General features: G+C 71.5%; 47 protein-coding genes and 4 pseudogenes (1 of these 51 cut by a window edge). 24 read left to right on the plus strand and 27 right to left on the minus strand.

What is annotated here, in order from left to right; genetic code table 11:
• Positions 1-359 precede the first annotated feature (359 nt).
• The 3 genes from MMR14E_RS11960 to MMR14E_RS11970 all read left to right on the plus strand — a co-directional run bounded on the left by MMR14E_RS11960 (position 360) and on the right by MMR14E_RS11970 (position 2,857).
• Positions 360-605 (plus strand): DUF6894 family protein, encoded by a 246-nt coding sequence (locus MMR14E_RS11960; protein ID WP_331314509.1) that lies wholly within the window; start codon positions 360-362, stop codon positions 603-605.
• A gap of 505 nt (positions 606-1,110) precedes the next feature.
• Positions 1,111-1,974 carry a flagellar motor stator protein MotA gene (motA, locus tag MMR14E_RS11965; RefSeq protein ID WP_331314511.1) on the plus strand — a complete coding sequence of 288 codons (864 nt, stop codon included), beginning with the start codon at positions 1,111-1,113 and terminating at the stop codon, positions 1,972-1,974.
• Positions 1,975-1,996: 22 nt separating this feature from the next.
• Positions 1,997-2,857: a flagellar motor protein MotB gene (locus tag MMR14E_RS11970; RefSeq protein WP_331314512.1), complete on the plus strand. Its 861-nt coding sequence runs from the start codon at positions 1,997-1,999 to the stop codon at positions 2,855-2,857.
• Positions 2,858-2,943: 86 nt separating this feature from the next.
• On the opposite strand, the gene MMR14E_RS11975 is transcribed toward MMR14E_RS11970, so the two are convergent.
• The 4 genes from MMR14E_RS11975 to MMR14E_RS11990 all read right to left on the minus strand — a co-directional run bounded on the left by MMR14E_RS11975 (position 2,944) and on the right by MMR14E_RS11990 (position 4,601).
• Positions 2,944-3,156: a hypothetical protein gene (locus tag MMR14E_RS11975; protein ID WP_331314514.1), complete on the minus strand. Its 213-nt coding sequence runs from the start codon at positions 3,154-3,156 to the stop codon at positions 2,944-2,946.
• A 352-nt stretch (positions 3,157-3,508) separates the two neighbouring features.
• Positions 3,509-3,814, minus strand: coding sequence for an aquaporin (locus tag MMR14E_RS11980; protein ID WP_331314733.1), 306 nt, complete (start codon positions 3,812-3,814; stop codon positions 3,509-3,511).
• Entirely contained in the window at positions 3,789-4,052 is a 264-nt protein-coding gene (locus tag MMR14E_RS11985; protein ID WP_331314516.1) for a hypothetical protein, read from the minus strand. The genes MMR14E_RS11980 and MMR14E_RS11985 overlap by 26 nt, the downstream gene beginning before the upstream one ends.
• Before the next feature lie 3 nt (positions 4,053-4,055).
• Entirely contained in the window at positions 4,056-4,601 is a 546-nt protein-coding gene (locus MMR14E_RS11990) for a sigma-70 family RNA polymerase sigma factor (protein WP_331314735.1), read from the minus strand.
• Between the two features lie 334 nt (positions 4,602-4,935).
• Between MMR14E_RS11990 and MMR14E_RS11995 the strand changes: the two genes are divergently transcribed.
• Both MMR14E_RS11995 and MMR14E_RS12005 read left to right on the plus strand, forming a co-directional pair.
• A complete protein-coding gene (locus tag MMR14E_RS11995; protein ID WP_419539337.1) occupies positions 4,936-6,696 on the plus strand; it encodes a PAS domain S-box protein in 1,761 nt (586 codons plus the stop codon).
• A 280-nt stretch (positions 6,697-6,976) separates the two neighbouring features.
• Positions 6,977-7,120: pseudogene (locus MMR14E_RS12005) on the plus strand (CsbD family protein); the annotation flags it as partial.
• Positions 7,121-7,138: 18 nt separating this feature from the next.
• On the opposite strand, the gene dusA reads toward MMR14E_RS12005, so the two are convergent.
• A complete protein-coding gene (gene dusA / locus MMR14E_RS12010; protein ID WP_331314517.1) occupies positions 7,139-8,155 on the minus strand; it encodes a tRNA dihydrouridine(20/20a) synthase DusA in 1,017 nt (338 codons plus the stop codon).
• 435 nt (positions 8,156-8,590) lie between these two features.
• Between dusA and MMR14E_RS12015 the strand changes: the two genes are divergently transcribed.
• Positions 8,591-10,222 (plus strand): methyl-accepting chemotaxis protein, encoded by a 1,632-nt coding sequence (locus tag MMR14E_RS12015; protein ID WP_331314518.1) that lies wholly within the window; start codon positions 8,591-8,593, stop codon positions 10,220-10,222.
• Positions 10,223-10,288: 66 nt separating this feature from the next.
• Here the strand turns inward: MMR14E_RS12015 and MMR14E_RS12020 are convergent, their stop codons facing one another.
• Positions 10,289-11,164 carry an SDR family oxidoreductase gene (locus tag MMR14E_RS12020; protein WP_331314519.1) on the minus strand — a complete coding sequence of 292 codons (876 nt, stop codon included), beginning with the start codon at positions 11,162-11,164 and terminating at the stop codon, positions 10,289-10,291.
• Between the two features lie 505 nt (positions 11,165-11,669).
• Between MMR14E_RS12020 and MMR14E_RS12025 the strand changes: the two genes are divergently transcribed.
• Together MMR14E_RS12025 and MMR14E_RS12030 are read left to right on the plus strand one after the other, a co-directional pair.
• On the plus strand, positions 11,670-11,885 hold the full coding sequence (locus MMR14E_RS12025; RefSeq protein ID WP_331314520.1) for a hypothetical protein: 216 nt from the start codon (positions 11,670-11,672) through the stop codon (positions 11,883-11,885).
• 162 nt (positions 11,886-12,047) lie between these two features.
• The gene (locus tag MMR14E_RS12030; RefSeq protein ID WP_331314521.1) at positions 12,048-12,473 is read left to right on the plus strand and encodes a GFA family protein; all 426 of its coding nucleotides are present in this window, start codon (positions 12,048-12,050) and stop codon (positions 12,471-12,473) included.
• Positions 12,474-12,601: 128 nt separating this feature from the next.
• On the opposite strand, the gene MMR14E_RS12035 is transcribed toward MMR14E_RS12030, so the two are convergent.
• Positions 12,602-13,279 (minus strand): urease accessory protein UreE, encoded by a 678-nt coding sequence (locus MMR14E_RS12035; RefSeq protein WP_331314523.1) that lies wholly within the window; start codon positions 13,277-13,279, stop codon positions 12,602-12,604.
• Between the two features lie 264 nt (positions 13,280-13,543).
• On the opposite strand from MMR14E_RS12035, the pseudogene MMR14E_RS12040 reads away from it, so the two are divergent.
• The 3 genes and pseudogenes from MMR14E_RS12040 (at position 13,544) to MMR14E_RS12050 (ending at position 15,471) form a co-directional block, all read left to right on the plus strand.
• Positions 13,544-13,814, plus strand: a pseudogene (locus MMR14E_RS12040) (hypothetical protein).
• A 164-nt stretch (positions 13,815-13,978) separates the two neighbouring features.
• A complete protein-coding gene (locus MMR14E_RS12045) occupies positions 13,979-14,719 on the plus strand; it encodes a TerB family tellurite resistance protein (RefSeq protein ID WP_331314525.1) in 741 nt (246 codons plus the stop codon).
• The gene (locus MMR14E_RS12050) at positions 14,716-15,471 is read left to right on the plus strand and encodes an N-acetylmuramoyl-L-alanine amidase (protein ID WP_331314527.1); all 756 of its coding nucleotides are present in this window, start codon (positions 14,716-14,718) and stop codon (positions 15,469-15,471) included. The genes MMR14E_RS12045 and MMR14E_RS12050 overlap by 4 nt, the downstream gene beginning before the upstream one ends.
• Before the next feature lie 22 nt (positions 15,472-15,493).
• On the opposite strand, the gene MMR14E_RS12055 is transcribed toward MMR14E_RS12050, so the two are convergent.
• Both MMR14E_RS12055 and MMR14E_RS12060 read right to left on the minus strand, forming a co-directional pair.
• Positions 15,494-16,528 (minus strand): TerC family protein, encoded by a 1,035-nt coding sequence (locus MMR14E_RS12055; RefSeq protein ID WP_331314529.1) that lies wholly within the window; start codon positions 16,526-16,528, stop codon positions 15,494-15,496.
• A 307-nt stretch (positions 16,529-16,835) separates the two neighbouring features.
• Positions 16,836-18,371, minus strand: a complete 1,536-nt coding sequence (locus MMR14E_RS12060; RefSeq protein ID WP_331314531.1) for an MDR family MFS transporter — start codon at positions 18,369-18,371, stop codon at positions 16,836-16,838.
• 98 nt (positions 18,372-18,469) lie between these two features.
• On the opposite strand from MMR14E_RS12060, the gene MMR14E_RS12065 reads away from it, so the two are divergent.
• The 4 genes from MMR14E_RS12065 to MMR14E_RS12080 are packed head-to-tail and all read left to right on the plus strand — an operon-like array spanning position 18,470 to position 24,247.
• Positions 18,470-20,161: a DNA polymerase Y family protein gene (locus MMR14E_RS12065; protein WP_331314533.1), complete on the plus strand. Its 1,692-nt coding sequence runs from the start codon at positions 18,470-18,472 to the stop codon at positions 20,159-20,161.
• Positions 20,158-20,430: a DUF6504 family protein gene (locus tag MMR14E_RS12070; protein ID WP_419539336.1), complete on the plus strand. Its 273-nt coding sequence runs from the start codon at positions 20,158-20,160 to the stop codon at positions 20,428-20,430. Before MMR14E_RS12065 ends, MMR14E_RS12070 begins: the two co-directional genes overlap by 4 nt.
• On the plus strand, positions 20,427-23,723 hold the full coding sequence (locus tag MMR14E_RS12075) for an error-prone DNA polymerase (RefSeq protein WP_331314535.1): 3,297 nt from the start codon (positions 20,427-20,429) through the stop codon (positions 23,721-23,723). Before MMR14E_RS12070 ends, MMR14E_RS12075 begins: the two co-directional genes overlap by 4 nt.
• Before the next feature lie 56 nt (positions 23,724-23,779).
• The gene (locus tag MMR14E_RS12080; protein ID WP_331314537.1) at positions 23,780-24,247 is read left to right on the plus strand and encodes a hypothetical protein; all 468 of its coding nucleotides are present in this window, start codon (positions 23,780-23,782) and stop codon (positions 24,245-24,247) included.
• A gap of 251 nt (positions 24,248-24,498) precedes the next feature.
• On the opposite strand, the gene fae is transcribed toward MMR14E_RS12080, so the two are convergent.
• Positions 24,499-25,038, minus strand: a complete 540-nt coding sequence (fae, locus tag MMR14E_RS12085) for a formaldehyde-activating enzyme (protein ID WP_020092273.1) — start codon at positions 25,036-25,038, stop codon at positions 24,499-24,501.
• 62 nt (positions 25,039-25,100) lie between these two features.
• Positions 25,101-26,276 carry an NRAMP family divalent metal transporter gene (locus MMR14E_RS12090; protein ID WP_331314540.1) on the minus strand — a complete coding sequence of 392 codons (1,176 nt, stop codon included), beginning with the start codon at positions 26,274-26,276 and terminating at the stop codon, positions 25,101-25,103.
• A 146-nt stretch (positions 26,277-26,422) separates the two neighbouring features.
• Here MMR14E_RS12090 and MMR14E_RS12095 point away from each other — a divergent pair.
• Positions 26,423-26,652, plus strand: a pseudogene (locus tag MMR14E_RS12095) (hypothetical protein).
• Between the two features lie 18 nt (positions 26,653-26,670).
• Here the strand turns inward: MMR14E_RS12095 and MMR14E_RS12100 are convergent.
• Positions 26,671-27,120 (minus strand): hypothetical protein, encoded by a 450-nt coding sequence (locus tag MMR14E_RS12100; protein ID WP_331314545.1) that lies wholly within the window; start codon positions 27,118-27,120, stop codon positions 26,671-26,673.
• 249 nt (positions 27,121-27,369) lie between these two features.
• Here MMR14E_RS12100 and lexA point away from each other — a divergent pair, with 249 nt between their 5' ends.
• From lexA to MMR14E_RS12120, 4 genes are all read left to right on the plus strand, one after another.
• Positions 27,370-28,098, plus strand: coding sequence for a transcriptional repressor LexA (lexA, locus tag MMR14E_RS12105; protein ID WP_331314547.1), 729 nt, complete (start codon positions 27,370-27,372; stop codon positions 28,096-28,098).
• Between the two features lie 332 nt (positions 28,099-28,430).
• On the plus strand, positions 28,431-29,858 hold the full coding sequence (gltX, locus tag MMR14E_RS12110) for a glutamate--tRNA ligase (protein WP_331314550.1): 1,428 nt from the start codon (positions 28,431-28,433) through the stop codon (positions 29,856-29,858).
• Positions 29,859-30,146: 288 nt separating this feature from the next.
• Entirely contained in the window at positions 30,147-31,436 is a 1,290-nt protein-coding gene (gltA, locus tag MMR14E_RS12115; protein ID WP_273563803.1) for a citrate synthase, read from the plus strand.
• Positions 31,437-31,500: 64 nt separating this feature from the next.
• Positions 31,501-32,385, plus strand: coding sequence for a DNA-3-methyladenine glycosylase family protein (locus tag MMR14E_RS12120; RefSeq protein ID WP_331314552.1), 885 nt, complete (start codon positions 31,501-31,503; stop codon positions 32,383-32,385).
• Between the two features lie 545 nt (positions 32,386-32,930).
• On the opposite strand, the gene parC is transcribed toward MMR14E_RS12120, so the two are convergent.
• Both parC and recO read right to left on the minus strand, forming a co-directional pair.
• Positions 32,931-35,177, minus strand: coding sequence for a DNA topoisomerase IV subunit A (parC, locus tag MMR14E_RS12125; protein WP_331314554.1), 2,247 nt, complete (start codon positions 35,175-35,177; stop codon positions 32,931-32,933).
• A gap of 250 nt (positions 35,178-35,427) precedes the next feature.
• Positions 35,428-36,147 carry a DNA repair protein RecO gene (gene recO / locus MMR14E_RS12130; protein WP_331314556.1) on the minus strand — a complete coding sequence of 240 codons (720 nt, stop codon included), beginning with the start codon at positions 36,145-36,147 and terminating at the stop codon, positions 35,428-35,430.
• A gap of 137 nt (positions 36,148-36,284) precedes the next feature.
• On the opposite strand from recO, the gene MMR14E_RS12135 reads away from it, so the two are divergent.
• Together MMR14E_RS12135 and MMR14E_RS12140 are read left to right on the plus strand one after the other, a co-directional pair.
• Positions 36,285-36,686, plus strand: a complete 402-nt coding sequence (locus MMR14E_RS12135; protein ID WP_331314558.1) for a hypothetical protein — start codon at positions 36,285-36,287, stop codon at positions 36,684-36,686.
• Positions 36,687-36,706: 20 nt separating this feature from the next.
• Positions 36,707-37,402 carry a gamma-glutamylcyclotransferase gene (locus MMR14E_RS12140; RefSeq protein ID WP_331314560.1) on the plus strand — a complete coding sequence of 232 codons (696 nt, stop codon included), beginning with the start codon at positions 36,707-36,709 and terminating at the stop codon, positions 37,400-37,402.
• Between the two features lie 138 nt (positions 37,403-37,540).
• Here the strand turns inward: MMR14E_RS12140 and MMR14E_RS12145 are convergent, their stop codons facing one another.
• On the minus strand, positions 37,541-37,714 hold the full coding sequence (locus MMR14E_RS12145; protein WP_331314744.1) for a hypothetical protein: 174 nt from the start codon (positions 37,712-37,714) through the stop codon (positions 37,541-37,543).
• Between the two features lie 145 nt (positions 37,715-37,859).
• Between MMR14E_RS12145 and MMR14E_RS12150 the strand changes: the two genes are divergently transcribed.
• Complete coding sequence (locus MMR14E_RS12150) at positions 37,860-38,483, plus strand: hypothetical protein (RefSeq protein WP_331314562.1); 624 nt, start codon at positions 37,860-37,862, stop codon at positions 38,481-38,483.
• Here MMR14E_RS12150 and dnaE read toward each other — a convergent pair.
• Positions 38,480-41,998 carry a DNA polymerase III subunit alpha gene (gene dnaE, locus MMR14E_RS12155; protein WP_331314564.1) on the minus strand — a complete coding sequence of 1,173 codons (3,519 nt, stop codon included), beginning with the start codon at positions 41,996-41,998 and terminating at the stop codon, positions 38,480-38,482. The two genes, MMR14E_RS12150 and dnaE, sit on opposite strands and share 4 nt — an antisense overlap.
• A gap of 439 nt (positions 41,999-42,437) precedes the next feature.
• On the opposite strand from dnaE, the pseudogene MMR14E_RS12160 reads away from it, so the two are divergent.
• Positions 42,438-43,774 (plus strand): annotated as a pseudogene (locus MMR14E_RS12160) (glycosyltransferase).
• A gap of 170 nt (positions 43,775-43,944) precedes the next feature.
• Here the strand turns inward: MMR14E_RS12160 and MMR14E_RS12165 are convergent.
• The 11 genes from MMR14E_RS12165 to nuoL all read right to left on the minus strand — a co-directional run.
• Positions 43,945-44,205, minus strand: coding sequence for a hypothetical protein (locus MMR14E_RS12165; protein ID WP_331314565.1), 261 nt, complete (start codon positions 44,203-44,205; stop codon positions 43,945-43,947).
• A gap of 435 nt (positions 44,206-44,640) precedes the next feature.
• A complete protein-coding gene (locus MMR14E_RS12170) occupies positions 44,641-45,354 on the minus strand; it encodes an ABC transporter ATP-binding protein (RefSeq protein WP_012319018.1) in 714 nt (237 codons plus the stop codon).
• A 13-nt stretch (positions 45,355-45,367) separates the two neighbouring features.
• Entirely contained in the window at positions 45,368-46,678 is a 1,311-nt protein-coding gene (locus MMR14E_RS12175; protein WP_331314568.1) for a lipoprotein-releasing ABC transporter permease subunit, read from the minus strand.
• Positions 46,679-46,687: 9 nt separating this feature from the next.
• Complete coding sequence (gene proS / locus MMR14E_RS12180) at positions 46,688-48,013, minus strand: proline--tRNA ligase (RefSeq protein ID WP_331314570.1); 1,326 nt, start codon at positions 48,011-48,013, stop codon at positions 46,688-46,690.
• A gap of 508 nt (positions 48,014-48,521) precedes the next feature.
• The gene (locus MMR14E_RS12185) at positions 48,522-48,848 is read right to left on the minus strand and encodes a DUF1467 family protein (RefSeq protein ID WP_331314739.1); all 327 of its coding nucleotides are present in this window, start codon (positions 48,846-48,848) and stop codon (positions 48,522-48,524) included.
• Between the two features lie 5 nt (positions 48,849-48,853).
• A complete protein-coding gene (mce, locus tag MMR14E_RS12190; protein WP_331314572.1) occupies positions 48,854-49,258 on the minus strand; it encodes a methylmalonyl-CoA epimerase in 405 nt (134 codons plus the stop codon).
• A gap of 271 nt (positions 49,259-49,529) precedes the next feature.
• Positions 49,530-51,203, minus strand: coding sequence for a ribonuclease J (locus tag MMR14E_RS12195; protein WP_331314574.1), 1,674 nt, complete (start codon positions 51,201-51,203; stop codon positions 49,530-49,532).
• Positions 51,204-51,219: 16 nt separating this feature from the next.
• Positions 51,220-52,023, minus strand: a complete 804-nt coding sequence (locus MMR14E_RS12200) for a biotin--[acetyl-CoA-carboxylase] ligase (protein WP_331314576.1) — start codon at positions 52,021-52,023, stop codon at positions 51,220-51,222.
• 7 nt (positions 52,024-52,030) lie between these two features.
• Positions 52,031-53,476 carry an NADH-quinone oxidoreductase subunit NuoN gene (nuoN, locus tag MMR14E_RS12205; RefSeq protein WP_331314578.1) on the minus strand — a complete coding sequence of 482 codons (1,446 nt, stop codon included), beginning with the start codon at positions 53,474-53,476 and terminating at the stop codon, positions 52,031-52,033.
• A 10-nt stretch (positions 53,477-53,486) separates the two neighbouring features.
• Positions 53,487-55,007: an NADH-quinone oxidoreductase subunit M gene (locus tag MMR14E_RS12210; protein WP_331314579.1), complete on the minus strand. Its 1,521-nt coding sequence runs from the start codon at positions 55,005-55,007 to the stop codon at positions 53,487-53,489.
• A 1-nt stretch (position 55,008) separates the two neighbouring features.
• On the minus strand, positions 55,009-56,849 hold the 3' portion of the coding sequence (nuoL, locus tag MMR14E_RS12215; protein WP_331314582.1) for an NADH-quinone oxidoreductase subunit L. Its footprint extends 283 nt past the window's final position; only the last 1,841 of its 2,124 coding nucleotides appear in the window; its start codon lies beyond the right edge, outside the window; the stop codon is at positions 55,009-55,011.

The following is a 56,849-nucleotide window of genomic DNA, read 5'->3' on the forward strand; positions in this document are numbered from 1 at the left end:
GACGCGGGTGTTCCGGGACACGCCGAGCCCGAGAGCTCGAGCATACATCAGGGTCACACCGCGATGACAGTCGCGAACCTGATGGAGACGACGATGACCTGGACGAACCGCATCACCATAGCTGCGACCCTCATCGGCGGTGCGATCGCGCTGGTGATTTACGCGCAGGCTCTGAGCTTGCCGACGCATTTCGCATGAGCCCGTCTGCCGGAGGAGCGCCCCACACCGCTCCTCCGGCACCGCGCCCGTCACACCGCGCCGCAGGGAGGCAGATCGAGCCCGGTGCCGGCGTCGGAAAAATCGAGATCCCTCTCCGTATCAGTATGTTAGGATAGCGAACGTAATTTCTGGACCATCGCATGCCCCTCTTCCGGTTCCTGATGACAGAAGGAGGCGCCCAGGCCGAACTCGCGGATGCTGAGCTCACGAGCTTGGACGACGCGAAGGCGCATGCCGTCGAACTGGTCGCGCAGCATCTGAGCGTCGCGAGCCGGTCCTTTTGGCAGGACAGCGATTGGCGGCTCGATGTGATGGATGACCGCGGCCTCGTTCTCGCGTCGCTGACGATCGTCGGGTTCGATACCCTCGCGAGCGGTCGCCTCTAGGGCCACGGCGACCCGCGATCGTTGCACCGTGCAGAGCCGCACCGGTTGCGCGCGTGGGGACAAAGGTCCTCGCGCGATGCAGAGCTGTGCCCTGGCCGGCGTGACGGCGCCGGATCGCGACGAAGACCCTGGTACGGCGCGCGGCGTCGCCGCCTGTGACGTCGGCATCCCATCGATGGCCGTCGACCAAGTGCCACCCTTACTGCCGGTGCGGGCAGCCGCGTCCCGCTTCCGGCGACCGTCAAGGAACATGGGCCGGCTCCGCGACGGCGCGGCAGGCTCGTCGGCCCCGCCCGACGCTCCGTGAGAGCCGGCGCGATCGCGTTCGCGGCACGCCCGCGCCCGTCACATCATGTCACACCCGGTCCACCGAACGCCCGGACAGATCATCGCATCGTTCCCCCGGGCACGCCTCTAAACGGGCCGTTAACCAAGATCAGTGATTTGCCGGACTATCGGTAGCTTCGCGCGGGCCGGATTCACCGCCGCGCAAGGATGGCACATCATGCGGCTGATCGTCGGCACCCTGATCGTCTTCGCCTGCGTCTTCGGCAGCTACGCGGCGATGGGTGGCCACCTGGTCGTCCTCTGGCAGCCGTTCGAGTTCGTCATCATCCTCGGCGCAGCGATCGGCGCCTTCGTCATCGGCAACACCGGGCCGGTGCTCAAGGCCGTGCCGGCCATGCTGGGTACACTCGTGAAGGGCCCCAAATATACGCAGAATTCCTATGTCGAACTGCTGGGGATGCAGTTCTCATTGTTCAAGCTCGCGAAGCAGAAGGGCGCGATGGCGCTCGAGCCGCACATCGAAAATCCCAGCGAGTCCGCGCTGTTCAACGCCTTCCCGACCTTCGCGGCGAACCACCACGCGGTCGAGTTCGTCTGCGATTACATGCGGATGGTGACGCTGGGCGCCAACAACGTCCACGAGATCGACGCCCTCATGGATGAGGAGCTGGAGACGCACCACCAGGAGCAGGAGCGTGTCGTCTCGGCCATGCAGTCGCTCGCCGACGGAACACCGGCGCTCGGCATCGTCGCGGCCGTGCTCGGCGTGATCAAGACGATGGGGGCGATCAAGGAGCCGCCGGAGGTGCTGGGCCATCTGATCGGCGGCGCGCTCGTGGGCACCTTCTTCGGCGTCTTCGTCGCCTACGGCTTCTTCGGACCCATGGCGCAGTCGCTCAAGAGCCTCTTCGAGGCTGAATCCAAATACTATCTCTCGCTCAAGGCGGGGCTCCTCGCCCATATCGGCGGCCAGCCGCCGGTGATGGCGGTGGAGTTTGCCCGCAAGTCCCTGATGAGCGACGTCCGCCCGACCTTCAACGAAGTGGAAGCGGCGACCGCCGCTCTGCCCGCCCAGACCTGACCCGATATTCAGCAGGCACGCGATGGCCACGATCATCATCAAGAAGGTCAAGAAGGCCGCCCACGCCCACCACGGCGGGGCCTGGAAGATCGCCTACGCGGATTTCGTGACCGCCATGATGGCGTTCTTCCTGCTGATGTGGCTGATCAGCATGACCACGCAGGAGCAGAAGATCGGCCTGGCGGAATACTTCTCGCCCGCCGCGTTGAGCCCCGCGACCAGCGGTGCCGGCGGCATCCTGTACGGCACCGCCCTGGATACGTCAGGCAACAAGCCGTCCACGCCCCGCGACGCGGAGCGGGGCTCGGCCGAGCGGGAGGTCACGGAGCGCCCGACCAGTCCGGGCCGCGTCAGCGATGTCGATGCCAGCCGCCCGGTCGCCAACGTGGAGGCCAACTACAGCGCCATAGCCAGCCTCCGGCAGGCGCTCCAGACGATGCCCGACATCGCCGAGCTGTCGAAGAACATCGTGATCGAGCAGACCAAGGAGGGCGTGAACGTCTCCCTCGTGGACCAGGACGGCCGCGCCATGTTCCGCGAGGGCTCCGTCGAACCCTACGAGCGCACCCGTCGCGTGCTGGAGGCCCTCGCGCCCGCCCTGCGCCGGATGCCCAACCGCCTGTCGATCACCGGCTACACGGCCGTCGCGCGCCCGGGCTCGGCGCGGGCCGGCGAACCCTGGAGTCTCTCCGCCGGGCGCGCCCTCTCCGTGCGCGAGATCCTGTCGGGTGCAGGAGTTCCCAACGACAACTTCTCGTCCGTATCGGGACGCGGCGACACGGAGCCGGTCTTCCCCGACAATCCCTACCTCGCGCCGAACCGCCGGGTGACGATCACGCTGCTCAACGCGAGCCCGCCGGTACCCCCGAATCTCCTGCGCTGACGCCAGGGCGTCTCGCCGTCTCAGGGCGGCAACGCGCGCGGCGCCGACGATACCGCCTCGGATGCCGGGCGGTCAGACGTCGCTCGTCACCGGGTGGCGCAGCATGGGTCGGAGGCTCCGCGGGGGACCGGGCGCGCGTCCAAGCCGCCGTGCCAGCGCCTGACGTAGAGGCGGAGGAACTCGGTGACCGCGCGGTCCGCGTAGGCGTGCGGTTCCTCGCCGGCCGTGGGCGGGACCAGGTCGCTCGGCGAGCGGCCGAGCAGGACGGCGGCGAGTTCGCGCCCGCGAAGGCCGGCCACCCTCGCCTCGTCGATGGCTCGCCGGTCGAGGCCGCGTCGGCCTGTATCGCCGTCTGTATCGCCGTCGCCGGCATCCGTCAGAAGCATGGCGTCGGACCGTTCGGGGCGCGGTCCGGGTGGCACCCGAGCCTGAGGCGGCACGGGCCGGAGGCGAACCCGGGGTGACGCATGCCCCCGGTCTCGCGGCCGCCCCGAACGCCGATCGGACGGCGTGCCCGGCACGACCTCGCACTCGGGTTCGGATACCCTGGGAGGCCCGCGCATCCGTCGCGCGCGATTCGGGCGGGCCCGGGTCGGACCCGCAGGGAGGCGACCGGTGTCGGACGGTTCCCCATGACTCCCGGGCCGGCCGTCAAGCCGCACGTCCCTCGACGACGACGGTGTCGACGATCTCGGTGTCCTCGTAGACCCACTTGGTCAGGGCGCCCGCGACCGGCGCGCCGGCGACAGGGGTGAGCCAGCACAGCCACAACGGGGCCATGTCCTCGCCGCCGGCGAACTGCGCGACGCCGGTCGAGCGCGCGGGGTTCACCGCGGTGATGGTCACCGGGATCGGCGCGGGGTGGATCAGCACGAGGACGAAGCCGATGGGGATGCCGCGCGCAGGAGCGTCTCGAGGCGCGCATGGTCGCTCATCGTGCCGTCTCCGAGGGCGGATGGGAGTGTGCGGAGGCGTCGAGGAGCGGCGCGGGGCCGGGCACCGCGGAGCTGGGCCGCCCGTCCGGCGTGGAGCCCCGCGCGTAGAGAAGGGCCACGGCGTGCCAGAACGCCTCCCGTTCCGCGGGGGCGCGCGCCGCCAGAAGCGCGTCGATCCCCGCGCGCATCGCGGCGGCGATCAGGTCCGGGTCGTCGCCGGCGTCCGTCGCCGGCCGCGCCGGATCGTCCACCGGGGGCATCGCTCAAGCCTCCCCGAGTTCGACGGCGAGCCTGTCCCGGGCGCGGCTGACGCGGCTCTTCACCGTGCCGGGCGGGCAGCCGATCCGCGCCGCGGCGGCCTCGTAGGTCAGGTCCTCGAGGGCGACGAGCAGCAGCGCCTCGCGTTGGGCGGGTTCGAGACGAGCGAGCGCCTCCTGCACGTCCTGGACATCGAGGCGATGCTCCTGGTCGGCGAGGCTCGCCAGCCCCGCGGCGTGGGCGCCGTCAGGATCAGGAACCTCCCGGCGGTACTTCATCCGCCCGTTGAGATGGCCGTTGCGCAGGATCGTGAAGAGCCATGCCTTGAGGCCGGTCCCCGGGCGGTAGCTGGTACGGTGCTCGCAGGCCTTGAGCAGGGTGAACTGCACGAGATCCTCGCTCTCGGTCGCGTCGCGGGTCAGCGACAGCGCGTACCGGCGCAGGTCCGGCAGCACTCCGACGAGATCGGACGTGAAACTGCGCTCGGCGCGCGTCTCGGCGGCCTCCAGGGCCTGCGAGAGGCGGCGGAGGACGCGGCCCAGGGGCGACATCGCGTCCACCGACGCGATCTCTGGGTCGATATCACGTAGATCTCGCCCGAGGCCCGATCCCGCGCGCGAGATCACGGCCCCGTGGGTATCCGGCGATCGCAAGTGTTCGGCGGCGTGCGGCACGGGGATAGGCTCACCATCATCTTGAGGGAGGGCCCGGGGACCGATGGCGGTCCGGCGAGCTCGGTGAGCATCAATCTTTGGTCGCAGCGCCCCGCGTCAATGATACGTGCGTACTGGGATCCTAACATAAATTTTGGAACCAGCTTGCGCACAATCGGTTCTTGCGTGGCTGCCGGCCCGGCGGCGACGATGGGAAAGGACGATGCGAGCCGTGACGGCGGGCGTCGACAGGCACGAACTCCGGCAGATCATCGCCGGGTTGAGCGAGGGCGTGATCCTGGTCGAGCCCGACCAGACCATCGCGTACGCCAACGAGGCCGCGCTCGCCATGCACGGCGCCGGGTCCCTCGACGAGCTCGGCCCGACCGTCGACGCCTACCGCGAGCGCTTCCGCCTGCGCTACCGCAACCAYGTCACGCCGAACCAGTACCCGATCGAGCGGGTCGTGGCCGGCGAGCGCTTCCACGACGTCGTGGTCGAGGTGCGCCGGGCCGACAGGCCCGACATGGACTTCGTGCACTCGCTGCGCAGCCTCGTGGCCACGGACCGCGACGGCAACCCGAGCTGCCTGGCGCTGATCCTCAAGGACGTCTCCGACCAGTTCGAGGCCGAGGAGCGGTTCGAGCGCACCTTCAACGCCAACCCGGCGCCGGCCGTGATCACGCGCCTGTCCGACCTGCGCCACGTCAAGGTCAATCACGGCTTCCTGGAGATGACCGGCCACACCCGCGACGCCGTCATCGGCCGCAGCGTCTACGAGGTCGACGTCCTGGCCGGCGCGCGCAACCGCGACCTCGCGGTCGCGCGGCTCAACGCCGGYGGCACGATCCCGCAGATGGAGGCCTGCCTCGACCTGCCCGACGGCGGCAGCCGCTTCGTGATCGTCGCCGGCCAGCCGATCGCGATGGGCGACGAGCCCTGCATGCTGTTCACCTTCGCCGACCTGGARCTGCGCCGGAAGGCCGAGGCCGCCCTGCGCCAGAGCGAGGAGCGCTTCGCCAAGGCGTTCCGCCTGACGCCGGTCCCCACCGTGCTGGTGCGGGCCGACGACGGCCAGGTCACGGGCGTGAACGAGRCGTTCGGCCGGGTCTTCGGSCTGGGCGAGGACCGCGTCGTCGGCCGCTCGCTGGTGGAGGCCGGCCTGTGGGTCGCCGACAAGCAGCGCCTGCAGGTCGAGGCCGCCCTGGAGCGGCAGGGCTACGTGCTGGGTGTCGAGGTCTGCCTGCGCCACGAGAGCGGCGCCAACCTCGACTGCCTGGTCTCGGCCGAGCGCATCGAGATCAACGAGACGGCCTTCGTGCTGATGGTCCTGCAGGACATCACCGAGCGCAAGCACACCGAGCGGGAGCTGTTCGACGCCATCGAGACGGTGATGGCCGACACGTCGTGGTTCAGCCGCGGGCTGATCGAGAAGCTNGGCCGCTCGCTGGTGGAGGCCGGCCTGTGGGTCGCCGACAAGCAGCGCCTGCAGGTCGAGGCCGCCCTGGAGCGGCAGGGCTACGTGCTGGGTGTCGAGGTCTGCCTGCGCCACGAGAGCGGCGCCAACCTCGACTGCCTGGTCTCGGCCGAGCGCATCGAGATCAACGAGACGGCCTTCGTGCTGATGGTCCTGCAGGACATCACCGAGCGCAAGCACACCGAGCGGGAGCTGTTCGACGCCATCGAGACGGTGATGGCCGACACGTCGTGGTTCAGCCGCGGGCTGATCGAGAAGCTGGCGAACCTGCGCAGGCCGGGCCGGGAGGCGGGCGACGCGTCGGCACCGAACCTGACGGTGCGCGAGCGGCAGATCCTGAACCTGATCTGCTCGGGGCTGAGCGACGACGCGATCGCGCGCAAGCTCAACCTGTCGCGCAACACGGTGCGCAATCACGGCGCCGCGCTCTACCGGAAGCTCGGCATTCACAAGCGCAGCGAGGCCGTCGTCTGGGGTCGCGAGAACGGTTTTCCGCTGAACATCTCCGACGGATGAATACCACGATACTGGTACTTACGGACCATTGATCGGGCGCGGGCGGCGCACATCTTCCGGTCGGCCAGGGTTCTACCGCGCAGGACGGGGCGCCCCTGATCGAAGACGGGACGCCATTGCCCGCCGGACGCGCGACGCGCCCGCGTCGAAGGCGGGCGGATCCGGGTCCGCGGGCTCCGGCCCGCGCTGACGGACGTCACCCGGCGCCTCGCGGCGAGGCGCCCTCACCACGAGCGCGATCGCGGCGGCGATCGCCGACGCGACAACGGAGGAGCACGACATGGTCGATACGGATCGGATCACAGGGGCCGCCAAGGAGTTCGGCGGCAAGGTGCAGGGCGCGGTGGGCGACCTGACCGGCTCGCGGCGGGACTCGGTCGAGGGCCGCGCCCGCGCGGCGGCGGGCCAGGCCGAGACCGTCTACGCCTGAGCCGCGCCCACGTCAGACCGCGCCGAGATCCGCGGCTTCNCGGGAGACCAGCGCCACCGCCTCCCGCAGGGTCGCGAGGTCGGCCCCCGGGCGCATCCCGTGGGTCGAGAGGTGACGCCGGAAGGCCCGCGCGCCCGGCCGGCCGTTGAACAGGCCGAGCATGTGCCGGGTGACCGCGTGGAGGCGCTCGCCCCGGGCGAGGCACGCGGCGATGTAGGGCTCGAACGCCGCGACCGCCGCGAAGGCGTCGGGGGCCGGGGCCGGCACGCCGAACAGGTCGGGATCGACCCCGAGCAGCAGCGCCGGCTCGGTGTAGGCGGCGCGGCCGACCATGACGCCGTCGACCTCCGCGAGCCGCGCCCGCGCGGAATCCAGGTCGCGCAGGCCGCCGTTGACCGCGATCGGCAGGCCGGGAAGCCGCCGCTTCAGCCGCGCGGCGCGGCCGTAATCGAGGGGCGGCACGTCGCGGTTCTCCTTGGGCGAGAGCCCCTGGAGCCAGGCCTTGCGGGCGTGGACGATCAGCCCGTCGACGCCCGCCGCCACCACGGCGTCGGCCAGGCTGTCGAGCGCCGCCTCGGGGTCCTGGTCGTCGACGCCGATCCGGCACTTCACCGTCACCGGCACGGGGACCGCGGCCTTCATGGCGGCGACGCAGTCGCCGACCAGGGCCGGCTCGCGCATCAGGCAGGCGCCGAAGCGGCCCTCCTGCACCCGGTCCGAGGGGCAGCCGACGTTGAGATTGACCTCGTCGTAGCCGAGATCCGCGGCGATCCGGGCGGCCTGCGCCAGCTCCGCCGGATCCGAGCCGCCGAGCTGGACCGCCACCGGGTGCTCGAGCGCCGAGAAGCCGAGCAGGCGCTCGCGCGGCCCGTGCAGCACAGCGCCGGTCGTCACCATCTCGGTGTAGAGCCGGGCGCGCGCGGAGAGGGACCGGTGGAACGCCCGGCAATGGCGATCCGTCCAGTCCATCATCGGGGCGACGGAGAAGCGCCATCCCGCCAGTGCGCCGCGTTCGTCAGCCGCCGTCACGTTCCCAGATCCGCGCTGTGCCCGTAGTCCCGCCCGCGAGGCGTCCCGCCGGGGGCGGGGCGCGCCCGCGATCCGGCAGGTGGCGGGTGAGCGCGCCGGATACCACGGGAGGCCGCCCGGCGAAACGGCGCGCGACGCCGGTCAGGCCGTCGCCGTCGCCGCGGGGGCGCGGCGCTGTCGCGCGACGCCGCTCCGGACGGGGGCGTCCGGCCGTGCCATTCCCCCGGCCGCATCCGCGCTGCCGCGCGCAGTAGGAAGCATATCTCACATGTGTGGCCGGCATGGAATTACTCCAATCTGGGAGCGATCATAGGTCGCCGCGGCGCCGGAGCACAGTTGATTCTATCTATGAACTGCGGCTGATGATAGAATTGTTGAGCGGGAATATTTGAAATGACGATCGGCAAGAAGATGTTCTATCTCATCAGCTGTATCTTGCTGGCATTCATAGCGATCGTGGGCGTCCAGATCTCGTCGGTCGGCACGGTGATGATGGAGGGTCGCAAGACCGCGATCCGCGCCCAGGTCGAGTCGGCGCACGGCATCGTGGTGGCGTTCGCCCGGCAGGCGGAGGCCGGCACCATCACGGTCGACGAGGCGCGGCGGCGCGCGGCGGACGCGCTGCGGGCGATGCGCTACAACGGCAACGACTACGTCTTCGTCTACAGCTCGACCCCGGGCGACATCGGGCGCAATGTCGTCCATCCCGATCCCAAGATCGAGAACACGCGGTCCCGCGACGACGCGGCGATGAAGAAGACCTTCGTGGGGACGATGATCCAGCGCGCCCAGGAGGGCGGCGGCTTCACAGAGTACCGGTGGGCCCGCCTCGGCGAGACCGAGGCCGCCCCGAAGGTCGCCTACTCGCTCGCCTACGAGCCCTGGCAGTGGGTCATCAACTCGGCCCTGTACGTGGACGACATCCACGCCCTGGACCGGGCGCGGATGGTCACCACCCTGCTCTGGCTGATCCCCCTCGCGATCGGGATCGGGCTGGTCGGGTTCCTGCTGGCGCGCAGCATCACGCGCCCCCTGAGCGCCTTCACGGCCGCCCTCCGCCAGCTCGCCGGCGGCGCGACGGACCTCGCGATCCCGGGGCTCGGTCGGCGCGACGAGATCGGTCAGATGGCCGAGGCCGCCGGCGTGTTCCGGGACAGCATGATCCAGGCGCGGACCCTGTCGAACGAGCAGCGCGCCGAGCAGGAGCGCCGGCAGGAGCGCGCCCAATGGATGGAGGCGGTGACCCGCAGCTTCGACGCCGAGGCGGGCCAGCTCCTGGCACGGGTCGACGCCGCTGCGGCCGGCATGCGGGAGGCCTGTGGGGCGATGGCCGACACCGCCGCGCAGGCGTCACGGCAGGCCGGCTCGGCGGCCGAGGCGGCGCAGCAGGCGGCCGCCAACGTTCAGACCGTGGCGGCGGCCACCGAGGAGCTGTCCGCCTCGATCGGCGAGATCGGCGGGCAGGTCGCCAAGTCGGCCACCATCGCCGGCCAGGCCGTGGCCGAGGCGGAGCGCACCGACCGGCAGATCCGCGGCCTCGCCGGGACGGCGGAGCGGATCGGGGAGGTCGTGCGGATCATCTCGGCGATCGCCGAGCAGACCAACCTGCTGGCGCTGAACGCCACGATCGAGGCGGCGCGGGCGGGCGATGCCGGGCGCGGCTTCGCCGTGGTCGCCGCCGAGGTGAAGGGCCTGGCCGGGCAGACCGCGAAGGCCACCGAGGAGATCACCGCGCAGATCGCGGCGATCCAGGGCGAGACGACGGAGGCGGTCGGCGCGGTCAACGCGATCGGCAGGACCGTCGACACCATGAACGCGATCGCCAGCGCGATCGCGGCGGCGGTCGAGCAGCAGCGGTTCGCCACCGGGCACATCGCGCAGAACATCGACGGGGCCGCCCGGGGGACCGATGCGGTGAGCCAGAACGTGGTCTCGGCCGCGTCGGCCGCGGAGGCGACGCACCGCGTCGCCGGGGAGGTCGGTGCGGCCGCCGGCGACGTCTGCCGCAGCGCCGAGGCCCTGCGCGCCGAGGTGATGCGCTTCCTCGTCGAGATGCGCGCCGCCTGAGGGGGGCGCCGCTCCGGACGGGCGCCCTACGTGGGGCCCGTCCGCGCGGCGCGTCGGAGAGGCGCGTCAGAACACCGGCATGGCCCCGGCCACCGTGACGAGCGCGCCGGACGTGTAGCTGCTCTCCTCCGAGGCCAGCATCACGTAGGCCGAGGCGAGTTCGGCCGGCTGTCCGGGCCGGCCGAACGGCACCTGGCTGCCGAACGATGTCACCGAATCCTGGCTCATCCCGGAGGGGATGAACGGGGTCCAGATCGGCCCGGGCAGCACGCCGTTCACGCGCACGCCCTTGTCGGCGAGCAGCTGGGCGAGGCTGAGCACCATGTTGCTCAGGGCGCCCTTGGTGGCGCTGTAGGCCAGGAGCGACGGCATCGGGTGCTTGGAATTCACCGAGGAGGTGAAGATCACCGAGGCGCCGGGCTTCAGATGGGCGAGCGCCGCCTTGGTCACGTAGAAGGCGCCGAACACGTTGGTGCGGAAATGGTCCTCGAACACGGCGTCGTCGATCCCGGCGAGGTCTTGGTTCGGCTGCTGGAACGCGCCGTTGTTGACCAGCACGTCGAGGCGCCCGAACGTCTCCACCGTGCGGGCGACGATCTGGCGCCCGTAGGCGGCGTCCTTGAGGTCGCCCGGCAGGAGCAGCGCGCGCCGGCCCGCCTTCTCGACCCACTGGGCGACCGCCTCCGCGTCGGCCTGCTCGTCCGGCAGGTAGGAGATGGCGATGTCGGCCCCTTCCCGGGCGAAGGCGATGGCGACCGCGCGGCCGATGCCGGAATCGCCGCCGGTGATCAGCGCCGCCTGGCCGGTCAGCTTGCCGGAGCCCGCGTAGCTCGCCTCGCCGTGGTCGGGTTCCGGCTCCATGCGGCCGGTCTTGCCGGGGAAGCTCTGGGGCTGCGCCGCGAAGGGCGGCCGGGGATACTTGTGCAGCGGATCCGTGGTCACGCGTCGTCTCCGGTGGGGGTGCCGGTCCAACCGCGCGGCATCCCGCGTGTTCCGGAGCCTTGGCGCCGCGCCCCCGCCGGCGATGCCCCGTCCGAGGCCGCCTCCGCCGCGGACCGCACGGGCGCGTGTGCCGGCGACGGACCGACACAGGTCGACACAGGTCAGCAACAGCCGCCCGTCACTCTGGCCGCGAGGAGGTCCCGCCATGATCGACGTTCAGCCGGAGGATCGGGCCGCCCGCGTGATCGACCGCGTCCTGCTCTGCGCAGCGATGCTCTCGCTCACCTTCGGGCTGATCACGGGCCTGTGGGGCCTGCTGCAGTGAGCCAGCCCCGCGACGCGGACCCTTCCCGGGGATCCGGGGCGCGGACCGTGATCCGGCCCGGCCGCGCAGCCCTGCGGCGATCCCGACGGGACTACACCGCCGTGGCCCTGATCGGGGCGGGGCTGACGGTGCTCGCGCTCGCGCTGCTGCTGGTCGGGCTCCCGTGAGCGGTCGCCGGCGATGCTGCTGAACCGTGCCCTCGTCGCGGCGGTGATCGTCGCGGGCGCGGCGTTCCTGCTGTACCTCGCGGCTCTCGCGCGCGCCGCGCTGTCGCCCAACGAGCCCTACGCGGCCAGCATCGGCCTCACCCTCGACCAGTGCGCGGCCGCCCAGGACGGCCTGTCCGCCGAGGCGGCGCGCCTGTACTGCCGCAGGCCCGTGCCGAAGCGGATGTGACCGGCCGGGTTCCCGGCCTGCCGGCGCCCGCGTGAGTTTTCCTGACATCCCGCGTGAAGACACGGTGATTGTCCGTGCGGCATCCCGGACTTAGACCCCGGGGCACCGGCCGGACCGACCGTCGAGCCGGATCGCGGGACACTGCGCGGGAGGGCCAGCACCATGGCGGACGACGCGACGATCCGGCCCGGCCGCTGTCATTGCGGGGCCGTGCGCTTCGAGGCGGCCCTGAGCGACGATCTCGCGTCGATCCGCCGGTGCACCTGCTCCTACTGCCGCATGCGCGGCGCCGTCGTCGTCATGGCGCGGCCGGGCGGCGTGAGGATCCTGCAGGGGGCGGAGGCGCTGACGACCTACCGGTTCCATACCGGGGCGGCGCAGCACTTCTTCTGCTCCCGCTGCGGCGTCTACACGCATCATCAGCGGCGGTCGGACCCGAACGTCCACGCGGTCAACGTGGCCTGCCTGGACGGGGTCAGCCCCTTCGACTTCCCGGAGGTCCCGGTGATGGACGGCGTCAATCACACGAACGATACCGGCCGGCCCACGCGGCGCGCCGGCACGCTGCGCTTCGTCCCGGCGGAGTGACGGCCGCGTGACGGCCGCGTGACGGTGGTGGAGCGGCCGCGGTCGGGAGCCGGCGCGGGACCCCCGATCGGTCCCGTCTGACCGGCCCTGTCCCCGAGCGCCGCTCCGGACCGGGCCCGGCTCGAACGCTAGTGCTCGTGGCCGCAGCCGCAGCCGGGACCGTGCTCGTGCTCGTGCTTCTGGTGGCCGTGCCCGTGATCATGCCCGTGATCATGGCTGTGACCGTGGGCGTGATCATGCTCGTGCTTCTGGTGGCCGTGCTCATGATCGTGGCCGTGATCGTGCGCGTGGTCATGCCCGTGCCCGTGCCCGTGCCCGTGCTCATGACCGTGGTCGTGATGATGATCGTGCCCGTGATCGTGCCCGCAGGTGCTGTGATCGTGGGCGGCCTGCTCGGGCCGGAAGGCGCGGGAGACGGGGGTCGCGACGCAGCCCTGCCCGCGCACCAGCTCGGCCGCGGCGGCGGTCGCCGGCACGTAGAGCACGTCCGTGCCGATCTCGGCGTCCACGTGGCTGCCGCCGAGCTGCCAGGCCAGGCGCAGCAGACGGGCCGGGTTCTCGGCGCGGACCTCCAGGAGGTTTTCGGCGGCCGCCCGCACCGCGACGAGCCGGCCGTCGTCGAGGCGCAGGGCGTCGCCGTCCTCGAGCGCGGCGGTCTTGGTGAGCGCGACGTCGAAGCCGAGGCCGCCCTCTGCGACCAGGGATCCCGCCACCGCGTGCCGGGCCGCGCGGTCGAGGGTCACCGTGTCGGCGACGCGGTCGGCGCGGACGGCGGCCCGGCGGACGATCGTGGTGGCTGTCGGCATGGGACCCTCGGGACTGGTGACGGACTGGTGCCGGGCGTGGTGCGGATCGGGCGCCGCGGCACCGCGGCCGGAGCGCCTCCGAACCGTGGCATAGGGCGAGACGGGAACAGGGCGCAACTCGTCTGGCAACGCGTCTGGCAACGCGTCGCGCGGCCGATGGAACCTTAGCCGTATGGCCGACATTCCTTTCCTGCTAAGCTCGACCCGATCCGCAACGATCACGGCCACCGGCCGGACCGGATACACAAGGGAGTTCTGGGGACCATGAAGAAGCTGACGGCCGCCGCCATCGCCACCATCGCCGCCCTCTCGCTCGCCGGCTGCAACACCCCGGAAGACCGCGCTCTGGGCGGTGCCGGCCTCGGCGCTCTGACCGGCGCGGCGATCGGCGCGGCGGCGACCGGCCGCGCGGGCGGTGCCCTGGCCGGGTGCCGCGATCGGCGGCGCCGGCGGCGCCATCGTGGGCGCCTCGACCGCGCCGCGCTGCCCCTATGGCACCTACCGCGACGCCTACGGCAACATCTACTGCCGCTGAGCCGAACTGACCGCACCCGGGAGGGCCGGGCGCGTCCCGGCCCTTCCTCGCGGCGCGCGGAGCGGCTATCCCGTCGCTCGGCCGGGCGCGTCCCGGCGCCGGAGCCCCGCCGCCCCCCCGATGACAGTGCCGAGCCGAGGATCAGCGCCGGGACCGGTCCGGCCATGAATCAGGCGACCCGATCTCAGGGCGTCTGGGGCAAGCTCGGCGGCGCCGGATTCGGCCTCGCGATCGGCGGACCCCTCGGGGCGCTGATCGGCGGGGTCGCGGGCCATTTCCTGCTCGACCGCGTCGGCGCGCCCTTCGGGCGGACGCCCCGCGACGTCGTGTTCACCACCGGGCTCGTGGCGCTCGCCGCCAAGATGGCCAAGTCCGACGGCGTCGTGCTGCCGTCGGAGGTCGAGGCGTTCGGCCGGGTCGTGCAGGTGGAGCCGTCCGCGCGGGCGGGCGTCGAGCGCCTGTTCGACCTCGCCAAGAAGACCACCAACGGCTTCGAGGCCTACGCCCAGCAGCTGGCGACCACCTTCGGCGACGAGCCGGCGCTCCTCGAGGACGTGCTCGACGGCCTGTTCCAGATCGCCGGCGCCGACGGGGCGCTGCACGAGGCCGAGGAGCGCTACCTGCGCGCGGTCTCGGGCATCTTCGGCTTCGACGAGGCGGCGTTCCGGCGCATCGCCGCGCGCCACGTACGGCTGCCGGACGATCCCTACGGCGTCCTCGGGCTCGACCCCGAGGCGGACGACGCCGCCGTGAAGGCCCGCCACCGGGCGCTGGTGGCCGAGCACCACCCGGACCGGGCGCTCGCCCGCGGCCTGCCGACGGAGGCGGTGGCCATCGCCACCCGGCGGCTCGCCGCGATCAACGCGGCCTATGACCGGATCGCGCAGGAGCGCGGGCTGCGGTGAGCCTGACCCCTGACAGCCCCCTCGCCCGCCGCGTCGCGCCCTCGCCGAACCACGGCGCCCGCCGCGCGGGGCCGCTCGACATGCTGATCCTGCACTACACCGGGATGGACAGCGGGGCCGCCGCGCTCGCGCGCCTGCGCGACCCGCTGAGCGAGGTCTCGGCGCACTACCTCGTGTTCGAGGATGGCGGCATCGTCCAGATGGTGCCGGAGGCCCGCCGGGCTTGGCACGCCGGGGCCGGGGCCTGGAAGGGCGAGACCGACGTCAACTCCCGGTCGATCGGGATCGAGATCGTCCATCCGGGCCATGCCGGCGGCCTGCCGCCCTACCCGGAGGCCCAGGTCGAGGCGGTGATCGCGCTGGCCCGGGACATTCTCGGCCGCTGGCCGATCCCGCCGGAGCGGGTGCTCGCCCATTCCGACGTGGCACCCGAGCGCAAGGAGGATCCGGGGGAGACCTTCCCGTGGGACCGTCTGGCGGCGGCGGGGGTGGGCCACCGCGTGCCGCCCGCCCGCCTCCAGGACGGCCGCTTCTTCGCGCGGGGCGACTCCGGCCAGCCCGTCGAGGCGCTGCAGGCGATGTTCGCGCTCTACGGCTACGACCTGCCGGTGACCGGGCTGTTCGACGCGCGCACCCACGCGGTGGTCACGGCGTTCCAGCGCCATTTCCGCCCGGCGCGGGTGGACGGCGTGGCCGACGCCTCCACCATCACCACCCTGCGCGACCTGATCGCGGCGCTGCCGGCGGCCTGAGGGCCGGGCGCCCGCCTTGGCCTCAGGCGCGGTGGGCCCGGGCCTCGCGGGGGTGCCCGGCTTCCGGGGCGGACGCGGCCGGCGCGTCGGTCCGGGTCCGCCAGAGGCTGTAGAAGACGCCCGCCGCCAGCAGCGTCAGGGTCACCACAAGGGAGACCCAGGGCTGCACGTGGACGAGCCCGAACGTGTCGGCGACCACGATCTTGGCGCCGATGAAGATCAGGATGAAGGCCAGCGCCGTCTTCAGGTAGGCGAACCGGTCGACCATCGCGGCGAGGGCGAAGTAGAGGGCGCGCAGGCCCAGGATCGCGAAGATGTTGGAGGTGTAGACCACGAACGTGTCGGTGGTGATCGCGAAGATCGCCGGCACGCTGTCGACCGCGAAGATCACGTCGGCGCCGTTCACCAGAACCAGAGCGAGCGCCAGCGGGGTGAAGTACAGGGCGACCTTGCCGGTCCTCGGGTCGGTCTTGCGCACCGCGAAGCGCTGGCCGTGCAGGTCGGGCGTGACCCGGAAGGTCGTCTTGAACCAGCGCACGACGGCGCTGTTCTGGAAGTCGCCCTCCTCCTCGTCGCCCGAGAGCAGGATCTTCAGGCCCGCGTAGATCAGGAAGGCGGCGAACAGGGACAGCACCCAGTGCACCTCGTGCACCAGGGCGGCGCCGAGCCCGATCATCAGGCCGCGCAGCACGACCGCCGCCAGGATGCCCCAGAGCAGGACCCGGTGCTGGGCGGCCCGGGGGATGCCGAGCGCCGTCAGGATCATGGCGATGACGAAGACGTTGTCCATCGACAGCGACTTCTCGACCACGAGGCCGGTGACGTATTCCTCGGCGGAGGACGGCCCGAGATACCACCAGATCCAGCCGCCGAAGGCGAGGCCGAGGGCGAGGTAGAAGCCGGTCAGCAGCAGGCTCTCCCGGACGCCGATCTCGTGCTCCTTGTCGCGGTGGAGGAGCCCGAGGTCGAAGGCGAGCAGGCAGGCGATCAGGACGTGGAACCCGAGCCACATCCACAACGGCTTGCCGAGCCATACGACGGTGAGGACGTCCATCATGTGCGGGACCTGATGCTGATTCCATATGGAAAGCATCGGCTCCGACATCACGGGCGCTGAGGAGCGCCCGCCAGAGGGGCCCGCAGCCGATGGGGCCGACGTAAGGGGTGATCCGGGCGAATCAAGGGCAGGGCACCGGGGCGGCGCGCGGGCCGGTGACGATCTCCCGCCTCCGTGGCCTCGCCGCGACAAGGGTCCGCGACAAGGGGCCGCGACCAGGGCCCGCGACCAGGGCCCGCGTCGGAGCGGCCTGCGGTCTCCCTGCGGTCCGAAGGCCTCTCCGGGATCGGAGGAGGTCGAGGGGCCGTCAGGCGGAGCCGTCGGGCGTCTCGGGGGCCATCTTCGGCGACGTGCGCTCGCGCAGGGGCCGCTCCTCCATCAGCGCGAGGAACGTGAAGGCGCCGAGCAGGCCGAGGCAGGCGGCCAGGAAGACGTGGCGGAAGGTCACGGCGAGCTGGGCCGGGTCCGCGCCGCGGATCAGGCTCTCCACGTCGTGGCCCCCTCCCCCCGCCCCGCCGGCGGCGCCGCCGAGCACGATCGTGCCGAAGGCCGCCACGATCAGCGCCCCGCCGAGGGAGCGGAAGAAGTTCATCGCGGCGGTGGCGATGCCGAGCTGGTGCGTCTCCACCGCGTTCTGGATCGAGATGGTGGAGAGCGGCAGGATCGTCCCGATCCCCATGGAGAGCAGCGCGAACAGCACCTCCATGAGCCAGAAGGGCAGCGCTCGGCCCTGCCAGGCGATGGTGGCGCAGCAGGCGAGGCTGACGCACATCATCGCCAGGGGCACGCGCTTGTAGTGCCGGAAATGCAGCATCGACCGGCCCGAAAGGGTCGCGCCCGTGACGGTGCCGATCATCAGCGGCACCAGGGCCACGCCGGACTCGCTCGCCGAGAGCCCGATCACCCCTTCGAGGAAGATCGGCACGTAGATGGTGAGCCCGATGAAGGTGCCCATGGCGAAGCAGGCCGCCAGCGTCGCGCTGTAGACCACCCGGTCCTTGAGCACCTCCGTGGGGATCAGCGGCTCGGCCGCCGTGGCGAGCCGCGCCGCGAAGCCGCCGCCGAGCACGGCCGCCCCGGCGAGGAGGGCGAGGACCGGCGCCGAGTCCCAGGGATAGCGCACCCCGCCCCAGCTCAGGGCCAGCAGGAGGGTGACGGAGCCCGCCACCATCAGGGCGGCGCCGGGATAGTCCAGCCGGTGGCGGCGCTCGTGGCGGGGCAGGCGCTTGAGGTTGGCGTTGGTGAGCGCGAAGGCGAGGACCCCGATCGGCAGGTTGATCCAGAAGATCAGCGACCAGTGCAGGTGCTGGGCGAAGAGGCCGCCGAGCAGCGGCCCCGCCACCGAGGCCGTCACGAACACGCCCGCGATCACCACCTGATAGCGCGCCCGCTCCTTGGGCGACATGATGTCGGCCAGGATGGTCTGCGACAGGGCGATCAGACCGCCGCCGCCGACACCCTGGAGGCCCCGGGCGAGCGCCAGCGCCACCATCGTGGGCGCGAGCGCGCAGGCGAGCGAGCCGACCACGAACGTCGCGATGGCGATCAGCAGCATGACCCGCCGACCGTGGATGTCGCTGAGCTTGCCGTAGAGCGGGGTCACCGCGGTGGAGGCCAGCAGGTAGGCGGTGACGATCCAGGGCAGGTTCGCGGCGTCGCCGAGGTCGAGGCCGATGGTCGGCATGGCGGTCGCCACGATGGTCTGATCGAGGGCCGCGAGCAGCATCGCGGTCATCAGCCCGTAGACGATGGCGCGGATCTCGCCGGGGCTGAGCGCGGCCTGCGGGGCGGGCCGCGCCTGGGCCTGCGGCTGGATCTCGGTGACGGCGACGGGACTGGCCACGTGTCTGAGAGCCTCTGATCCGGACCGTGCCGGCCGACCGTCCGGGGCGGACGGGGCCTGGGGCGGCATGAGGGGGGCGCGGCGGGCCCGATCCGGTCGTGGTGCCGCCGGGCGGGGCCTCGGCGGCCCTGCGGACCCTCCCGGTGGACGCCCTGCGCCTCGATCCCGGCACGGTGGCGGGCCTGAAGCGGCTGGGCCTGCGCCGGATCGGCGCGCTCGACGCCCTGCCCCGGGGCCCCCTCGCCCGCCGCTTCGGCGCGTCGCTGCTGCTGCGGCTCGATCAGGCCCTGGCCCGCCGGCCCGAGCCGCTGGCGCCCCTGACGGAGGCGGCCGACTACGCCGCCGCCCGCGGCTTCCTAGACCCGATCGGGCGGCAGTCGGACATCGTCCGGACCGCCCGGGACCTGATGGCGGAGACCGCGCCGCGGCTGGAGCGGGACGGGCTCGGCGCCTGCGCCCTGCGCCTCAGCCTGCACCGGGTCGACGGCGCCCTGCGCGCGATCGATCTCGGCCTGTCCCGGCCCGAGCGCGATCCGGAGCGGGTCGCGGCCCTCGTCGCCCTGCGCCTCGACCGGCTGGGCTCCGCCCTCGACGCCGGCTTCGGCTTCGAGACGGTGGCGCTCGCCGTGACGGTGACCGGCCCCATGCCGGCCCGCCAGGCGGATCTCGGCGCGGCGGCCGTGGGCGACGGGGTCGGGTTCCTGGCCGACGCCCTGGCGCAGCGGCTCGGGCGGGCGCTCCTGCGGCTCGAGCCGCGGGCGAGCTACCTTCCGGAGCGGGGCGAAAGGGGCCGGGTCTGGGTTGCCGGAGAGAGGCAGGGATCGGTGCCGAGGAGGAGCCCTGGCCAGTCCTGGGCATCGCCTCCCTCCCCCGCCGCGGGACTCGCGGATCCGTACATCGGGGCCGGCAACGGGGTGTCCGGATCGATCGCGGGTCCCCTCCTCCGTGCGGGAGAGGGATGGGCCGAGGGACGGGCGGCTTCCGGATCAGGCACCCGGGGCGATGGCGTGCTCGATCCTGACGCGTCCTGTCCCTCGGCCCAACCCTCTCCCGCACGGGAGAGGGGGCGGAGCGCGCTCCTGCACCGATCGCGGCGTTCAGTCGGGATGCGCGACCCTCGCGACGCGGAGGCGGAGGAGGAGCCGCGCACCGGCGCCTCCCCCTGGACCGACCACCTCCCGCCCCGGCCCCTGGTGATCTTCCCCCGCGGCGAGGCCGCCTGCGACGTGCTCTCGACCGTCCCGGAGGGGCCGCCCCGGCGCTTCCGCTGGCGCGCCCGGATCCACCGGGTCGCCCATGCCGAGGGGCCCGAGCGGATCGCCGCCGAATGGTGGCGCGAGCCCGGCGCGGATCGCGACTACTACCGCATCGAGTGCGAGGCCGGGCACCGGCTCTGGCTCTACCGCGACGGCCCGCACGCCCCCGACCGACCGGCCGCGTGGCTGGGCGTGCAGGGGCGCGAGCTACCTTCCGGAGCGGGGCGAAAGGGGCCGGGTCTGGGTTGCCGGAGAGAGGCAGGGATCGGTGCCGAGGAGGAGCCCTGGCCAGTCCTGGGCATCGCCTCCCTCCCCCGCCGCGGGACTCGCGGATCCGTACATCGGGGCCGGCAACGGGGTGTCCGGATCGATCGCGGGTCCCCTCCTCCGTGCGGGAGAGGGGGCGGAGCGCGCTCCTGCACCGATCGCGGCGTTCAGTCGGGATGCGCGACCCTCGCGACGCGGAGGCGGAGGAGGAGCCGCGCACCGGCGCCTCCCCCTGGACCGACCACCTCCCGCCCCGGCCCCTGGTGATCTTCCCCCGCGGCGAGGCCGCCTGCGACGTGCTCTCGACCGTCCCGGAGGGGCCGCCCCGGCGCTTCCGCTGGCGCGCCCGGATCCACCGGGTCGCCCATGCCGAGGGGCCCGAGCGGATCGCCGCCGAATGGTGGCGCGAGCCCGGCGCGGATCGCGACTACTACCGCATCGAGTGCGAGGCCGGGCACCGGCTCTGGCTCTACCGCGACGGCCCGCACGCCCCCGACCGACCGGCCGCGTGGTACGTCCACGGGCTGTTCGCGTGAGCGGCCCCACCTACGTCGAACTCGCCGTCACCACGAATTTCTCCTTCCTGCACGGCGCGTCCCACCCGCAGGAATTCGTCGTGCAGGCGGCGTCCTACGGCCTCGCGGCCATCGGCATCGCCGACCGCAACACCGTGGCCGGCGTGGTCCGGGCGCACGCGGCGGCACGCGCCCTCGAACCGCAGGGCACCGCGATCCGGATCCTGCCGGGGGTGCGCCTCGTCACCGAGGAGGGGTTCGAGGCCGTCACCTACCCGATGGACCGGGCGGCCTGGGGGCGACTCTGCCGGCTGCTCACCCTGGGCAACCGGCGCGTGCGCAAGGGCGACTGCCGCTTCTCCTTCGCGGAGATGCTGGAGGCCGCCGAGGGGCAGATGTTCATCGCCATGCCCCCGACCCGGCACCTGCCGGAGGGATTCCGGGCGCGGCTTGAGGCGCTCGCCGCAGCGGCGCCGGGCCGGACCTTCCTGGGGGCGAGCCACACGCGCCGCGGCGACGAGAGGCGGCGCCTCGGGCTCCTCGCCGAGCTGGGCGCGGCCTCCGGTGCCCCGATGGTCGCGGTCTCGGACGCGCTCTACCACCATCCCGAGCGCCGCCCGCTCCAGGACGTGGTCACCTGCATCCGCGCGGGTTGCCGGATCGGGGACGCCGGCTACCGGCTGGAGGCCAATGCCGAGCGCCACCTGAAGCCCGCCGCCGAGATGGCGCGGCTGTTCGCCGACCACCCGGGAGCGCTCGCCCGCACCGTCGAGATCGCCGAGGCCTGCGACTTCAGCCTGTCGCAGCTGCACTACGAGTATCCGGACGAGCCGGTGCCCCCCGGGCGCACGCCGCAGGAGTACCTGGAGGAGAAGACCTGGGAGCGGGCGCGCTGGCGCTACGGCGGCGAGGTCCCCGAAGCCGTCGCGGCGACGCTGCGCGAGGAGCTGCGGCTCATCGCCAAGATGGATTACGCCCGCTACTTCCTGACCCTGTTCGACGTGGTCGAGTTCGCCCGCGGCCGGGGCATCCTCTGCCAGGGCCGCGGCTCGGCGGCCAATTCCGCCGTGTGCTTCTGCCTCGGCATCACCGCGGTGGACCCGTCGAAGCACCGGCTGCTCTTCGCCCGCTTCATCTCGGAGAACCGTGGCGAGCCCCCCGACATCGACGTCGATTTCGAGCACGAGCGCCGCGAGGAGGTGATCCAGCACCTCTACGCCCGCTACGGCCGCGAGCGCGCCGCCCTCTGCGCCACGGTGATCCATTACCGCCCGCGCATGGCGATCCGCGAGGTCGGCAAGGTCCTGGGCCTGACCGAGGACGTGACCGCTTCGATCGCCGACACGGTCTGGGGCTCCTGGGGCACCGGCATGCCGGACCGGCACGTGCGCGAGGCCGGCCTCGACCCGGAGAACCCCGCGATCCGGCAGGCCCTCGACCTCGCCCACCAGCTGATCGGCTTCCCCCGCCACCTGTCGCAGCACGTCGGCGGCTTCGTGCTGACCCGCGGCCGCCTCGACGAGACCGTCCCGGTGGGCAACGGCGCCATGGCGGACCGGACCTTCATCGAGTGGGACAAGGACGACATCGACGCGATCGGCCTGATGAAGGTCGACGTGCTGGCGCTCGGCATGCTGACCTGCCTCAAGCGCGGCCTCGACTTCTTGGAACGGGACCACGGCACCTTCTACGAGACGCTCGCCGATCTGCCCCGGGAGGATCCCGCGACCTACGCCATGCTGGCCAAGGCCGATTCCGTCGGCGTGTTCCAGGTCGAGAGCCGGGCGCAGATGTCGATGCTGCCGCGCCTCAAGCCGAAGGAGTTCTACGATCTCGTGGTGCAGGTCGCGATCGTGCGCCCCGGCCCGATCCAGGGCGACATGGTCCATCCCTACCTGCGGCGGCGCTCCGGGATCGACCCGGTCGAGTACCCGGCCCCGCACCCGGATCACGGCCCGGCGGACGAGCTGAAGGAGGTCCTGCAGAAGACCTACGGCGTGCCGCTGTTCCAGGAGCACGCCATGCAGATCGCCATCACGGCGGCGGGCTTCTCCCCTGCCGAGGCCGACGGCCTGCGCCGGGCGATGGCGACCTTCCGCCACGTCGGCTCGATCGGCGGGTTCCAAGAGAAATTCGTCGGCGGCATGACCCGCCGGGGCTACCCGCAGGATTTCGCCGAGCGCTGCTTCGCGCAGATCCGCGGCTTCTCGACCTACGGCTTCCCGGAGAGCCACGCGGCGAGCTTCGCGCTCCTCGTCTACGCCTCGGCCTGGATGAAGTGCCGCCACCCCGACGTCTTCCTGGCCGCGATCCTCAACGCCCAGCCGATGGGCTTCTACCAGCCGGCCCAGCTCGTGCGCGACGCCCGCGCCCACGGGGTCGAGGTGCGGGGCGTCTGCGTCAACGCCAGCGACTGGGACTGTACCCTGGAGCCGGCCGGGGATCCGAAGCGGCACGCCGTGCGGATCGGCCTGCGCGTCGTGCGCGGCCTGCCCGAGGCCGCGATGCGCCGGCTCGTGCGGCTGCGGGCCAACGGCTATGCCAGCATCGAGGGCCTGCAGGCGTCCCTCGCCCTGCCCCGCAACACCCTGGAGCGGCTGGCCGAGGCCGACGCGTTCCGCTCGCTCGGCCTCGACCGGCGCGCCGCCCTCTGGATGGTCCGCACCCTGGAGGGGACCTCGGCCCGCAAGGCCGCCAAGAGGGAGAGTGCGGCCGACGGCTCGGAGCGCCGCGCCCATCTCCTCGACGCGCCGCTCCCGCTCTTCGCGTGGCACGCCGATGACGGCCTGTTCCGGCACGAGCCGGCGGTGGACCTGCCGGCCCTGGCCCCGTCCGAGGCGGTGGCCGAGGATTACGCCGCCACCGGCCTGTCGCTCCAGGGGCACCCGGTCGCGTTCTTCCGGGGGCGGCTCGCCCGGATCGGCGCGATCCCGGCCCGGGCCCATCTCGACCCTTCCCTGCCCCAGGGCGCGCGGGTCACGGTGGCGGGGCTCGTGCTGATCCGCCAGCGGCCGGGCACCGCCAAGGGCGTGGTCTTCCTGACCCTGGAGGACGAGACCGCTATCGCCAACGTGATCGTCTGGAAGACCGTGTTCGAGGCGAACCGCCGGACCGCCATGCAGGCCCGGTTCCTCGCGGTGCGCGGCCGGATCCAGCGGGCGGACGGGGTCGTCCACCTCGTGGCGGAGGGATTTCGCGACCTCACCGCCGCCCTGCGCGACCTGCGCGAGGCCGGCATGAAGCTGCCGCCCGAGAACACGGATTTCGGCGTGCCCCCGGACCGGCGCGTGTATCGCAGCCGGGATTTCCACTGAGGGAAGCACCTCGCCGGGCCCCTCGACAGGCCCCGCCCCGCGCGTAGAGTGCGGCGATGTCGAGCTTCGCCGTTCCGCGCCTCCTCCTCCTCGCCGCCTGCGTGGCCCTGCCCCTGCTGGCGCAGGCCGCCCGGGCCGACAGCTGCGACGACCTCACCCGCCAGATCGCCGACGCGATCGGCGGCCGGGTCGGCAAGCGCGCCGGCCCGAGCATCGACATCCGCATGGCCGGACCGATCAAGTTCGACGTCACCTGCCGGGCCGAGCCGATCGTGCAGGCGACCTCCGCCGAGCCGAGCCCCTCGGTGACCTTCTTCCGCGACCTGTCGGTGGCCTCCGAGATCCTCGTCGGCCAACCGGCCGCGACCGTCGAGCCGATCATCGCCACCGCCTACCGGACCGCGCTGGCGGAGCGGCGCAAGTCGTTCATCCAGCAGAACGGCTGGTCGGCGTCCTGCTACACCGACCCGGGCAGCACCACGATGCGGACCCTCTGCTCGGTGGGGCGCATCCCGCCGGGATAGGCGCCTGACCGGGGGCGACCGTCGGGTCCTCCCCGGCTTCGGTCTCGCCTGCGCGATGGCCGATCTCGACGCCCGCACGACCCTGGCGCGCGCCCGGACGTGCGGTGTTCCGGCGCCCGTCGAACCCCGGACCGCCGTCCTCGCGGGCGCGGCGAAGCGATCCAGGCGGCGCCACGGTCACCGAGCGCGCGCTGCCCCGGCGCGCTTCGCCGCGCGCGATGACGGGGCGGCGTGCCCCGCCGAGCGCCCGCTCAGTACTCGATCACGCCGTCGAGCGCGTAGTGCTTCACGGTCTTCCGGTTGGCGATCAGCTCGTCGACCGTCGGCTCGCCCTTGAGGGCGCGGGCGATGGCGAGCTTCGTCGCCTCGTAGTTGGTCCGGTAGAGGTCCTTCTGGTCGAGGTTGTCGTCCTCGGCGCAGCGCTGATCGAGCCAGATCATGATGATCATGCACAGCTCGTCGAGCCCGTCCTTCGGCAGGATGCCCTCGATGATGCAGTCCACGATCGCGTCGCCGGTGGCGGCCTGGACCACGCCGCCGAGGAGCTCGGCATACTCGGCCGTGTGGATCGTGACCTTGGTGGTCATCATCGTGGCGGGGCGCACGAGCTGGTTGAGGTCGCGGACCACGAACATCCGCGTGTGGCCCTGGACCTGCCCCATCATCGACGCGAAGGCCTGGCCGACCGGACCGCGCACCGAGCCGATCAGCACCTCCGGCATGGCGTCGGTGTACTGGCCCTCGGCCGCCAGCACCGTGGCCTCGCCCGTGCGGAACCAGATCTCTTGCATGTTCGAACTCCACCTGATCGGAGCCCGCGGGAGACATCATCGCGCCGGCCGCGTCAATGAGCTCAGAGCAGGCCGACCCCGTCGAGCACGCCGACCAGCGCGAAGGCCACGGTGATCCCCGAGACCGCGTAGACCACCCACTTGTAGGCGCCCTCCACGCGCTGGCCCTCCGGCAGGGCGCGGGTAGCGAGCAGGATCAGGAGGCCGAGCGCGAGCGGCAGGAGCAGGGCGTTCATCACCTCCACGGCGATGTTGAGCGCCACGAGATTCGGAACGAGCTGCACGGCGCCCGCCCCCGCCGCGACCGCGAGCGCGAAGGCGCCGTAGAAGGCCGGCGCTTCCCGGGGCGACTGCTCCAGGGAGTGCGGCCGGCCGGTCACGTCGCCGAATCCCCAGGCCAGCGCCAGGGCCACGACGTTGAGCGCCACGAAGGCCGCCGCGATGATGCCGACCCCGAACACAACCTGCCCGAGCCACGGCCCGAGGGCCGGCGTGAAGGCGCCCGCGAGGTCGCCGACCGTCTCGAGTCCCTTCGCGCTGCCCTGCCCGGCCTTGCCGATCGTGGCGGCGGCGGCGACGAGGATCGCGCCCATCACGCATTGCGAGACCACCGCGCCCACGAGCGTGTCGAGTCGCGAGCGCCGCGCGTGCTCCCAGCCCAGGCCCTTATCGACGATCGCCGACTGCTGGTAGAAGATCATCCACGGCATGATCACCGCGCCGATATTGGCCGCGATCAGCACCCGGAACTGGCCGTCGTCCAGCGGCATGTGCCCGAAGGAGGCGACGATCTCGGACACGTGCGGCCGCGCCGCGACGGCGAGCCCGACGAAGACCAGCTCGAACAGGCCGACGACGATCGCCACGACCTCGACGCGCCGGTAGCTGCCGGTGAGGACGAGCCCGAGGAGCAGGCCGGCCGGCAGGCCGAGGCTGACGAGCCGCGGCACCCCGAACAGGTCCCCGATGCCGGCGATGCCGGAGAATTCCGTCACGATGGCGCCGAGCCCGGCGACCACGAGGCCGCCGTACGAGATCCAGGCCCAGACCGGCCCGTACCGCTCCCGGATCAGCGCGCCGTGGCCGCGGCCGGTGGCGGTGCCGAGCCGCACCGTCAGCTCCTGGACGACGTACAGGATCGGCACCAGCAGGATCTGCAGCAGCAGCAGCGCGTAGCCCCAGCGCGCCCCGCTCTGGGCCGCCGTGATGAGGCTTCCGACATCGGTATCGGCCAGCATCACCACGAGTCCGGGACCCGCGGCCTTGAGGTAAGAGGACAGGCGAGGCAGGGAAGCGCTGGGCACGGCTCGGGAACAGTCCCGGGTACGGCCGGTTCCGGCGGGCGCCTGCGGCGTTTTCCCGGGGCGGGCGGGAGGAGCGTGAGATGGCGGAGTGCACGGATCGGGGCTCCGGCTGGAGCCTGCAGGCGAGCGCCGTGCCCGACGGGGTGCGCCTGGAACTCGCCCTGGCCGACCTCGGCGGCGCGCCGGTCACGGCCGCGATCGTGCTCGACCGGGCGGAGGCCCGGGCCTTCGCCCGCGCCCTGCTCGCCGCGCCCTGCTCGCCGCGGCCGGCGACGCCGCGGAGCGGACCTTCCCGAAACCGGGCGCCTGAGGGCGCGCCGCCGGCCGGTCAGCGCACGCCGAGACCCGGATTGCGGCCCGGCAGGCGGGGGACCACCGTGCCGCGCTTCTCGATCGGCGCGTCGCAGGCGTAGGCGAATTCGGTCTTCAGCGGATCGAACACGGTCTCGCCGGTGACCCGGCAATCCTCGCGCACGGTCTCGTCCAGATAGGCCCGGGCGGCGGTGCGGAAGCGCTTCACCCGGGTGGCGTCCGGCTCCGGATCGATCCGGACCTCGCTCAGATTGCAGCCGGCGTACTCGCGCAGGGCGTTGGAGACGATCAGCATCCGGCGCAGCTGCCGGTTGTCGTAGACCTCGTAGGGCTCCTTGCAGCCGATCGTCACGACCTGGGGGGTGAGCGCCACGTAGTTCCGCGAGATGTAGGAGAACCCGGTGGTGCAGCCGGCGAGGCCGAGGGCGGCGAGGCCGAGGGGCAGCAGAGCCGCGGGTCGTCGCATCCTCGTCATTCCATGAGGGTCCCAGCCCGCGCCCCGGATCCGCCGCCTGCCCGGCGGGGCACCGCGGTGCATTGAAACGGCTCCGCTTGCGCCGTCAATGCGTTTCTCGGCCTTAGCCCGCGGGCGCGCCGCGGCGCGCCGAGCGGAGCGGTGCCGCTCTTGCGGAACACTTGCGGAACGTTTAACCTGTTCGTGATTTGTTTCGGAGACCGTCACGTGGCGGTCCGCCAAGCCGCGAGTCCCCCGTCGATGCTCACGCGCAAGCAGCTGGACCTCCTGCGATTCATCCAGAGCCGGATGCAGGAATGCGGTGTCCCGCCGTCCTTCGACGAGATGAAGGATGCCCTCGATCTCAAGTCGAAATCCGGCATCCACCGGCTGATCACGGCGCTCGAGGAGCGCGGCTTCCTCCGGCGCCTCCCGAATCGGGCGCGCGCCATCGAGGTGATCCGCATCCCCGAGAGCCTGACCCAGGCCGTCCCGGCGACTCAGGCCCCCGCCGAGCCGCGCCGCTTCACGCCGAGCGTGGTCGAGGGCGGCAAGTCCAAGCCGCCGCCGGCCCCGGCGAGCACGCGGATGATCGACGAGTCCGGCCGCGCCATCTCGATCCCCGTCATGGGCCGGATCGCGGCCGGCACGCCCGTCTCGGCGATCCAGAACCAGAGCCACGCCATCACCCTGTCGCCGGACTTCGTGGCCGGCGGCGAGCACTACGCCCTCGAGGTGCGCGGCGACTCGATGGTCGAGGCCGGCATCCTGGACGGCGACCTCGTGGTCATCCGCAAGCAGGAAACGGCCAATACCGGCGACATCATCGTGGCGCTGATCGACGACGAGGAGGCGACGCTCAAGCGCCTGCGCCGCCGCGGCTCCTCCATCGCCCTGGAGGCCGCCAACCCGGCCTACGAGACCCGCGTGCTCGGGCCCGACCGGGTCCGGATCCAAGGCCGCCTCGTCAGCCTCGTCCGCCGCTACTGAAGCGGCTCGGCCGGCGCGTCGCCGGGGGCGAGGTCTCCGCCCGGCGCGGCGTCGGCCTCCGCGGCGCGGTCGCCCGGCTNGAGCAGCGCCACCGCGCCGCCCGCCCGCCTCGCGCCGATCCGCCGCATCGCCGCCGCCCCGCTCCGCGCGACCTGTCGTCGGGGCCGAGCGATTCTGCGGGCGATTCTTAACGCATCCGCCGGCCCGTGCTACAGCGGGTTCTTCGTGCTACGGGCGCCCTGTCGAGCCCCTCGCCGCTCCGCTGCCCCTTCGCCGCCCTCTCGCCGTCCGTCGCGCCCCGCCCGCGACCAGCCCCGGAACGTACCGGACCGATGTCCTCAGCCGTCGTCACGCGCTTCGCCCCCTCGCCCACCGGCTACCTGCATATCGGCGGGGCCCGCACGGCCTTGTTCAACTGGCTCTACGCCCGCCACACCGGCGGCAAGATGCTGCTGCGCATCGAGGACACCGACCGCGAGCGCTCCACCAAGGGGGCGATCGACGCGATCCTCGACGGCCTCTCCTGGCTCGGCCTCGACTGGGACGGCGACGTGGTCTTCCAGTTCGCCCGCGCCGAGCGCCACCGCGCGGTCGCCGAGGAGCTGCTGGCCGCGGGCCGCGCCTATCACTGCTACGCCACCGCCGAGGAACTCACGCAGATGCGCGAGACCGCCCGCGCGGAGGGGCGCGCCCCGCGCTACGACGGCCGCTGGCGCGACCGCGACCCGTCCGAGGCCCCCGCCGGGGTCAAGCCGGTGATCCGCCTGCGCGCGCCGACCGAGGGCGAGACGGTGGTCGAGGACGCCGTCCAGGGCCGCGTGACCTGGGCCAACAAGGACCTCGACGACCTCGTCCTGCTGCGCTCGGACGGGACGCCGACCTACATGCTCGCCGTGGTGGTCGACGACCACGACATGGGCGTCACGCAGATCATCCGCGGCGACGACCACCTCACCAACGCGGCGCGCCAGAGCCAGATCTTCTCGGCCCTCGGCTGGGAGATCCCCCGGATGGCCCATATCCCGCTGATCCACGGGGCGGACGGGGCCAAGCTCTCGAAGCGCCACGGGGCGCTCGGCGTCGAGGCCTATCGCGACCTCGGCTACCTGCCGGCGGCGCTGCGCAACTACCTCGTGCGGCTCGGCTGGAGCCACGGCGACCAGGAGGTCTTCTCCACCGACGAGATGGTCGCGGCCTTCGACCTCGGCGCGGTCGGCCGCTCGGCGGCGCGGTTCGACTTCGCCAAGCTCGCCAACCTCAACGGCCTCTACATCCGCACCAGCGCCGATTCCGACCTCGTCGCGGCGATCGAGACCATCCTGCCCAACGTCGGGCCGGAGCGCGGCCTGTCGGCGCCGCTGCGGCCCGACCTCAGGGACAAGCTCATCCAGGCCATGCCGGGCCTGAAGGAGCGGGCCAAGACGCTGATCGAGCTCCTCGACAGCGCCTACTATCTCTACGCCCAGCGGCCCCTGGCGCTGGACGACAAGGCCCGCGCTCTCCTCTCCGACGAGGGGCGCGGCCGCCTCGCCGGGGTGCGGCCGGTGCTCGAGGCGCTGCCCGACTGGAGCGCGGCCGCCACCGAGGGCGCGGTGCGCCAGTACGCGGAGGCGGCCGGTTGCAAGCTCGGGCAGGTTGCCCAGCCCCTGCGCGCGGCGCTGACCGGCCGCACCACCTCCCCGCCCCTGTTCGACGTCATGGCGGTGCTCGGCCGGGAGGAAACCCTGGCGCGCCTCGGGGATCAGGCGCCGCAGGGCTGAGGCAGGGCAGAGACAGGGCAGAGACAGGATTGAGATCGCCGCGCCCGGACCGGGAGCGGACAGGGAACTGCCGGCCCCGGCCCGGATTGCGTTGGGTGGAATCCGGTTGGCGGAATTCGCTTGGCGACGGGGGCGGGTTGTCACCGACCCCGTTGCTGCTGCACTGCCGTTTGGGTAACCCATGGCTGTGAGCACCCGCAGCATAATGCGTGTGCTCAGGCCCCCGGGACCGACTCGGCCAGCCCGAGGCCGGCATCCGCCACGTCGCCAGAGAAGGGTCCACGATCCATGAGCGCACCCAGCACCATCACCGTGGACGGCAAGTCGATCGAGCTGCCGGTGAAATCCGGCACGATCGGGCCGGACGTGATCGATATCGGCAAGCTCTACGCCCAGACCGGCGCCTTCACCTTCGACCCGGGTTTCACCTCGACGGCCTCGTGCGAATCGAAGATCACCTACATCGACGGTGACGAGGGCGTGCTGCTCTACCGCGGCTACCCGATCGAGCAGCTCGCCGAGAAGGGCGACTTCCTCGAGACCTGCTACCTGATGCTGTTCGGCGCCCTGCCGACCGCCGCCCAGCGGGCCGATTTCGAGTACCGGGTCACGCGCCACACCATGGTGCACGACCAGATGAACCGGTTCTTCACCGGCTTCCGCCGCGACGCGCACCCGATGGCCGTGATGGTCGCCTCGGTGGGCGCCCTCTCGGCCTTCTACCACGATTCGACCGACATCACGGACGAGAGCCAGCGGCTGATCGCGTCGATCCGCATGATCGCCAAGATGCCGACGCTCGCCGCGATGGCCTACAAGTACTCGATCGGCCAGCCCTTCGTGTACCCGAAGAACGACCTCGACTACACGTCGAATTTCCTGCGCATGTGCTACGCGGTGCCGTGCGAGGAGTACGAGGTGAACCCGGTCTTCGCTCGGGCGCTCGACAAGATCTTCATCCTGCACGCCGACCACGAGCAGAACGCCTCGACCTCGACGGTGCGCCTCGCGGGCTCCTCGGGCGCCAATCCCTTCGCCTGCATCGCGGCCGGCATCGCCTGCCTGTGGGGCCCGGCCCATGGCGGCGCCAACGAGGCCGCGCTCAAGATGCTGATGGAGATCGGCACCCCGGAGAACGTCGGGAAGTACGTCGCCAAGGCCAAGGACAAGAACGACCCGTTCCGCCTGATGGGCTTCGGTCACCGGGTCTACAAGAACTACGACCCGCGCGCCCGGATCATGCAGAGCACCACCCACCAGGTGCTGAAGGAGCTCGGCAAGACCGACGATCCGCTGCTCCACGTCGCCATGGAGCTGGAGCAGATCGCCCTCAAGGACGAGTACTTCATCGAGAAGAAGCTCTACCCGAACATCGATTTCTACTCGGGCATCACCCTCAAGGCGATGGGCTTCCCCACCGACATGTTCACGGTGCTGTTCGCGGTGGCCCGCACGGTCGGCTGGATCGCCCAGTGGGCCGAGATGATCGAGGACCCGTCGCAGAAGATCGGCCGTCCGCGCCAGCTCTACGTCGGCCCGGCCCAGCGCGACTACGTGGCGGTCGACCAGCGCGGCTGAGGCGGAGCCTGTCCTCGGATACGATTCGGGGGCGGCCGAGAGGCCGCCCTTCGCGGTTTCGGAGGTGATCGAACTCCGACTGCCCTTTCGGCCGCCCTACGATTGGGCGGCGATCCGCGCCTTCCTGGCCAAGCGGGCAATTCCCGGTGTCGAGACGGTCGAGACCGACGGCTCGGCCTATGCGCGCACCGTGCATCTGGCGGGGCGCCACGGCATCCTGACGGTGCGGCCCGGGGACGAGGGCCTACGGGTCGGGCTCCGTTGCGTCGATCCGGGCGACGTTCCCGCGGTCACCGCGCGCCTGCGACGCCTGTTCGACTGCGACGCCGACCCGGCCGCCATCGTGGATTGCCTCGCCGGGGATCCAGTTCTGGCGCCCCTCGTGGCGGCTCGGCCGGGCTTGCGCCTGCCGGGCGCCTGGGATCCGTTCGAGACCGGCTGCCGGGCGATCCTCGGGCAGCAGGTCTCCGTCGCCGCCGCGATCGGGCTCGCGGGGAAACTGGTCGCGGCCTTCGGGACGCGGCTCGCCGCGCCGGTCGGCGGCCTGACCCATGTCTTCCCGGCGCCGGACGATCTCGTCGAGGCGGATGTCGCCCTGGCCCTGAACATGCCGCGGGCCCGCGGCGCGGCGATCCGGGCGCTCGCGGCGGCGGCGCTCGCCGATCCGGACCTGTTCGCCCCGGCGGGAAGCCTGGAGGAAGCGGTGCTGCGCTTCACGGCGATCCGGGGGATCGGGCCCTGGACGGCACAGTACATCGCCATGCGGGCGCTCAAGCTGCCCGACGCCCTGCCGGTGGGCGATGTCGGCCTGCTGCGGGCCCTGGAGAGCGGCACCGGCCGTCCCAGTCCGGCTGCGCTCCTGGTCCGGGCCGAGGCGTGGCGCCCGTTCCGGGCCTACGCGGCGCAGCACCTCTGGGCGGCGGACGAGGCGGCCGCGAAGGGACGGTGAAGCGAGGGGCGTCGTTCGTTCCCCACATCGCCAGGGTGGGCTGACGCCAGTGCCGGTCGGGGGCTCGGATTCGATGTCGGACGGGGACGAGGACGCGTACGGGAAGCTCGTCGCGAACGAGCGCATCAAGTTCACGTCGACCTACGCCAATGGTCTCGCTGTCGCGATCTTCGCTGTGGGTGGTTTCGCGCCGTTCATCTCGACTGCGCTATCGGATAGCCCTCACTTCGCGCCCGTACTCGTCGCGATGGCGATTGGCTGGATCATGACTGGCGTCATACATTGGGTCGTGAGGCACGCCTTGCGGAACCTTCGCCCATGACGACAGCCCAGTTTCTCCTTTTGCTCGCTGTCCCAATCGGTGGGGGCGTGCTGGCCCTGGGTGCGCTCTGGTTAGACCAGCGTTCGCACCGACATAGGACTCATCGCACCCACTCTTGATCCCGAGGCGCCGGAGCATGTCAGATGCGCCCTTCCAGGCCCGCTGACGCGGTCACCTCAGGATGAGGGCACGGGTTGGAAGCCCGTCACCCTCCCGCCCTCTCTCAGCGCCCGAACCGCTCGAATTTCGGGAAGCTGCGCGCCATCATCAGCCCGACCTCGGCCCGGTGGCCGAGCCACTTCTCCAGCACCGAGGCGTTGGCGAGTCGGCCCTCCGGAGAGCCGTCCTGCCAGGGCAGGCCGTCGGCGAGCTTGAACACGTGCGCGTCGAGGAGCGTCCCGCTGCGGCAGCGCTGGAGCCGGACCCCCTTGCCGCGGGCGAGTTCGGCAACCTCGGAGACCGGGAAGATCAGGAGCAGCTTCTCGGTGTTCACCACCGCGACGTGGTCGCCCTCGGCCGGCACCAGCACGGCCGCGGTTGCGTCGCCGTCGAGGCCGAGCACGCTCTTGCCCTTGCGGGTGTTGGCCACGAGCGCGTCGGCGGGCGCCACGAAGCCGCGCCCGTCGGAGCCGGCGATCAGCAGCTTGGTCTCCGGCCGGTAGGGTAGCGCCGCCACGATCTCGGTGCCGTCGTCGAGGTCGGCCATCAGCCGGACCGGGTCGCCGAAGCCGCGCCCGCCCGGCAGCTTCGAGGCCTCCAGGGTGAAGACCTTCCCGTTCGTGGCGAGCAGCAGGATCTTCTGGGTCGTCTCGGTCGGGAAGGCGATCTTCAGGGTGTCATCGCCCTTGAACGCGATGCCCGAGAGATCGGCGACGTGGCCCTTCAGTGCCCGGATCCAGCCCTTGGTCGAGACGATCACGGTGATCGGCTCGCGCTCGACCAGGGCGGCGGTGAAGTCGATGCCGCCGACATCCGGCGGGCTCGCCAGCGTCGTGCGGCGCCTGCCCAGCTTGGTCTCGGGCCCGAAGGTCTTCTTCACGGCGCGGATCTGCGCCTGGATCGCCTTCCACTGCGCCGGCTCGGAGGCCAGCAGCGCGTCGATCTCGGCCTTCTCGGCGGTGAGCGCCTCGAACTCGCGCTTCAGCTCCATCTCCTCCAGCTTGCGCAGGGACCGCAGCCGGGTGTCGAGGATCGCGTTGGCCTGCACCTCGGTCAGCTCGAACCGGGCCATGAGGGCGGCCTTCGGCTCGTCCTCCTCGCGGATGATGCGGATCACCTCGTCGAGGTCGAGGTAGACGATGAGCAACCCGCCCAGGATCTCCAGGCGCCGGTCGATCTGGCCGAGGCGGTAGCGCGAGCGGCGCTGCAGGACCACGCGGCGGTGGTCGACCCACTCGCGCAGGCACTCGGCGAGCCCGATCACCTTCGGCACGAGGCCGCCGACCAGGACGTTGAGGTTGAGCGGGATGCGGGTCTCGAGTTCCGTGAGCCGGAACAGCGACTCCATCAGGATCACCGGATCGACCGTGCGCGAGCGCGGCTCCAGCACCACGCGCACGTCCTCGGCCGACTCGTCGCGCACGTCGGCCAAGAGCGGCAGCTTCTTCTCCTGCAGCAGCTCGGCCATCTTCTCGATGAGCCGGCCCTTCGGGATGCCGTAGGGGATCTCGGTGACGACGATGTTCCAGGTGCCGCGGCCGAGATCCTCCTTGGCCCAGCGGGCGCGGACCCGGAAGGCGCCGCGGCCGGTCCGGTAGGCCTCGGCGATCGATTCGGCCGAGTCGACCAGGATGCCGCCGGTCGGGAAGTCCGGCCCCTGCACGAACTTGGCGAGCTGTCCCGAGGTCGCCTCGGGGTGGTTGATCAGGTAGAGCGCGGCGTCGCACAGCTCGGCGGCGTTGTGCGGCGGGATCGAGGTCGCCATGCCGACCGCGATGCCCTGGCTGCCGTTGGCGAGCAGGTTGGGGAAGGCCGCCGGCAGCACGACCGGCTCCTCCTTCTCGCCGTTGTAGGAGGGCCGGAAATCGACCGTGTCCTCGTCGATGCCGTCGAGGAGCAGGCGTGCGACCTCGGTGAGCCGCGCCTCGGTGTAGCGGTAGGCGGCGGGGCCGTCGCCGTCGATGTTGCCGAAATTGCCCTGGCCGTCGACCAGCGGGTAGCGCTGGGCGAAGTCCTGGCTGAGCCGGACGAGCGCGTCGTAGATCGCCTGGTCGCCGTGGGGGTGGAAATCGCCCATCACGTCGCCGACGATCTTCGCGCACTTCTTGTGCGCGGTGGTCGGATCGAGGCGGAGCAGCCGCATCCCGTACAGGATGCGCCGGTGCACCGGCTTCAGCCCGTCGCGGGCATCCGGCAGGGCCCGGTGCATGATCGTGGAGAGCGCGTAGGCGAGGTAGCGCTCCTCCAGGGCGGATTTCAGCTCGACGCTCTCGATCCCGTCGCCGGACGGCGGCTCGAAGGGCTGGCCCATGACGGCTCCTGTCTCAGGGCGGGGCCGCCGAACGGCCGCGCCACCTCATGCAGCGGTCCGTCATTCCGGGGCGCGGGAGGCGCGCCCGGAATCCAGACCCGCCTGCCGTCCCGGAGGAGACCGACGATCCTGCCGGGTCGCGCGCGCGTCTGGATTCCGGGCTCCGCTCCGCGGCCCCGGAATGACGGGTTTGTTCGTCCCGGGTCGAGCGGCGCTCAGGCCCGGGCGTGATTGGAACAGAACACGAACATTACCCGGCCTCGCGGCCGAGCGCAACGAATCGCGCCCGCTCCTCGGGCGGCCCGAGGCCGCGCGGGCCCCAGACGTGCCGGTCGAGGAAGTACCCCGTCAAGGTAAACCCTTGCGCAACGCCGTCGGGACCGGGGGATCCGCCCGCGTGCAGGAAGGTCGGCAGCGCCAGCAGGCGGTCCCTGTAGGGCTCGCCGGCCGAGGCGCTGACCGCCCGGCCGCTCTTCGGCGACACGTAGGCCAGGCCATCGTTGCCGCCGGTGGCCGCGCAGGCGGTGAGGTCGAGGCCGAAGCCGAGCTCCGACAGGATGGCCAGCTCGAACCGCACCATCAGGGGCGGCGCGACGGCGGGATCGTCGAGATGCTCGATCAGGATCCCCGCCGCCTCGTAGAGCGCCGGATGCGGGTCGCGCTCGGGGAGCAGCCGCAGCAGGGCCGCCATGTGGTTCATGCCGTAGAGGGCGAGGCTCGATCCGATCAGCCGCGAGACCTGCGAATCCAGGGGCTCGACCGCGTAGGCGCCGAGCCCCTCGTCGAGCCGCGCCCGCCACGTCAGGCGGACCCGGTTCCCGGCCTGCAGCACGGGCTGCATCCGGCGCGAGCGGCCGCCATGCACGAGGCCGAGATGGCGCCCGTGGGCCTCGGTCATGGCCTCGAGGATGACGCCGGTCTCCCCGTGCCGGCGCAGGCCGAGCACCAGGGCGTCGTCGGTCCACTGCATCGAACGTCGCGTCTTCGTGAGAGGAGTCGGGTGAGAGGCGCGCGCCGCGCGTGCCCCCCATATAGGGAGTCGCGGCCGTCGGCGCTGCCCCGCGCGGTGCCAAGCCCCGGGCAGCCTTGGCCGGGTAGCGGTGACCGATGCCGCGCCGCGCCGCCCTCACCGCCCTCCTGGTCCTCCTCGCCGCCGGTGCGCGGGCCGCGCCGCGGGCACCGGAGCCCGCCGCCGAGGCCGTCCCCTCCCCGGCCCTCCTCCGGCGCATCGCCGCTTTGGCGCTCAGGCAGGTCGATTTCGGCGCGGCGTCCCTGCTGCCGGTCCGGTTCGCGGGCAGCCGGATCGCCGGGCCGATCGCGGAGGGCGGCCGGGTGATCTACTGCGTCTCGGGTCGCATGTACGGCCGGACCTTCGGCAAGCCCGAGCGCCCGAGGGTCGCGCTGGTCGCAGAGAACGACCGGCTCTCGGTGCTCGACGACGACGAGGTCTGCATCGGGCATCGCACCCGGCCCTTCCCCGAACTCGACGCGCTGGGCAACAAGCCGTGAGGCCTGGGCGTTGACGGCCCATGCCCGCCGCGCCCGCCCGCACCCTCGACCTCAGCCTCGACCTGATCGCCCGCGCCCACGCCGTCCCGATCCCCGACGACCCGAGCGCCCTCGAGGTTCTCTCGGACGCGGAGCTGCGCCCCGGGCTCGACGCGATCGTCGCCGGGCGCGAGGGCAGCGACCTCTGGGTCTTCGCCTACGGCTCGCTGATGTGGAATCCGGAATTCCCGGTGGCCGAACGCCGGATCGGGACGGTGCGCGGCTTCCACCGCCGCTTCTGCCTGCTCCAGCGCCGCTTCCGCGGCACTCCGGAGCGGCCGGGCTTCGTCCTGGCGCTGGACCGCGGCGGTCTGTGCCGGGGCGTGGCCTTCCGCCTGCCCGGCATGGAGATCCGCGAGGCGCTGATGCCGGTCTGGCGCCGCGAGATGCGCGGCCGCGGCTACGTCGCCCGCTGGCTGCCGGTCGCCACCGAGGCCGGGACCGTCCCGGCCCTGACCTTCCTCGCCAACCGGGCCAGCGACCGCTACGCCGGCCGCCTCTCGGATACCGAGATCGCCGAGAAGATCGCCGCGGCCTGCGGTCACAAGGGGCCGAGCGCCGAGTACCTGTTTCGGACCGTGGAGGCCTGCGAGCGCCTCGGCATCCGCGACCGCCACCTCTGGAACCTCCAGGCCCTGGTGGCCGCGCGGCTCAGGGCCTGCGCGCCTGCGGCGTGAGACGGTCTCCTGTCGATCCCGTCGGAGCAGCCGCCCTCGCGAGCGCGGCGATCCACCGGCGCCAGACGCGGAGATGTGGGGCTGTCCCGGGGCGCCTCGCTCCCGTCGCGATGGCGGTTTCCTCGACCGGGCCGCGGCTCAGATCCAGGCGCGCTTGGTCGCGACCACGAGGCGCCCGCCGCCGTGCTCCGCGTCCGGGTTGCGCGGCTCCCGGATGCCGGGGGCACGGCCGGTGGTGACGTAGACGAGGAGGGTGAGGACGAGCAGGATCTTCGTGCGCATGGCGACGCTCAGGCTTGAGCGACGGTGCATAGGAACGATCGGTTTTTACGGAGTTGCTGCGGTGCACGCGGGCGCGCGGGCGGTCGGATTCCCGCGGGCGTGGTGAAGGAAGGGTTGCGATGCGGCCGCGATCGTCTATGCCGCCCGCCCGTGATGTCCACAGGGGGAGGATAGGATGCGGCTCCGGATCGGCGTGGCCCTGGCGGTGGTCGTCATCGCCGCCGCAGCACTCCTGGCCGGGCCGCTGAGCCGCGGGGAGAGCCTGTCCGACATCCTCACCGGCCGGACCCCCCTGCTCGCCGGCAGCGCCCGGGGGCCCGGCGGCAGCGCGGACCTGACCGGTACCGCGACCCTCGCGGTGGACCACCGGCCGGCGACCCTGCACGTCGCCTGCGATCCGGCCGGCACCGGCCTGTCGGCGGCCCTGACCGTGCCGCGCTTCGCCGAGCTGGCGCCGCGCTTCGACTTCGCGGGCCTCGAAGGGGCCGAGAGCGAGAAGCCCCTCACGGGCCTCCTGGTGTCCAGCGCCGGCAGCGTGCGCTCCGCGCGCATGCCGGTGCGGGGCGCCGCGACCGGGCCGGAGTCGGGCTTCACCCTGACGGTGACGGGCGCGCGCCGCGGCGAGGATCCGCTGCGCGGGGTCGCCCTGGCCCTCGTCCAGCCCGGCACCAAGCTGACCTGGACGCAGGCGAGCCCGCGCGGCGAGGACCCGACCCTGACGGCGGCGTTCACGGTGGCGGAGGCCGACGCCGCCGCGCTGAAGGGCGCCCTGACCGGCTGCCTCGCGGCGCCGTTCTAACTCACCTCCACCTGCACCACCCCCGGCACGGTCCGGAGCTGGCCGGCCAGCGCCGGGCTCGCCTGGAACTTGCCCGGCAGCCGGATCTCCACCTCGCGCTCGCCGCCGTCGAGCTTGAGAATCAGCGAGACCTCGCTCTCGCCGCGCATCGACAGGCGCTGCTGCACCGGAGCGACGCCGCGCGGGTCGCTCAGATGGATGCGCATGCCCTTCTGGTGGCGCGCCACCGCCTGGTCCAGGGGCTCCGCGGTGAGGATGCGGGCGCGCACGTCCTCGCCCTCCAGGTTCGCCTGGAGCTGGAGCACCAGCGGGCGGCCCGGCTCCAGGATGTCGCGGTACTGGCCGAGCCCCTCGGAGAAGATGATCGCCTCGAAATGCGCGGTCCGGTCCGACAGGGTGACGATGCCCATCTTGTTCCCGGTCTTTGTCCGCCGCTCGGCCCGGTCGAGCACCGAGGCCGCCACCCGGCCGACGCTCGAGGTCCCGGCCCGCACCGCGCGGCAGAAATCCGTCCAGCTCTGCACCCGCAGCTTGTCGAGCAGGTCGCCGTACTCGTCCAGCGGGTGGCCCGAGATGAAGAACCCGATCGCCGCGTACTCGCGCTTCAGCGTGTCGGCCATCGGCCAGATCTCGTGGGGCGGGATGCGCAGGGACACGTCGTCCGCCACCACGCCGCCGAACATGTCGGTGACGCCGGCCGATTCCGCCTCCGCCGCGCTGGCGGCGAGCCTCATCATCGGCTCGACCGCCGCGAAGGCGCGCGCCCGGTCCGGCTCGATGCAGTCGAGGGCCCCGGCCTGGACCAGGCTCTCCAGGGTGCGCTTGTTGATCATCCGGGGGTTCAACCGGCGGGCGAGGCAGGCGAGGTCCTTGAACGGCCGGTCGCCGCGGGCCTCGACCAGCGCCCGCACCGCCTCGCGGCCGACGCCCTTGATGGCGGCGAGCGCGTAGAAGATCTTGCCGTCGCGCACCTCGAACACCTCGCCCGAGGTGTTGATCGAGGGCGGCTCGACCGTGATCTTCAGGCGCTGCGCGTCCTGGCGGAATTCCGCGAGCTTGTCGGTGTTGTCGATGTCGAGCGTCATGGCGGCGGCCAGGAACTCGACCGGGTGGTTCGCCTTCAGGTAGGCGGTCTGGTAGGTCAGCAGCGCGTAGGCCGCCGCGTGGCTCTTGTTGAAGCCGTAATCGGCGAACTTGGCCAAGAGGTCGAAGATCTCGTTGGCCTTGGCCTTGGTCAGCCCCCGCTCGGTGCAGCCCTTCAGGAACCGGTCACGCTGCGCGTCCATCTCGGCGCGGATCTTCTTGCCCATGGCGCGCCGGAGCATGTCGGCCTCGCCGAGCGAGTAGCCGGCGAGCACCTTCGCGATCTCCATCACCTGTTCCTGGTAGACGATGATGCCGAAGGTCTCCTTCAGCATCGGCTCCAGCTTCGGATCCGGGTACCAAGACGCCTCGTTGCCGGCGTCGCGGCCGAGCTTGCGCTCGCAGTAGACAGGGATGTTGGCCATCGGGCCCGGCCGGTAGAGCGCCACCAGGGCGATGATGTCCTCCAGCCGGTCGGCCTGCATCTCGCAGAGCGCCTTGCGCATGCCGGCCGATTCCACCTGGAACACGCCGACCGTCTCGCCCCGGCCCATCGGCCCGTAGGTGTTCGGGTCGTCGAGCGGCAGCGAGGCGAGGTCGATGTCGATGCCGCGCTGCTTCAGCAGATCGGTGCAGCAGCGCAGCATGGTGAGGGTCTTGAGGCCCAGGAAGTCGAACTTCACCAGCCCGGCCTGCTCGACCCACTTCATGTTGAACTGGGTGACCCGCATGCCGGTCTTCGGGTCGCGGTAGAGCGGGACCAGCTCCTCGAGCGGCCGGTCGCCGATCACCACGCCGGCCGCGTGGGTCGAGGCGTGGCGGTGCAGGCCCTCCAGCTTCTTGGAGATGTCGATGAGGCGGCCGACGACCGGCTCCTCCTCCATGGCCTGCTGGAGCTTGGGCTCGCCCTCGATCGCCTGGGCGAGCGTCACCGGGTTGGCCGGGTTCTGCGGCACGAGCTTGGTCAGCTTGTCGACCTGCCCGTAGGGCATCTCCAGCACGCGGCCGACGTCGCGCAGCACGCCGCGGGCGAGCAGCGTACCGAAGGTGATGATCTGCCCGACCTGCCCCTCGCCGTAGCGCTGCTGCACGTACTTGATCACCCGCTCGCGGCCCTCGACGCAGAAGTCGATGTCGAAATCCGGCATCGAGACGCGCTCGGGGTTGAGGAAGCGCTCGAACAGCAGGCCGAACCGGAGCGGGTCGAGATCGGTGATCAGCAGCGACCACGCCACCAGCGAGCCCGCGCCGGAGCCGCGGCCCGGCCCGACCGGGATGTCGTGGTCCTTGGCCCACTTGATGAAGTCGGAGACGATCAGGAAGTAGCCCGGGAACTTCATCTTCACGATGACGTCGAGCTCGAATTCGAGGCGCTTGCGGTAATCCTCCTCGGAGAAGCCCGGCGCCGTGCCGTGCTGCTTCAGGCGCAGCTCCAGCCCGGCCTCGGCCTGCCGGCGCAGCTCGGTCGGCTCGTCGGCCGAGACCGCCTGCACGTTGGTGTCCGCCGCCTCCGCCAGGGCCTCCGCCATGGGGGGCGCCTCGCCCGCCGCCACGGCGCCGAAATTCGGCAGGATCGGCTTGCGGGTCCGCGCCCGGACGGCGCAGCGCATGGCGATCTCGACCGTGGCTTGGAGAGCGTCCGGCAGGTCGCGGAACAGCTCGGCCATCTCGGCCCGGGTCTTGAAGGCGTGGCTCGGCGTCAGCCGTCGGCGGCGCTCGTCCGAGACGAGGCGGCCCTCCGCGATGGCGAGCAGCGCGTCGTGGGCGTCGTAATCGTCGGGCTTGGCGAAGTAGGGCTCGTTCGTCGCCACGATCCCGAGGCCGTGGCGGCCGGCGAGATCGAGGAGCGCGGTCTCGATCCGCCCCTCCTCGGACTGGCCGTGGCGCTGGATCTCGACGTAGAGCCGGTCCTCGCCGAACGTCTCCTTCAGGCGCTTCAGGCGGTTGAGGGCCAGCTCCGGCCGTCCCGCTCGGAAGGCCGCGTCGAGGGGCCCCGCCATCCCGCCGGTGAGCGCGATCAGCCCCTCCGAGGCGCCGGCCAGGGCCCCGGCATCCAGGCGCGGCGCCTCGCCGAGCGCCGTGTCGAAATAGGCGCGGCTCGCCAGCCGCAGCAGGTTCGCGTAGCCGGTCTCGTCCTGGGCGAGGAGCACGATGCCGTGGCTGGTCGGCGCCTGGCGCTGGTGCGGGTCGGCGGCCTCGAACGCCACCGAGAGCTGCACGCCGGCGATCGGCTGGACGCCCTCCCCGGCCGCCTTCTCGGAGAATTCCAGCGCGCCGAACAGGTTGTTGGTGTCGGTGAGCGCCAGGGCCGGCTGCCTGTCGGCGACCGCCGCCTTGATCAGGGTGCCGACCTTCAGCGCCCCTTCGAGGAGGGAATAGGACGAGTGGACGTGGAGGTGGACGAATCCGACCTCCTTGAGCTGGCGTGGCATGGCCGACCTTGTTCCGGGGTCGGGCAGCATCCCCGCTCGCCCGCCTCAAGTCGACGTGTGCCGGGCGGGCGGAGGACGATATCCACCGGTCGTGCCCCGGAAGCACCAGTTCGGCCCGGCCCTGTGGACAATCGGCGTCCGCGCGGCGATCGCCTGTGCATAACCCGCCCGCGGCGGGAACCGGGTCGTCTTCGGAAAAATCCGGCTAACGAACCGGTGCCAAGGCTATCGCCCAGGCGCCCACCGCCGCGAACAGCATCCCGAACGCCATGAACTCGACCATTCCGGTCAGGACCATCCGCTTCAGCATCGACCTGCCTCCCGTGTTCCGGTCCCAGTATGTTCATGTTTTGTTCTTCGGGAAGGTCTGCGGGCCACAGCGCGGCCCCGTTTCTTCGATAGGGTAAAAAGTGTCTTGATGCGGATCGGGCGGGCTGGCATGCCCCCGCCTTCGAGACGAGCTCGTCACCGGCTGGGGGGTTCGAAGGAGCACGCCATTCCCGCGCACCGGACGGTCGAACGGTTCGACGTCGCCCTCGTGGCCGTCGGCACCCATGGCGATGTGCTGCCGTTCATCGCGCTGGGCCACGAGCTCCTGAAGCGCGGTCACGGCGTCTCGCTGGCGGCCCCGGCCCCGTTCGAGGCGATGGCCCGCCGGGCCGGCCTCGCCTTCCAGCCGCTGGGCACGGTGGCGGATTACGAGGCGGTGATCCGCCAGCCGGACCTGTGGCACCCGCAGCAGGGCTTCCGCCCGATGTTCGATTACGCCCTGCAGGTGGCCGAGCCGGCCTGCCTGTGGCTCGGCGCGACCCGCGCCCGGGGGATCGACCTGCGGGTGGTCGCCTCGCCGCTGGGCTGGGGGGCGCGGCTCGCGCAGGACCTCTACGATCTGCCGACCGCGACGCTGCACGTCATGCCGTTCCTGATCGAGAGCCGGTACGATCCGCCGCGTCTGCCGGGCCTGCCGCTGCCGCGCGTCCTGCCGGCCGCCCTGCGGGCCTACGTGAATCTCGGCGTCGACAAGGTGGCGGTCGGCCCGTTCACCCTCCCGCCGCTGAACGCCTTGCGGGCGCGTCTCGGCCTCGATCCGGTCTACCGGTTGCGGCACTGGTGGAACAGTCCGACCGGCATGCTCCTCATGTTCCCCGACTGGTACGCGGAGCCGCAGGCCGACTGGCCGGGCCAGGCGGTGCAGCTCGGCTTCCCGCTGGTCGACCGGTTCGGCGACGTGGCGGCCATGCCGCCGGAACTGGAAGCGTTCCTCGACGCGGGCGATCCGCCGATCGTGTTCACCTACGGCTCCGCCATGCGCCAGGGCGCCGGCTTCTTCGACACCGCGGTACGGCTGTGCCGGCGCATGGGCCGGCGCGGCGTCCTGCTCGCCCCGCAGGGCGGGCAGATCCCGAGGCCGCTGCCGGCCGAAATCATCCATCTGCCCTACGCACCCCTGAGCGCGCTGCTGCCGCGCAGCGCGGCGCTGGTCCATCACGGCGGCGTCGGCACGGTGGCGCAGGCCCTGGCCGCGGGCGTCCCGCAGCTCGTGGTGCCGGTGGCCTTCGACCATTTCGACGAGGGGCGGCGGCTGAAGGACCGGGATCTCGGCGCCACCCTGAGCCGGCGCGCGTTCCGGCCGGCGCGGGCGGCGCGNTGGCGCGGGCCTGCGCGGCGGCCCGGGCGCGGATGGCGGAGGGCCCCGATGCCATCCGCGATGCCTGCGACTACGTCGAGCGGCTGACGGCCGCCGAGGCCGGCCCCGGCCCGTCCCGCGCGTTCTGACCGCGCCGGCCCAACGCGGGCGGCGCCGCCTCCCGAGGGAGACGGCGCCCTCCGATCACTGCCCGAGCAGCGCGGTGGCCGAACCGACGAAGGTCATGAGCAGGCCGCTCACGAAGGCGCCGATCATGACGTAGGAGAGAGCCTTGAGCTTCATCCGTCCTCGCGCCGGCTCAGCAGCGGTAGCCGCCGGCGGTCTGTCCGTACTGCTTCACCGGCCGGGTCTGCTGGTTGGCGTTGCCCTCGGCGGCCGAGCTCAGCGGACAGCCGACATAGTTGGGATCGTCGTGGACCCCGAGACCCAGCGAGCCCGTGGTCTCGACCTCGTAGGGCGCGAGGCCCGTCCAGCGGGCCCCGTTCGCCGCCAGAGCGGACGAGATCGGAGCGGCGCCAAGGATAAGTGCGGTGACGGCGACGGCGATACGGGTCTTCATGGTGGTGCTCCAGAGATCACGCAGTACAGGACGGTTGTTCGGCTCTGTTTTATCTAGCGTGATCGTAAGGTAGGGAGCCGGTGTCTTTCGCGACGTGACGCGCCGCACGCGGCGCGACGGATTAAAAATCGCGTGCACTTGCGGGGAGCGTGAGCCCACGGACCCGGGCAGGCCACGGTCCCGGATCACTGCGCCTTGTGGTTGATCGAGGCTGGCGGTGCGCGGCGTTCGAGGGACGACCGCCGAGCTGCGCACCGTCCCGCGCACGGGACGCGCTGCCCCGACGGGGCTCCGTCATGGTCCGACCAGGAATCGACCCAGGGTGGTACGGCCAGGCGACGCGCCGTGCCCCCCGAACGACCGCGCGCTGTTCGCGACGACGGTGGTGCCGTCACTGCGCCGCCGCGCGGGACACCGGCCCGGACGGGGCGCGGCTCAGTCGAGCTGCGTGATCAGCCCGTCCCGGATGGTGACCCGCCGATCCATGCGGGCGGCCAGCTCCAGGTTGTGGGTCGCGACCAGGGCGGCGAGCCCCGAGGCGCGGACCAGCGCCATCAGGACCGAGAAGACGTGGCCCGCCGTCCCGGGGTCGAGGTTGCCGGTCGGCTCGTCGGCGAGGAGGAGGCGCGGGCCGTTGGCCACGGCCCGGGCGATGGCGACGCGCTGCTGCTCGCCCCCCGACAGCTCCGCGGGGCGGTGCGGCAGCCGCTCCTTGAGGCCCAGGAAGCTCAGGAGTTCCGTGGCGCGGGCCTTCGCCTCCGGGCGCTTCAGGCCGCGGATGAGCTGGGGCATCACCACGTTCTCCAGCGCGGAGAATTCGGGCAGGAGATGGTGGAACTGGTAGACGAAGCCCATCTCCTCGCGCCGCAGGCGGGTGCGCTCGGCATCCGCCATCGCGGCGGTCGGGTGGCCGCCGATGTAGATCTCGCCCCCGTCGGGCCGCTCGAGCAGGCCGGCGAGATGCAGCAGCGTCGACTTCCCGGCGCCCGACGGCGCGACCAGCGCCACCAGCTCGCCCGGCCAGATCGCGAGGTCGGCCCCGCGCAGGATCTCCAGGGCACCCTCGGCCTGGGCGTAGCGCCGCTCGACGCGGGAGAAGAACAGGGCCGGAACCGGCGGGTCGCCGGCTGTCTGGCTCGAATCGCTCATCGGATGCGGACCGTCAGCCGTAGCGGAGGGCCTGCACCGGATCGAGCCGGGCGGCGCGCCAGGAGGGATACAGCGTCGCCGCGAGCGACAGCAGCAGGGAGGTGATCACCACGGCGGTGATCTCCTTCGGGTTCATCTGGGCCGGGATCTCGGCGAGGAAGCGCACCGTCGGGTCCCAGGCGCCCGGAAACAGCACGTGCTGGATCGGCTTGATGTTGAGGGTGATCAGGACGCCGAGCCCCAGCCCGCTGAGCGTCCCGACGACGCCGATCAGCGCGCCGTTGATCAGGAACACCCGCATGATCGTGCCCGGCGTCGCCCCCATGGTGCGCAGGATCGCGATGTCGCTCGACTTGTCGCGCACCAGCAGGATCAGGCCGGAGACGATGTTGAGCGTCGCCACGACCACGATCAGGCTGAGGATCAGGAACATGACGTTCCGCTCGACCTCCAGGGCCCCGAAGAAGGTCCGGTTGCGCTGGCGCCAGTCGGTGAGCAGGATCGGGCGCTCGGCCGCCATCTCCAGGGGCTCGCGCATGTCGCCGACGTGGTCGGGATCGTCGACGTAGATCTCGATCATGCTCACGTCGCCGTCCTTGTTGAAGAAGGCCTGGGCCTCGGCGAGCGGCATGAACACGAAGGTCTGGTCGAACTCGGTCATGCCGACCTCGAAGACCGCCTTGACGGTGTAGCTCTTGGTGCGCGGCGCCGTCCCGAAGGGCGTGGACGAGCCCTTGGGCGTGACCAGCGTGATCGTGTCGCCGGCCTGCAGGCCCAGCGTGTCGGCAAGCCGCCGCCCGATCAGCACCCCGGTGCCGTCGTCGAAGCCCTCCAGGGTGCCGCCGCGGATCGACGAGGAGACGGCCGCCAGCGCGTCGAGGTCGGCTGCCCGCACGCCGCGGATGATGACGCCGGATCCGCCGTACTGCGACGAGGCGAAGGCCTGGCCCTCGACCAGCGGCACCGCGGCGCGCACGCCCGCCACCTTCGACAGGCGCTCCGACAGGTCGGTCCAGTCGTTGAGCGGCCGGTCGATGGGCGTCGCGAACAGGTGGCCGTTGATGCCGACGATCTTCGACAGCAGCTCCGCCCGGAAGCCGTTCATCACCGACAGGACGATGATCAGCGTGGCGACGCCGAGCGCGATGCCGAGCACCGAGAAGAACGCCACCACCGAGACGCCGCCGCCCCGGCGCCGGGCGCGCAGGTAGCGGCCGGCGAGGATCCACTCGAACGGCGCGAAGGGCGCGGTGCCCTGGCGGAACGAGGCCGTGAACGAGGCCGCGAAGGTCCGGACCCGGTCCAGCGCCGCTGAGGCCGCCATCGGCACGCCTCAGACGCGCCGGATGCGTGCCAGCAGATCGACGGTCGCGAGGCTCTCGCGCTCGCCACCGGCACGCCGCTTCAGCTCGACCTTGCCCTCCGCCAGGCCCTTGGGCCCGACGATCACCTGCCAGGGCAGGCCGATCAGGTCGGCGGTGGCGAATTTCGCGCCGGGGCGCTCGTCGCGGTCGTCGTAGAGCACCGACAGGCCGGCGGTCTCGAGGTCGGACTGGATCTGCGCGCAGGCGGCGTCCGTTGCCGCGTCCCCGACCTTGAGGTTGATCAGCGCGACGTCGAACGGTGCCACCGAGTCCGGCCAGATGATCCCGGCCTCGTCGTGGCTGGCCTCGACGATGGCGGCGACCAGGCGGCTCGGCCCGATGCCGTAGGAGCCCATGTGGACCGGCCGCTCGATCCCGTCCGGACCGGCGACCTTGGCGCCCATCGGCTCGGAATACTTGGTGCCGAAATAGAAGATGTGCCCGACCTCGATGCCGCGGGCCGCCATGCGGTTGTCCTCCGGGACCTCCGCGAAGGCCGCCGGCTCGTGCATCTCCTCGGTGGCCGCGTAGTGCGAGGTCCAGGCATCGACGATGCCCTGGAGGGCGGCGACGTCGTCGAAATCGACGGTCGCCGGCGGGATGTCGAAGTCGAGATAGGTCTTGTCGCAGAAGACCTCGCTCTCGCCCGTCTTGGCCAGGATGATGAACTCGTGGGACAGGTCGCCGCCGATCGGGCCGGTATCGGCGCGCATCGGGATCGCCCGCAGGCCGAGGCCCGCGAAGGTGCGCAGGTACGCCACGAACATCCGGTTGTAGGCGTGGCGCGCCCCGGCCTGGTCGAAGTCGAACGAGTAGGCGTCCTTCATCAGGAACTCGCGGGAGCGCATCGTGCCGAAGCGCGGCCGCACCTCGTCGCGGAACTTCCACGAGATCTGGTAGAGGTTCTTGGGCAGGTCCTTGTAGGAGCGCACGCTCGCCCGGAAGATCTCGGTGACCATCTCCTCGGCGGTGGGGCCGTAGAGCATCTCGCGGTCGTGACGATCCTTCAGGCGCAGCATCTCCTTGCCGTAGGCATCGTAGCGGCCGGATTCCCGCCACAGCTCGGCGGACTGCACCGTCGGCATCAGGATCTCGACGGCGCCGGACCGGTCCTGCTCCCGTCGGATCACCGCGCAGACGCGCTCCAGCACCCGCAGGCCCAGCGGCAGCCAGGCGTAGATGCCGGCGGCTTCCTGGCGGACCAGGCCGGCGCGCAGCATCAGCCGATGCGAGACGATCTCGGCTTCCTTGGGCGTCTCGCGCAAGGTCGGCATGAAGTAGCGGGAGAGACGCATGTCGTCAGAGTCTTGGAAGAGGATCGGCCGGGAGGAGCCGCGGCGCGCCGGCACACAACACGCCGGAGACGCAAATTACAAGCACTGCGCGACCACGGCGGGGCGTAATCGCGGCGAACCGGAGGCGGCGGCCCGGCCGCGGTGGGGCCGCTGCCTAGGCGGGCAGCGGTCTGCCCATTTGCCGGCAAGAAAGCGCAGATTTTTCTCGCAGACCCGGTGACAACACGAATTGTTGTTCCTATAAGCGTCCGGCGATGTTTGCGACGCCCGGAAGAGGCGGCGCAAGGTCCGAGTCTCGGGAGGAAAAGCGACCGCCCCGCAGCCAATGCGAGGGATCTTTCAAGGTCGAGCCACTGAAGCTTGAAAGCAAGGCCTCGGGCCTTGCTTTTTTTATTCTTGGGTCCGGTCGGCGCGGCCGTGCCGGACCGCCCGAAGGGCCCGCGCCATCTGGTTTCCCGAGCCGTAACCCGCCGCGGCGGCCCGTCCCGGACCGCCGTTCCGACCCGTGCTACAGCCCGGTCAGCGGGAACACCGCCAGGGCGATCAGGAAGGCGGCGCCCGCGACCAGCGTCGTCCAGATCGCCTTCTCGCGCAGCCGCGGCGCCGCCGGCGCGCCGGGATCCTGGCCCGGCACCACGTGGCTGGGCCGCGTCTCCGGCTGGTTGCGCAGGGGCAGGACGGCGAAGAGCAGCGTCCACCAGACCACGAAGTAGAGGGCGATCGCCCCGCCCACCGTCAGCTTGAACAGGCCCACCGCCGCCGCCACGAAGGCGGCGATCAGGACGGTGATCGCCGCCAGGGTCACCGGCGTCGAGCGGGCCAGCGCGTTCATCATCCGGCTCACACCTGCTCCAGCTCGACCAGTGTGCCCAGGAAGTCCTTGGGGTGCAGGAACAGGACCGGCTTGCCGTGCGCGCCGATCCGCGGCTCGCCGGTGCCAAGCACCCGGGCGCCCTGCGCTTTGAGCTGATCGCGGGCGGCCAGGATGTCGTCGACCTCGTAGCAGACGTGGTGGATGCCGCCGCCCGGGTTCCGGGCCACGAAGGCCTCGATCGGCGAGCCCTCGCCCAGGGGGGACATCAGCTCGATCTTGCTGTTCGGCAGCTCGACGAACACGACGGTGACGCCGTGCTCGGGCTGCGGCAGGGGCGCGGTGATCGTCGCGCCCAGCGTGTCGCGGTAGACCGCGCAGGCGGCGTCGAGATCCTGCACGGCGATGGCCACGTGGTTGAGACGGCCGATCATGGTGTTTCCTCCCCGGCGTGCTGGCCCCCTGTCCGGGAGCTTCGTTCGTTCGCGGGGAAGGCTCCGCCCGTGCGCCGGGACGCGACCGGCCCCCTCTCCCGTGCGGGAGAGGGTTGAGGTGAGGGACACGCCCTCTCCGGCAGAACCTTGTCCCCTCACCCTGTCCCTCTCCCGCACGGAGACGGAGCCTGGGCCGTGTCCGGCAGCCGGTCGGACGACCGGCTGCATCGGCCCGGTCTAGATTACAGCCAACCGCTATCGGCCGCCAAGATCAGACCTCCACCACCTGCACGTGGCAGGCCGGCTTCTTGCCCCACACCTCGTTGACCGCGGTGCGCACGGCCCGGTCGACCGTCTTCTCGACGCTCTCCGAGTCCTTGAGCTTGCCCCGCGACATCTCCGAGAGGGTGCGGGAGACCGCGTCCACCACGGTCTCGATCAGCGGCTCGCCGGACCGGCCGCGGTTCGGCAGGCCGATGATGTCCACGGCCGGCTCGCCGAGCACGACGCCGTCCTCGTCGATGGCGATCGCCACCGAGACCAAGCCGGCCTGCATCAGCTTGCGTCGCTCCGGGATCGCCCGGTCCTTCTCGTCGATCAGGACGTCCCCGTCCTTGAACAGGCGGCCGGCCTTCACGTGGTCGATCACCTCGGGCTTGCCCGGGCTCAGGCGGATCAGGCTGCCGTTGCGGGCCTTGACCACGTTCTGCACGCCCTGCGCCCGCGCGAAGCGGGCGTGCTCGTCGAGGTGCAGGGCCTCGCCGTGGACCGGGATGGCGGTGCCGGGGCGGGTCCACCGGTACATCTCGACCATCTCGTCCCGGCGCGGGTGACCGGAGACGTGGACGAGGTCGGTGCGGTCGGTGATCACCTCGACGCCCTGCTCGATCAGGTCGTTGATGATCGACCCGACATCGCGCTCGTTGCCCGGGATGGCGCGCGAGGAGAAGATCACCTGGTCACCGGCGGTGAGGCTGATATCCGGGTGGTCGCGGCGGGAGACGCGGGCGAGGGCCGCCCGCGGCTCGCCCTGGGAACCGGTGAGCAGGGCGACGACGCGCTCCCGCGGCAGGCTCTTCCACGAATCCGAGCGGCGGAACTCGGGCAGGCCGTCGAGGTAGCCGCACTCGCGGGCGACGTCGATCACCCGGTCCATGGCGCGGCCGACCGCGATGACCTCGCGCCCGCAGGCGGCGGCGGCCTCGGCGACCGCGCGGATGCGCGCCACGTTCGACGCGAAGGTCGTCACCGCGACCCGGTGCGGCGCGTCCGCGATCAGCGTCTTCAGGGTCTCGGCGACGGTCTTCTCGCTCGGCGAGAAGCCCTCGCGCACGACGTTGGTCGAGTCGCAGACGATGGCGAGGACGCCCTCGTCCCCGAGCGCCGTGAACGCCTCCGGGGACGTCACCGAGCCGGCCACCGGGGTCGGGTCGATCTTCCAGTCGCCGGTGTGCAGGACGAGGCCCGCCGCGGTGCGGATCGCGATGGCGTTGGATTCCGGGATGGAGTGCGAGACCGGCACGTACTCCAGCTCGAACGGCCCGACGGTCACGCGCCGGCCGGGCTTCACCTCCCGCAGCTCGACCTTCGGGGCGCCGGGCTCGGACAGGCGCCGGGTCTCCAGCAGGTTCTTGGCGAAGCGCGTCGCGTAGACCGGTGCCTTGAGCCGGGGCCACAGCTCCGAGATCGCCCCGATATGGTCCTCGTGCGCGTGGGTGATGAAGATCCCCAGCAGGTCCTTGCGCCGCTCCTCGATGAAGGAGAGGTCGGGGAACATCAGGTCGACGCCCGGCATCTGCTCCTCACCGGCGAAGCCCATGCCGCAATCGACCATGATCCACTTCCGGCCCTTCTCCGGGCCGAACCCGTAGAGCGCCGCGTTCATCCCGATCTCGCCCACGCCGCCGAGCGGCAGGAAGACCAGCTCCTCCTGTCCCTTAACCATCTGTCGTCGTCCAAACTCAGGCCGCCGTCGCGGCCGATCCGAAATGCACCTCGCCCGCCGTCACGGTATGCCGGTTCCCGTCGGGGGCGAGGATCACGAGCCGCCCCCCCTCGTCGATCGTCTCGAACACGCCCCGCAGGGTGTGCCCGCCGCTGTGCACCGCGATCTCCGATCCGAGACCCGCGGCCCGCGCGAGCCAGGCCGCGCGCAGGTCAGCGAAATTCCGTCCCCGGTCCCAGGCGCGCGCCCGCGCGGCCACCCGGTCCGAGAGATGTTCCAGTAGCGCCTCGGCACCGGCCGCGTAACCCGCCGCCGCCAAGCTCGCGGCCCCGAGGCCCTCCGGCGCGGCCGCGACGTTCACGCCGAAGCCGATGACGGCGGCGCGCCGGCCGCCCGGCAGCGTCTCCGCCTCCAGCAGCAGGCCGGCGAGCTTCGCCCCGCCGAGCAGCACGTCGTTCGGCCATTTAAGCCGGAAAGATCGGGCGCCGGCGCCGGATCCGGTATCCGGCAGGGTGCCGCAGGCCGCCTCCAGCGCCTCGACCAGGGCGAGGCCGGCCACGAAGCCGAGCTCGGCGAGGTGGTCGGGCGCGACCCCGGCGACCGGCCAGAGCACGCTGGCCGCGAGGTTCCCGGGGAGCGAGGCCCAGCTGTTGCCCCGCCGGCCGCGGCCCGCCTCCTGGCGGTGGGTCACCACCCAGAGCGGTCCGGTCTCGCCCGCGCGCGCGCGCGCCATGGCCTCCGTGTTGGTGGAGCCGAGGGTGTCGTGGACGTGCAGGCGGTGGCCCTCGGCGCGCGCCGAGGGCCCGAGTCGATAGCTCAAGACGTTCCTAGAACAACGACTTCGCGGCCCGGCCGGCGGCGCCGACCAGCGGCCCGGGCAGCAGGAAGAACAGCACCACGACGACGCTCGACAGGGCGAGCACGACGCGCAGCCCCGGGGCCATCGCCTCGTACGGCTCCTTCGGCTCGTCGAAGTACATGATGCGCACGACGCGCAGGTAGTAGTAGGCGCCGACCACGCTGGTCACCACGCCGATCACCGCCAGCGTCACGAGGCCCGCCTTGATGGCGGCGGCGAAGACGTAGAACTTCGCGAAGAACCCGGCGAGCGGCGGGATGCCGGCCAGCGAGAACATCATCGCGGCGAGGCAGAAGGCGAGCCACGGATGGGTCCGCGACAGGCCCGACAGGTCCTCGATCTTCTCGAACATCACGTCCCGGCGCCGCAGCGACAGGATGATCGCGAAGGTGCCGAGCGTCATCGCGAGGTAGATGATCATGTAGGTGACGAGCCCGCTGATCCCCTCCTCCGAGCCGGAGGCCAGGCCGATCAGCGCGTAGCCGATATTGGCGATCGACGAGTAGGCCATCAGACGCTTGATCGACGTCTGGCCGATCGCCGCGAACGAGCCGAGCGCCATGGACGCGATCGAGACGAAGATGAAGATCTGCTGCCAGATCGCCGTCACGTCCGGCATCGCGCCGATGAAGACCCGCACGGTCATCGCCACGGCGGCCATCTTGGGCGCCGAGGCGAAGAAGGCCGTCACCGGGGTCGGCGAGCCCTCGTAGACGTCGGGCGTCCACATGTGGAACGGCACGGCCGCCAGCTTGAAGCACACGCCGGCCGCCAGGAACACGATGCCCAGCACGATGCCGAAGCCGGCATTCTCGTTGAGCGCCGAGACGATGCCGGGGAACGAGACCGTGCCGGTGAAGCCGTAGACCAGCGAGGCGCCGTAGAGCAGCATGCCGGAGGAGAGCGCGCCCAGCACGAAGTACTTGAGGCCGGCCTCGGTGGACTTGACGTCGTCGCGGTGGAAGGCCGCGATCACGTAGGCGGCGAGCGACTGCAGCTCGAGGCCCAGGTAGAGCGCGATCAGGTCGTTGGCCGAGACCATGACCATCATGCCGATGGTGCAGAGCACGATCAGCACCGGGAACTCGAACCGGTCGATGCGCTCGCGCTTGAAGTAGTCGTGCGCCAGCAGGATCGTCGCCGAGGAGCCGAGCAGCACCAGCGACTTCATCACCTTGGAGAAGGAGTCGGACACGAAGGCGCCCGACAGGGTCGTGATCCGGCCGTGGACCGGCTGTGAGATCACCACCGAGAGGGCGACAAGCAGGAGCGCGAGGGCGCCGATGCTCACGGTCTCGGCCGAGCGGTCGCCGCGCCACGCGCCGTAGAGGATCAGCAGCAGAACGCCGACGCCGAGGATCAGCTCGGGCAGGAGCGGCGCCAGCGAGGGCAGGACGGAGTGGACGGTTGTCATGGTGTCCGCCTCAACGCGGGATCGGCAGCGCCGCGGCGGCCGTCTGGGTGTTCGAGAGCGCGGTCTTGATGCTCGCCATCAGCGCGTCGGTCGAGGGCGCGAACACGTCGAGCACGGGGGCCGGGTGCACCCCGTAGTAGATCGTCAGCACGACCAGCGGCGCCAGGATGATCTTCTCGCGGGTGTCGAGATCCAGGATGCCCTGGAGGTTCGGCTTCTCCAGCTTCCCGTAGACCACCCGGGCGTAGAGCCACAGGGCGTAGCCGGCCGACAGGATGATGCCGAAGGTCGAGAAGAACGCCACGTTCGGGTTCGCCTTGAAGGCGCCGAGCATCGACAGGAACTCGCCGACGAAGCCCGAGGTGCCCGGCAGGCCGACATTGGCCATGGTGAACACCATCATGGCCACCGCGTAGAGCGGCATCCGCTTCACGAGGCCGCCGTAGGCCGAGATCTCGCGGGTGTGCATCCGGTCGTAGACGACGCCGACGCAGAGGAAGAGCGCGCCCGACACGATGCCGTGGGAGATCATCAGGAACAGCGCGCCCTGGATCCCCTGCTCGTTCAGGGTGAACAGGCCCAGCGTCACGAAGCCCATATGGGCCACCGACGAGTAGGCGATCAGCTTCTTGATGTCGGTCTGCATCATCGCGGTGAGCGACGTGAAGATGATCGCGATCACCGACAGCGCGAAGACGAGGGGCGCGAAGTCGTGGCTCGCCACCGGCAGCATCGGCAGCGAGATCCGGATGAAGCCGTAGCCGCCCATCTTCAGGAGGATGCCCGCCAGGATCACCGAGCCGGCGGTGGGGGCCTCCACGTGGGCGTCGGGCAGCCAGGTGTGGACCGGCCACATCGGCATCTTCACCGCGAAGGAGGCGAAGAAGGCGAGCCACAGCCAGGTCTGCATCTGCACCGGGAAGCGGTACTGCAGCAGGGTCGGGATGTCGGTGGTGCCGGCCTGCCAGTACATCGCCATCACGGCGAGCAGCATCAGCACCGAGCCGAGCAGGGTGTACAGGAAGAACTTGAAGCTGGCGTAGACCCGGCGCGCGCCGCCCCAGATGCCGATGATCAGGAACATCGGGATCAGGCCGGCCTCGAAGAACAGGTAGAACAGCAGCAGGTCGAGGGAGGCGAACACGCCGATCATCGTCGTCTCGAGGACGAGGAAGGCGACGAAGTACTCCTTCACGCGGAAGTGGATCGAGTGCCACGAGGCGCCGATGCAGAACGGCATCAGGAACGTGGTCAGCAGGATCAGCGGCATGGAGAAGCCGTCGACGCCGAGCTTGAACCGGATCGTCTCGGTGAGCCAGGCGTGGCTCTCGACCAGCTGGAAGCTCGACGAGGCGGTGTCGTAGCGGCTCCAGGCCACCAGGGAGAGCAGGAACGTGACGATCGTCGTGGCGAGCGCGGCCCAGCGGCTGTTGCGCGCGACCGACTCCTCGTCGCCGCTCAGCGTCAGGATGAAGGCCGCGCCGCAGAGCGGCACGATCAGCAGGCCGGAGAGGATGCCGAGGCCGAGCATGTCAGTGTGCACCCTTGGGCAGGCCGGACATCAGGTACCAGCTGATCAGGCCGGCGACGCCGATGAGCATGACGAAGGCGTAGTGGTAGAGGTAGCCGGTCTGGAGGCGGACGACCCCGCGGGTCACGTCCACGACGCGCGCCGCGATCCCGTTCGGCCCGATGCCGTCGATGATCCGGCCGTCGCCCTGCTTCCACAGGAACAGGCCGAAATCCTTGGCCGGGCGGACGAAGATCCGGTCGTAGATCTCGTCGAAATACCACTTGTTGAGCAGGAACCGGTACAGCGACGGCTGCTGCGCGGCGAGCGCGCCCGGCAGCTCCGGCCGGCGGATGTACATCCAGTAGGCGACGACGAACCCGAGGATCAGCATGATCAGCGGCGCGTACGAGACCAGCGCCGGGACCTCGTGGATCTCGTGCATGATGTGGTTGTTCGGCCCGTGCGCCAGGGCGTGGCCCCAGAACGCGTCCATCCCCTCGCCGATGAAGCGGTTGTGGAAGATGATCCCGGCGAACAGCGCGCCGAAGGCGAGGATCGCCAGCGGGATCGTCATCACCAGCGGGCTCTCGTGGGGCGTGTGGTCGCCGTGGTGGCCGTGCCCGTGGTGGTCGTCGGCGACGAGGTCGCTCTTGTGGGCCGGCTCGATGTCGTGGCCCTTGTCGTCGTGGGCGACGCCCTCGGTGTGGCCGGGCGCGCCGTCGGCCTCGTGGGCCATGGTCGCGTGGACCATGCTCGCGTGGGCGACCGCGTGCGCGTGGTGCTGATCGTGGGCGGCGTGCGCGCCCCAGCGGGCCGGGCCCTCGAAGGTCATGAAGAACAGGCGCCAGGAGTAGAACGAGGTGAAGAACGCCGCCACCACGGTGCACAGGAAGGCGAGCGTGTGCCCCGGGCGGGTCGAGGCGTAGGCCGCCTCGATGATCGCGTCCTTCGAGTAGTAGCCGGCCGTGTAGGGGAAGCCGATCAGCGCGAGGGAGCCGATCGCCATCATGGCGCTGGTGTAGGGGATGTAGCGGCGCAGGCCGCCCATGTTCCGCATGTCCTGCTCGTGGTGCATCGCGTGGATGACCGAGCCGGCCCCGAGGAACAGCAGCGCCTTGAAGAAGGCGTGGGTGAACAGGTGGAACACGCCGGCCGCGTAGGCGCCGACGCCGAGCGCCACGAACATGTAGCCGAGCTGCGAGCAGGTCGAGTAGGCGATGACCCGCTTGATGTCGTTCTGCACGAGGCCGATCGTGGCCGCGAACAGGGACGTGATGCCGCCGATCACCGTGACGACGATGAGCGCGTTCGGCGCCTCCTCGAAGAGCGGCGACAGGCGGGCGACCATGAACACGCCGGCGGTGACCATGGTGGCGGCGTGGATCAGCGCGGAGACCGGGGTCGGGCCCTCCATGGCGTCCGGCAGCCACGTGTGCAGCAGGAACTGCGCCGACTTGCCCATGGCGCCCATGAACAGCAGCAGGCAGGCGAGCGTCAGGGCGTTCCAGTCGTAGCCCAGGAAGTGGAAGGTGAGCGTCTTGATCGCGTCGACCTTGCCGAAGATCGCGTCGAACGCCACCGAGCCGGTCAGCACGAAGACCAGGAAGATGCCGAGGGAGAAGCCGAAATCGCCGACGCGGTTGACGATGAACGCCTTCATGGCGGCGGCGTTGGCCGAGGGCTTCTCGTACCAGAAGCCGATCAGCAGGTACGAGGCGAGGCCCACGCCCTCCCAGCCGAAGAACATCTGGACGAGGTTGTCGGCCGTCACCAGCATCAGCATGGCGAAGGTGAACAGCGACAGGTACGCGAAGAAGCGCGGCCGGTGCGGATCCTCCTCCATGTAGCCGACGGAGTAGA

It is taken from the genome of Methylobacterium mesophilicum, from assembly GCF_036441335.1.
GTDB lineage: Bacteria > Pseudomonadota > Alphaproteobacteria > Rhizobiales > Beijerinckiaceae > Methylobacterium > Methylobacterium mesophilicum_B.

Excerpts from the sequence above, each read along its gene's own strand:
- MMR14E_RS11960 (WP_331314509.1), top strand. The coding sequence starts at position 360 with ATGCCCCTCTTCCGGTTCCTGATGACAGAAGGAGGCGCCCAGGCCGAA.
- motA (WP_331314511.1), top strand. The coding sequence starts at position 1,111 with ATGCGGCTGATCGTCGGCACCCTGATCGTCTTCGCCTGCGTCTTCGGC.
- MMR14E_RS11970 (WP_331314512.1), top strand. The coding sequence starts at position 1,997 with ATGGCCACGATCATCATCAAGAAGGTCAAGAAGGCCGCCCACGCCCAC.
- MMR14E_RS11985 (WP_331314516.1), bottom strand. The coding sequence starts at position 4,052 with ATGCCCCCGGTGGACGATCCGGCGCGGCCGGCGACGGACGCCGGCGAC.
- MMR14E_RS11990 (WP_331314735.1), bottom strand. The coding sequence starts at position 4,601 with ATGTCGCCCCTGGGCCGCGTCCTCCGCCGCCTCTCGCAGGCCCTGGAG.
- MMR14E_RS12025 (WP_331314520.1), top strand. The coding sequence starts at position 11,670 with ATGCTGCTGAACCGTGCCCTCGTCGCGGCGGTGATCGTCGCGGGCGCG.
- MMR14E_RS12030 (WP_331314521.1), top strand. The coding sequence starts at position 12,048 with ATGGCGGACGACGCGACGATCCGGCCCGGCCGCTGTCATTGCGGGGCC.
- MMR14E_RS12035 (WP_331314523.1), bottom strand. The coding sequence starts at position 13,279 with ATGCCGACAGCCACCACGATCGTCCGCCGGGCCGCCGTCCGCGCCGAC.
- MMR14E_RS12045 (WP_331314525.1), top strand. The coding sequence starts at position 13,979 with ATGAATCAGGCGACCCGATCTCAGGGCGTCTGGGGCAAGCTCGGCGGC.
- MMR14E_RS12055 (WP_331314529.1), bottom strand. The coding sequence starts at position 16,528 with ATGATGGACGTCCTCACCGTCGTATGGCTCGGCAAGCCGTTGTGGATG.
- MMR14E_RS12080 (WP_331314537.1), top strand. The coding sequence starts at position 23,780 with ATGTCGAGCTTCGCCGTTCCGCGCCTCCTCCTCCTCGCCGCCTGCGTG.
- fae (WP_020092273.1), bottom strand. The coding sequence starts at position 25,038 with ATGCAAGAGATCTGGTTCCGCACGGGCGAGGCCACGGTGCTGGCGGCC.
- MMR14E_RS12090 (WP_331314540.1), bottom strand. The coding sequence starts at position 26,276 with ATGCTGGCCGATACCGATGTCGGAAGCCTCATCACGGCGGCCCAGAGC.
- MMR14E_RS12100 (WP_331314545.1), bottom strand. The coding sequence starts at position 27,120 with ATGCGACGACCCGCGGCTCTGCTGCCCCTCGGCCTCGCCGCCCTCGGC.
- lexA (WP_331314547.1), top strand. The coding sequence starts at position 27,370 with ATGCTCACGCGCAAGCAGCTGGACCTCCTGCGATTCATCCAGAGCCGG.
- gltX (WP_331314550.1), top strand. The coding sequence starts at position 28,431 with ATGTCCTCAGCCGTCGTCACGCGCTTCGCCCCCTCGCCCACCGGCTAC.
- gltA (WP_273563803.1), top strand. The coding sequence starts at position 30,147 with ATGAGCGCACCCAGCACCATCACCGTGGACGGCAAGTCGATCGAGCTG.
- parC (WP_331314554.1), bottom strand. The coding sequence starts at position 35,177 with ATGGGCCAGCCCTTCGAGCCGCCGTCCGGCGACGGGATCGAGAGCGTC.
- recO (WP_331314556.1), bottom strand. The coding sequence starts at position 36,147 with ATGCAGTGGACCGACGACGCCCTGGTGCTCGGCCTGCGCCGGCACGGG.
- MMR14E_RS12135 (WP_331314558.1), top strand. The coding sequence starts at position 36,285 with ATGCCGCGCCGCGCCGCCCTCACCGCCCTCCTGGTCCTCCTCGCCGCC.
- MMR14E_RS12140 (WP_331314560.1), top strand. The coding sequence starts at position 36,707 with ATGCCCGCCGCGCCCGCCCGCACCCTCGACCTCAGCCTCGACCTGATC.
- MMR14E_RS12145 (WP_331314744.1), bottom strand. The coding sequence starts at position 37,714 with ATGCACCGTCGCTCAAGCCTGAGCGTCGCCATGCGCACGAAGATCCTG.
- MMR14E_RS12150 (WP_331314562.1), top strand. The coding sequence starts at position 37,860 with ATGCGGCTCCGGATCGGCGTGGCCCTGGCGGTGGTCGTCATCGCCGCC.
- dnaE (WP_331314564.1), bottom strand. The coding sequence starts at position 41,998 with ATGCCACGCCAGCTCAAGGAGGTCGGATTCGTCCACCTCCACGTCCAC.
- MMR14E_RS12165 (WP_331314565.1), bottom strand. The coding sequence starts at position 44,205 with ATGAAGACCCGTATCGCCGTCGCCGTCACCGCACTTATCCTTGGCGCC.
- MMR14E_RS12170 (WP_012319018.1), bottom strand. The coding sequence starts at position 45,354 with ATGAGCGATTCGAGCCAGACAGCCGGCGACCCGCCGGTTCCGGCCCTG.
- MMR14E_RS12175 (WP_331314568.1), bottom strand. The coding sequence starts at position 46,678 with ATGGCGGCCTCAGCGGCGCTGGACCGGGTCCGGACCTTCGCGGCCTCG.
- proS (WP_331314570.1), bottom strand. The coding sequence starts at position 48,013 with ATGCGTCTCTCCCGCTACTTCATGCCGACCTTGCGCGAGACGCCCAAG.
- MMR14E_RS12185 (WP_331314739.1), bottom strand. The coding sequence starts at position 48,848 with ATGATGAACGCGCTGGCCCGCTCGACGCCGGTGACCCTGGCGGCGATC.
- mce (WP_331314572.1), bottom strand. The coding sequence starts at position 49,258 with ATGATCGGCCGTCTCAACCACGTGGCCATCGCCGTGCAGGATCTCGAC.
- MMR14E_RS12195 (WP_331314574.1), bottom strand. The coding sequence starts at position 51,203 with ATGGTTAAGGGACAGGAGGAGCTGGTCTTCCTGCCGCTCGGCGGCGTG.
- nuoN (WP_331314578.1), bottom strand. The coding sequence starts at position 53,476 with ATGACAACCGTCCACTCCGTCCTGCCCTCGCTGGCGCCGCTCCTGCCC.
- MMR14E_RS12210 (WP_331314579.1), bottom strand. The coding sequence starts at position 55,007 with ATGCTCGGCCTCGGCATCCTCTCCGGCCTGCTGATCGTGCCGCTCTGC.